The 57,671-nt window shown below is 40.7% G+C and carries 51 protein-coding genes (2 of these 51 running past the window's edge); 30 read left to right on the forward strand and 21 right to left on the reverse strand.

The genetic code is table 11. The features are described 5' to 3' along the window. Both OFN73_RS00595 and OFN73_RS00600 read left to right on the forward strand, forming a co-directional pair. A protein-coding gene (locus OFN73_RS00595) for a carbon-nitrogen hydrolase (protein ID WP_270861775.1) crosses the window boundary here: on the forward strand, positions 1-685 show its 3' portion. 254 nt of this gene lie to the left of the window's left edge; the window shows 685 of its 939 coding nt (coding positions 255-939); its start codon lies beyond the left edge, outside the window; the stop codon is at positions 683-685. Between the two features lie 9 nt (positions 686-694). After that, positions 695-1,228: a tetratricopeptide repeat protein gene (locus OFN73_RS00600; protein ID WP_270861776.1), complete on the forward strand. Its 534-nt coding sequence runs from the start codon at positions 695-697 to the stop codon at positions 1,226-1,228. Between the two features lie 64 nt (positions 1,229-1,292). On the opposite strand, the gene msrB is transcribed toward OFN73_RS00600, so the two are convergent. The 9 genes from msrB to OFN73_RS00645 form a co-directional block, all read right to left on the reverse strand. After that, a complete protein-coding gene (msrB, locus tag OFN73_RS00605; protein WP_270861777.1) occupies positions 1,293-2,324 on the reverse strand; it encodes a peptide-methionine (R)-S-oxide reductase MsrB in 1,032 nt (343 codons plus the stop codon). Positions 2,325-2,408: 84 nt separating this feature from the next. Further along, positions 2,409-4,703, reverse strand: coding sequence for a carbamoyltransferase HypF (gene hypF, locus OFN73_RS00610; protein WP_270861778.1), 2,295 nt, complete (start codon positions 4,701-4,703; stop codon positions 2,409-2,411). Next, positions 4,693-6,255: a hypothetical protein gene (locus OFN73_RS00615; protein ID WP_270861779.1), complete on the reverse strand. Its 1,563-nt coding sequence runs from the start codon at positions 6,253-6,255 to the stop codon at positions 4,693-4,695. The genes hypF and OFN73_RS00615 overlap by 11 nt, the downstream gene beginning before the upstream one ends. After that, complete coding sequence (locus OFN73_RS00620) at positions 6,252-6,800, reverse strand: HyaD/HybD family hydrogenase maturation endopeptidase (RefSeq protein WP_270858957.1); 549 nt, start codon at positions 6,798-6,800, stop codon at positions 6,252-6,254. The genes OFN73_RS00615 and OFN73_RS00620 overlap by 4 nt, the downstream gene beginning before the upstream one ends. Next, positions 6,797-7,465: a Ni/Fe-hydrogenase, b-type cytochrome subunit gene (gene cybH, locus OFN73_RS00625; protein WP_270861780.1), complete on the reverse strand. Its 669-nt coding sequence runs from the start codon at positions 7,463-7,465 to the stop codon at positions 6,797-6,799. Before cybH ends, OFN73_RS00620 begins: the two co-directional genes overlap by 4 nt. A 3-nt stretch (positions 7,466-7,468) precedes the next feature. Then, complete coding sequence (locus tag OFN73_RS00630; protein ID WP_270861781.1) at positions 7,469-9,193, reverse strand: nickel-dependent hydrogenase large subunit; 1,725 nt, start codon at positions 9,191-9,193, stop codon at positions 7,469-7,471. A gap of 2 nt (positions 9,194-9,195) precedes the next feature. After that, positions 9,196-10,341 (reverse strand): hydrogenase small subunit, encoded by a 1,146-nt coding sequence (locus tag OFN73_RS00635; RefSeq protein ID WP_270858960.1) that lies wholly within the window; start codon positions 10,339-10,341, stop codon positions 9,196-9,198. Positions 10,342-10,465: 124 nt separating this feature from the next. Beyond that, positions 10,466-15,619, reverse strand: a complete 5,154-nt coding sequence (locus OFN73_RS00640; RefSeq protein WP_270861782.1) for an alpha-2-macroglobulin family protein — start codon at positions 15,617-15,619, stop codon at positions 10,466-10,468. A gap of 72 nt (positions 15,620-15,691) precedes the next feature. Continuing rightward, positions 15,692-18,220 carry a transglycosylase domain-containing protein gene (locus OFN73_RS00645; RefSeq protein WP_270861783.1) on the reverse strand — a complete coding sequence of 843 codons (2,529 nt, stop codon included), beginning with the start codon at positions 18,218-18,220 and terminating at the stop codon, positions 15,692-15,694. A gap of 124 nt (positions 18,221-18,344) precedes the next feature. On the opposite strand from OFN73_RS00645, the gene OFN73_RS00650 reads away from it, so the two are divergent. The 8 genes from OFN73_RS00650 to OFN73_RS00685 all read left to right on the forward strand — a co-directional run bounded on the left by OFN73_RS00650 (position 18,345) and on the right by OFN73_RS00685 (position 26,282). Beyond that, a complete protein-coding gene (locus OFN73_RS00650) occupies positions 18,345-19,436 on the forward strand; it encodes a D-alanine--D-alanine ligase (RefSeq protein ID WP_270861784.1) in 1,092 nt (363 codons plus the stop codon). Positions 19,437-19,502: 66 nt separating this feature from the next. Then, positions 19,503-20,096: a LemA family protein gene (locus OFN73_RS00655; protein ID WP_270861785.1), complete on the forward strand. Its 594-nt coding sequence runs from the start codon at positions 19,503-19,505 to the stop codon at positions 20,094-20,096. A gap of 12 nt (positions 20,097-20,108) precedes the next feature. Next, entirely contained in the window at positions 20,109-21,446 is a 1,338-nt protein-coding gene (locus tag OFN73_RS00660; RefSeq protein WP_270861786.1) for a M48 family metalloprotease, read from the forward strand. Between the two features lie 194 nt (positions 21,447-21,640). Next, a complete protein-coding gene (locus OFN73_RS00665; RefSeq protein WP_442868093.1) occupies positions 21,641-23,665 on the forward strand; it encodes an ATP-dependent helicase in 2,025 nt (674 codons plus the stop codon). 14 nt (positions 23,666-23,679) lie between these two features. Next, a complete protein-coding gene (locus OFN73_RS00670; protein ID WP_270861787.1) occupies positions 23,680-24,009 on the forward strand; it encodes a DUF455 family protein in 330 nt (109 codons plus the stop codon). Between the two features lie 34 nt (positions 24,010-24,043). Continuing rightward, a complete protein-coding gene (locus OFN73_RS00675) occupies positions 24,044-24,853 on the forward strand; it encodes a hypothetical protein (RefSeq protein ID WP_270861788.1) in 810 nt (269 codons plus the stop codon). Further along, complete coding sequence (locus tag OFN73_RS00680) at positions 24,840-25,007, forward strand: hypothetical protein (protein ID WP_270861789.1); 168 nt, start codon at positions 24,840-24,842, stop codon at positions 25,005-25,007. Before OFN73_RS00675 ends, OFN73_RS00680 begins: the two co-directional genes overlap by 14 nt. A gap of 39 nt (positions 25,008-25,046) precedes the next feature. Continuing rightward, positions 25,047-26,282 carry a zeta toxin family protein gene (locus OFN73_RS00685; RefSeq protein WP_270861790.1) on the forward strand — a complete coding sequence of 412 codons (1,236 nt, stop codon included), beginning with the start codon at positions 25,047-25,049 and terminating at the stop codon, positions 26,280-26,282. Positions 26,283-26,703: 421 nt separating this feature from the next. Here OFN73_RS00685 and OFN73_RS00690 read toward each other — a convergent pair whose 3' ends face one another. Together OFN73_RS00690 and OFN73_RS00695 are read right to left on the reverse strand one after the other, a co-directional pair. Next, the gene (locus OFN73_RS00690) at positions 26,704-27,534 is read right to left on the reverse strand and encodes a hypothetical protein (RefSeq protein ID WP_270861791.1); all 831 of its coding nucleotides are present in this window, start codon (positions 27,532-27,534) and stop codon (positions 26,704-26,706) included. Positions 27,535-27,628: 94 nt separating this feature from the next. Then, on the reverse strand, positions 27,629-28,276 hold the full coding sequence (locus OFN73_RS00695; protein WP_270861792.1) for a ferritin family protein: 648 nt from the start codon (positions 28,274-28,276) through the stop codon (positions 27,629-27,631). Between the two features lie 188 nt (positions 28,277-28,464). On the opposite strand from OFN73_RS00695, the gene OFN73_RS00700 reads away from it, so the two are divergent. The 5 genes from OFN73_RS00700 (at position 28,465) to OFN73_RS00720 (ending at position 33,805) form a co-directional block, all read left to right on the forward strand. Further along, positions 28,465-29,241: a MetQ/NlpA family ABC transporter substrate-binding protein gene (locus OFN73_RS00700; protein WP_270861793.1), complete on the forward strand. Its 777-nt coding sequence runs from the start codon at positions 28,465-28,467 to the stop codon at positions 29,239-29,241. A 113-nt stretch (positions 29,242-29,354) separates the two neighbouring features. Continuing rightward, complete coding sequence (locus OFN73_RS00705; RefSeq protein WP_270861794.1) at positions 29,355-30,167, forward strand: peptidylprolyl isomerase; 813 nt, start codon at positions 29,355-29,357, stop codon at positions 30,165-30,167. A gap of 78 nt (positions 30,168-30,245) precedes the next feature. Then, positions 30,246-30,848: a DedA family protein gene (locus tag OFN73_RS00710; protein WP_270861795.1), complete on the forward strand. Its 603-nt coding sequence runs from the start codon at positions 30,246-30,248 to the stop codon at positions 30,846-30,848. Positions 30,849-30,981: 133 nt separating this feature from the next. Further along, on the forward strand, positions 30,982-32,391 hold the full coding sequence (locus OFN73_RS00715) for an aspartate ammonia-lyase (RefSeq protein ID WP_270858973.1): 1,410 nt from the start codon (positions 30,982-30,984) through the stop codon (positions 32,389-32,391). Between the two features lie 70 nt (positions 32,392-32,461). Next, the gene (locus OFN73_RS00720) at positions 32,462-33,805 is read left to right on the forward strand and encodes an anaerobic C4-dicarboxylate transporter (protein ID WP_270861796.1); all 1,344 of its coding nucleotides are present in this window, start codon (positions 32,462-32,464) and stop codon (positions 33,803-33,805) included. 50 nt (positions 33,806-33,855) lie between these two features. Here OFN73_RS00720 and OFN73_RS00725 read toward each other — a convergent pair whose 3' ends face one another. Beyond that, a complete protein-coding gene (locus OFN73_RS00725) occupies positions 33,856-34,812 on the reverse strand; it encodes a hypothetical protein (RefSeq protein WP_270861797.1) in 957 nt (318 codons plus the stop codon). Next, positions 34,809-36,140 (reverse strand): SH3 domain-containing C40 family peptidase, encoded by a 1,332-nt coding sequence (locus OFN73_RS00730; RefSeq protein WP_270861798.1) that lies wholly within the window; start codon positions 36,138-36,140, stop codon positions 34,809-34,811. Before OFN73_RS00730 ends, OFN73_RS00725 begins: the two co-directional genes overlap by 4 nt. A gap of 55 nt (positions 36,141-36,195) precedes the next feature. On the opposite strand from OFN73_RS00730, the gene OFN73_RS00735 reads away from it, so the two are divergent. Both OFN73_RS00735 and OFN73_RS00740 read left to right on the forward strand, forming a co-directional pair. Then, positions 36,196-37,539: an ATP-dependent DNA helicase gene (locus OFN73_RS00735; RefSeq protein WP_270861799.1), complete on the forward strand. Its 1,344-nt coding sequence runs from the start codon at positions 36,196-36,198 to the stop codon at positions 37,537-37,539. A gap of 204 nt (positions 37,540-37,743) precedes the next feature. Further along, on the forward strand, positions 37,744-38,856 hold the full coding sequence (locus OFN73_RS00740) for a hypothetical protein (RefSeq protein WP_270861800.1): 1,113 nt from the start codon (positions 37,744-37,746) through the stop codon (positions 38,854-38,856). Between the two features lie 703 nt (positions 38,857-39,559). Here the strand turns inward: OFN73_RS00740 and OFN73_RS00745 are convergent. Then, positions 39,560-40,438 carry an aminotransferase class IV gene (locus OFN73_RS00745; RefSeq protein ID WP_270861801.1) on the reverse strand — a complete coding sequence of 293 codons (879 nt, stop codon included), beginning with the start codon at positions 40,436-40,438 and terminating at the stop codon, positions 39,560-39,562. A gap of 87 nt (positions 40,439-40,525) precedes the next feature. On the opposite strand from OFN73_RS00745, the gene OFN73_RS00750 reads away from it, so the two are divergent. The 4 genes from OFN73_RS00750 (at position 40,526) to OFN73_RS00765 (ending at position 43,028) form a co-directional block, all read left to right on the forward strand. After that, complete coding sequence (locus OFN73_RS00750) at positions 40,526-41,029, forward strand: hypothetical protein (protein WP_270858980.1); 504 nt, start codon at positions 40,526-40,528, stop codon at positions 41,027-41,029. Positions 41,030-41,112: 83 nt separating this feature from the next. Continuing rightward, positions 41,113-41,433 carry an ArsR/SmtB family transcription factor gene (locus OFN73_RS00755; RefSeq protein ID WP_270861802.1) on the forward strand — a complete coding sequence of 107 codons (321 nt, stop codon included), beginning with the start codon at positions 41,113-41,115 and terminating at the stop codon, positions 41,431-41,433. Between the two features lie 97 nt (positions 41,434-41,530). After that, complete coding sequence (locus tag OFN73_RS00760; RefSeq protein WP_270861803.1) at positions 41,531-42,136, forward strand: hypothetical protein; 606 nt, start codon at positions 41,531-41,533, stop codon at positions 42,134-42,136. 10 nt (positions 42,137-42,146) lie between these two features. After that, on the forward strand, positions 42,147-43,028 hold the full coding sequence (locus OFN73_RS00765) for a radical SAM protein (protein ID WP_270861804.1): 882 nt from the start codon (positions 42,147-42,149) through the stop codon (positions 43,026-43,028). A gap of 40 nt (positions 43,029-43,068) precedes the next feature. Here the strand turns inward: OFN73_RS00765 and OFN73_RS00770 are convergent, their stop codons facing one another. From OFN73_RS00770 to mltG, 3 genes are read right to left on the reverse strand one after another with little or no spacing between them, the layout of a single operon-like run. Then, the gene (locus OFN73_RS00770; protein WP_270861805.1) at positions 43,069-43,950 is read right to left on the reverse strand and encodes a lactate/malate family dehydrogenase; all 882 of its coding nucleotides are present in this window, start codon (positions 43,948-43,950) and stop codon (positions 43,069-43,071) included. Further along, entirely contained in the window at positions 43,950-46,133 is a 2,184-nt protein-coding gene (locus OFN73_RS00775; protein ID WP_270861806.1) for an NADP-dependent isocitrate dehydrogenase, read from the reverse strand. The genes OFN73_RS00770 and OFN73_RS00775 overlap by 1 nt, the downstream gene beginning before the upstream one ends. Positions 46,134-46,148: 15 nt before the next feature. Further along, on the reverse strand, positions 46,149-47,105 hold the full coding sequence (mltG, locus tag OFN73_RS00780; RefSeq protein WP_270861807.1) for an endolytic transglycosylase MltG: 957 nt from the start codon (positions 47,103-47,105) through the stop codon (positions 46,149-46,151). Positions 47,106-47,212: 107 nt separating this feature from the next. On the opposite strand from mltG, the gene OFN73_RS00785 reads away from it, so the two are divergent. The 3 genes from OFN73_RS00785 to OFN73_RS00795 are packed head-to-tail and all read left to right on the forward strand — an operon-like array spanning position 47,213 to position 51,289. Next, entirely contained in the window at positions 47,213-49,810 is a 2,598-nt protein-coding gene (locus OFN73_RS00785; protein ID WP_270861808.1) for a YhdP family protein, read from the forward strand. Beyond that, complete coding sequence (locus OFN73_RS00790; RefSeq protein WP_270861809.1) at positions 49,807-50,871, forward strand: tyrosine-type recombinase/integrase; 1,065 nt, start codon at positions 49,807-49,809, stop codon at positions 50,869-50,871. Before OFN73_RS00785 ends, OFN73_RS00790 begins: the two co-directional genes overlap by 4 nt. 49 nt (positions 50,872-50,920) lie before the next feature. Further along, positions 50,921-51,289 carry a hypothetical protein gene (locus tag OFN73_RS00795; protein WP_270861810.1) on the forward strand — a complete coding sequence of 123 codons (369 nt, stop codon included), beginning with the start codon at positions 50,921-50,923 and terminating at the stop codon, positions 51,287-51,289. An 8-nt stretch (positions 51,290-51,297) separates the two neighbouring features. Here OFN73_RS00795 and OFN73_RS00800 read toward each other — a convergent pair whose 3' ends face one another. Continuing rightward, a complete protein-coding gene (locus tag OFN73_RS00800) occupies positions 51,298-52,119 on the reverse strand; it encodes a hypothetical protein (RefSeq protein WP_270861811.1) in 822 nt (273 codons plus the stop codon). 443 nt (positions 52,120-52,562) lie between these two features. Further along, positions 52,563-52,835, reverse strand: a complete 273-nt coding sequence (rpsO, locus tag OFN73_RS00805) for a 30S ribosomal protein S15 (protein ID WP_270858995.1) — start codon at positions 52,833-52,835, stop codon at positions 52,563-52,565. 108 nt (positions 52,836-52,943) lie between these two features. Here rpsO and OFN73_RS00810 point away from each other — a divergent pair, with 108 nt between their 5' ends. From OFN73_RS00810 to OFN73_RS00825, 4 genes are read left to right on the forward strand one after another with little or no spacing between them, the layout of a single operon-like run. Beyond that, positions 52,944-53,360 carry an Rrf2 family transcriptional regulator gene (locus OFN73_RS00810; RefSeq protein ID WP_270858996.1) on the forward strand — a complete coding sequence of 139 codons (417 nt, stop codon included), beginning with the start codon at positions 52,944-52,946 and terminating at the stop codon, positions 53,358-53,360. Beyond that, positions 53,360-54,406 carry a DHH family phosphoesterase gene (locus tag OFN73_RS00815; protein ID WP_270861812.1) on the forward strand — a complete coding sequence of 349 codons (1,047 nt, stop codon included), beginning with the start codon at positions 53,360-53,362 and terminating at the stop codon, positions 54,404-54,406. Before OFN73_RS00810 ends, OFN73_RS00815 begins: the two co-directional genes overlap by 1 nt. Then, positions 54,396-54,629 carry a hypothetical protein gene (locus OFN73_RS00820; protein ID WP_270861813.1) on the forward strand — a complete coding sequence of 78 codons (234 nt, stop codon included), beginning with the start codon at positions 54,396-54,398 and terminating at the stop codon, positions 54,627-54,629. Before OFN73_RS00815 ends, OFN73_RS00820 begins: the two co-directional genes overlap by 11 nt. 31 nt (positions 54,630-54,660) lie before the next feature. After that, on the forward strand, positions 54,661-55,734 hold the full coding sequence (locus OFN73_RS00825) for a TRAP transporter substrate-binding protein (RefSeq protein ID WP_270861814.1): 1,074 nt from the start codon (positions 54,661-54,663) through the stop codon (positions 55,732-55,734). A 32-nt stretch (positions 55,735-55,766) separates the two neighbouring features. Here the strand turns inward: OFN73_RS00825 and OFN73_RS00830 are convergent, their stop codons facing one another. Next, complete coding sequence (locus OFN73_RS00830) at positions 55,767-55,943, reverse strand: YgaP family membrane protein (RefSeq protein ID WP_270859000.1); 177 nt, start codon at positions 55,941-55,943, stop codon at positions 55,767-55,769. Positions 55,944-56,125: 182 nt separating this feature from the next. On the opposite strand from OFN73_RS00830, the gene OFN73_RS00835 reads away from it, so the two are divergent. Further along, positions 56,126-56,590: a hypothetical protein gene (locus OFN73_RS00835; RefSeq protein ID WP_270861815.1), complete on the forward strand. Its 465-nt coding sequence runs from the start codon at positions 56,126-56,128 to the stop codon at positions 56,588-56,590. 29 nt (positions 56,591-56,619) lie between these two features. Here OFN73_RS00835 and OFN73_RS00840 read toward each other — a convergent pair whose 3' ends face one another. Next, complete coding sequence (locus tag OFN73_RS00840; protein WP_270861816.1) at positions 56,620-57,528, reverse strand: helix-turn-helix transcriptional regulator; 909 nt, start codon at positions 57,526-57,528, stop codon at positions 56,620-56,622. A 107-nt stretch (positions 57,529-57,635) separates the two neighbouring features. Between OFN73_RS00840 and OFN73_RS00845 the strand changes: the two genes are divergently transcribed. After that, positions 57,636-57,671: the start of a hypothetical protein gene (locus OFN73_RS00845; protein WP_270861817.1), read on the forward strand. 2,253 nt of this gene lie beyond the right edge of the window; only the first 36 of its 2,289 coding nucleotides appear in the window; the start codon lies at positions 57,636-57,638; the stop codon falls past the right edge of the window.

Consider the following 57,671-nt stretch of genomic DNA (forward strand, 5'->3'; position numbering starts at 1 on the left):
TTCGCTTTTTGAGCGCAGGAGTGCTGGACTGTATCACAACACGGCTGTGGTTTTCGAGCGTGACGGCAAAGTGCTTGGCAAATACCGCAAAATGCATATCCCAGACGATCCGAATTTTTATGAAAAATTCTATTTCACGCCCGGCGATATGGGCTTTGCGCCGATTGATACGAGCGTGGGAAGGCTCGGGGTGCTGGTGTGCTGGGATCAGTGGTATCCTGAGGCTGCGCGTGCAATGGCACTTCGTGGGGCGCAGGTGCTAATCTATCCGACTGCGATTGGCTGGTTTATGGGCGATGAAAAATCTGAGCGAGAACGCCAGTTAGAAGCGTGGGTCGCTGTGCAAAGAGGCCATAGCGTGGCAAACTCATTGCCTGTAATTGCCGTAAATCGCGTGGGATTTGAGAGTGCGAAGCTTAGCGAAATTTCGCCAAATGTAGTTTTGGGAAATACTGCGCCCGAGATGACATGCGATGAGAGCGCAGAGGGGATTAAATTTTGGGGCAATAGCTTTGTTTTTGGAGCGCAGGGCGAGCAGCTATTTCGCGCAGGTAGCGAAAGCGAGCTTTGCGAAGTCGTGGAGATTGATATGCAAAGGTGCGAAAATGTGCGCAGATGGTGGCCGTTTTTACGCGATCGCCGAATCGAGAGCTACGGCTCACTTCTAAAAAGATTTGATGATTGAAGGGCGAATTTGAAAAAAATTCTACTATTTTTAATAATTTGCATTATTGGCATTTTTATCCAAATAAGCTTTGATGAAAAATTCTTTTATCCAAAGGTTGCTTGCAGATTAGGCAGTGAAAATTCGTGTTCGAAAATCAATACAGAGGGAAATAAATTTTTGACAAATTACCGCCTTGATGAAGCCGAAATTTTGCTTCGCACTGCTTGTGAAGCAAAATTTTATAAAGCATGCTCGAATTTAGGCGCACTTTATAACAAAAAATCTCTTTGGTATTTGCAACACTCTTGCGCAAATGGATTTTATGGAGCTTGCGATAATCTGGGAAAATTTTATGTCGGAAGCTTCAAATACGATATGGCTATACCGCTTTTTACGGACGCTTGCGATCATGGCATCGTATCTAGCTGTCAAATTTTAGCCTTTATGTATTATATCGGCAAAGGGGTGCAACAAAACCCTGCAAATGCAATGAAATTTTACGAAAAAGCTTGCAAATTAGGCTCGAAAAACGACTGCGAAACTTTAAAAAAATTCAAATAAAATATAAAATTTAGCCTCGCCTTGGCTAATCAAATACACATATCGTATTTCACGCCAAATCGCACTATTTCACATACGGGATAAACTCGCCGTATCCGCGCTCGCTCATTTTTTCTAGCGGGATAAATTCGAGCGAGGCGCCGTTTATGCAGTAGCGCAAACCGCCCTTTTCTTTGATGCCGTCCTCAAAAACATGCCCCAAATGCGCCCCGCCAAGCCGTGAGCTAACCTCCGTGCGCACCATGCCGTGGCTAGTATCGCGCGCATAATCCAGCGCGTCGGTAGTAATCGGCTTAGAAAAGCTTGGCCACCCGCACCCTGCGTCGAATTTATCCGTCGAGCTAAAAAGCGGTTTTTTCGTAACGACATCGACATAAATGCCCTTTTTATCAAATTTATCAAATTCGCTCGTGTATGGGCGCTCCGTCGCCTTTTCTTGCGTCACGCTAAACTGTAACGGCGTTAGATTTTCCTTCATCTCTTCTGGGCTAGGGAGCGCGAACCTGCTCTCGTCATAAAGCGGTTTGCTTGCCAAATTTAGGTCGATATGACAATATCCATTTGGGTTTTTGCCAAGGTAGTTTTGGTGATACTCTTCCGCGCGCGCGTAATTGTGTAGTGGTGCGACCTCGACGGCGATTTTTTCCTTATATTTTTTTTGTTTTAAGGCGATGAAATTTTGCAAAAATTCCTTGTCGCCCTCGTTGGTATAATAGATCCCCGTGCGATACTGCCTGCCGATATCGTTACCTTGTTTATCGACGCTTATGGGGTCAATCACTCTAAAAAAATGCTCCAAAATCTCGGCAAATGCCACAACATTTTCATCAAATTTGATTTTTAGCGTTTCGGCGTGGCCTGTGTTTTTGAGCGAATAATAATCGGTCTTTTGCGAATTTCCATTTGCATAGCCAACTTCTGTGCTAAGCACTCCGCTAACTCGCTTAAAATACCCTTCCATACCCCAAAAACAGCCACCCGCTAAATAAATTTCTTTTAAATTTTGATTTTTGCTCTGCACGCTTTCGCCCTTTAAATTTATTTCATCTGCGCCCAAAAACAGCGCAAAACATAGTAAAAATTTTAAAATTTTCATCATTTTTGCCTTGTTTGATTAAAAATTCCCTGCGATTTTAGCGTAAAATTTTAAAATTTTAAGTTAGTTGATAAAATTTATTGATTATTTCAGGCGAGCGATATAGGCCATGAGTTGGCCAAGAGCCACGCCACTATCGTTTGCGGGAGCGCTTTTGTGTAGGTGAAATCTCACGCCAGCCTCGCTAAATTTTCGCACTACCAAATGCAAAAGCGTTGCGTTTTGAAAAACCCCACCACTTAGCACGACCTCTAAATTTCGCTCTTTTGCGATTTTTAGCATTGTCTGTGCGATCTCGTTTATGAAATTTGAAGCAGCCACGGCTGGTTCATCTTTTAGCGCGCTTAAAAATGCGTTTTTAACGCTAATTTTGCCGTTTATTATCTCAAATTTATAGCGTTTTTCGCTCTCACTCGTGATTTTGCTCTCATCAAAGAGATTTTCCAAACTCATACCGCTTTGGCCGTCGAAACTAACGCTTCTTTGGTCGCAAATCACGCTTGCAAATGCGTCAAAAATGCGCCCAAGCGAGGTTGTCTTTGGCGAGCGCGGGGCGATTTTGGCTAGATTTGAAATTTCATTTTGGCTAAATTTGGCTAAAAACTCACTCGCCTCGCTTTCAATGCCGAATTTAAAAATCAGCGAAATTGCGAGTTTGTAGATATTTTTAATCGAACTCTCACCGCCAATTAGCGCAAATTCGTCGAAATGCAAAACCTTTTTGTAGCCAAATTCGTCAAATTCCAGCACTTCGCCACCCCAAATCGTGCCGTCTGCGCCATAACCAGTGCCGTCAAAACTAAATCCAAGGTATTTTTTACCGCTTCCAAGCAAATCATTATCCGCCAAATTCGCGACCAAATGTGCGTAATGGTGCTGAAATTTCACCACTTCAAAGCCCAAATTTTCAAAATGTTTTGTGTGCAAAAAATTCGGGTGCAAATCGCCTATAACAGCGTCAAATTTCAAATCATAAGTTTTAATAAAAATATCCAAAAGCGCGAAAAATCGAGCATTTGTGGCGATATTTTTCAAATCTCCGATGTATGGGGAAATAAAAATTTGCCCGTCTTTATATATTGCAAACTGGTTTTTTAGCTCCGCGCCAAGGGCGAGAAACGAGCCTTTATGAGTAAATTTGCTTTTGAAAATTTGCGGATTTAGCCCACGCGAAGTGCGTAAATATTGCGTAAAATTTTGCATAATATTTTGCGAATTTTGCTCCGTGATTTCTGCGATACTCTGCGCCTGATTTCGCATCACAAACCCCACGCTATCATCGCTTGGCGTAATAATCTCTCTGTCGTTATCCAAATAAAAATCAATCACACCGCCCAATTTTTGGCGCAAACTCGCCTCATCGTAAATTATCGGCTCGCCACTGATATTCGCGCTCGTAGCGATTAAGGGGCGATTAAAATACTCAAAAAGTAGCAAATGAATGCCCGTATTTGCTAGAAAAATGCCAACCTTGCCTAAATTTGGCGCCACCGCCCCAGCAAGGGCTAAATTTTGCGGATTTTTTGATTTTTTAACCAAAACAATCGGTTTAATTTGCGAATTTAAAAGCTCTTTTTCACTCTCGCTAAATTTGGCAAATTTTTTAGCCATTTCATAATCTTTACACATTACGGCAAATGGCTTATCTGGGCGATTTTTGCGAATTCGTAAGGTCGCTACGGCGTCTTCGTTCGTCGCGTCGCACATTATATGAAATCCGCCAAGCCCCTTGACAGCGACTATCTCGCCACGAGATAAAATTTCACAAAGCCTAATAACAGCCTTTTCGCCACTATCTAAAATTTCGCCATTTTTGTTTTTCAAAAAGAGCTTGGGCCCGCACTCCGCGCAAGCAATCGGCTCGGCGTGATAACGGCGATTTAGCGGGTCAGTGTATTCGCCACCGCAAAATTCGCACATTTTAAACTGCGCCATTGTCGTATTTGCGCGGTCATAAGGGAGTTTTTTGATGATACTAAGTCGCGGTCCGCAGTTCGTGCAGTTGATAAATGGGTAGCGGTAGCGTTTGTTTTGCGGATCGTAAAATTCGCGCCTGCAATCATCGCAAATGGCAAAATCAGGCAAAATGGGGTTAAATTTTTGCGTTTCTTGCGAGTGCGTGATTTTAAAATCATTATAAATTTTAGGCGCGATTTCAAAAATTTCAAATTTATCAATCCGCGCAAGTGGCGGAAGCTCGCTATAAATGCGCTCTTTAAGTCGCGCTATTTGCTCGCTCGTGGCGTTTGCGTGGATTTTCACGCCCTCGCCGTCGTTATAAACCTCGCCTTTTATGCCTAGATCGGTGCAAATGCGGTAGATAAACGGGCGAAAGCCCACGCCCTGCACAGCTCCTGCAATCTCGATTTTAACGCTCACAGCCTTGCAAACCCAAATACGCCGAGAAATCAAGGCGAGATTTGCCAAGCACGAGTGTGGCGATGTTTGCGAACCTGCGTTCGGCAAAAAGCGAACCGCTAAGCACGCCAGAATCGTATAATGCCTCGTTTGCGTCAGCCAAATCGCCGATAAATCTAGCTAGCGTGTCGATTACGCCGTAGCTTAGAACCTTGTCATCGACCCCTGCTAGCTTGTAGCTCATCGCCGAACGAAGCGTTTTAGCGAAGTTGAAATCGCCGTTTTCTTTAAGCTCGAAGTCTAGCTTCATGCCCTTTTCGCCCAAAAACTCCCCAGCACACTCCAACAAATACTGCGCGTCTTTGCCAAAAATCACGCGAGAAAGCAGTTCAAAATAGCCATAAAAACTAGGTTTTATTTCGCTAAAATCGGCATTTGCTCGCGCATAATCTAGGCTAGCGTTTGCGCCAAAATTTGCCAAAAGTTTTGCGCCCGTCTCGTCGCTTTTGATTTCATCAAAAAGAGCGTCTAAATTCGCAGGCATAGCGAAATTTAGGAGTTTGCGCTTGGATTTGGCTTCGTAAATTGCAATCTCATCGGCGCTATTTTTCGATACAAACACCCTCATCACGCGCGAATCAAAAATCTCTTTTTCCTTGCAAATAAGCCCAAAATGCGTGGTGCTATCGCCAGAGGCAAGGAGTGTTTTTTCAGCTTCGCTCATAAATTCAGAGTTTTTTGTGATAAGAAATCTATCCTCAATCACGCATAAATTTAAAAATTTATTTTTGTTTCCCTGTGCGCTGACATAGTAAATTTCATCATCTTCGAGCCGTTTAAAAAGCGCGAAAGTAAAGAGATCGCTACACATTTTGACATCGAAAAATTTAGGCGATTTTGAGAAGGAGCTGCGAAAAACGCTGTTTGTTTTGAGGCGTAAAATTGGCTTTTCGTATGTCGCAAGGGCGATTTTTTGCTTGTCATCGGTGATAAAAATTTTATTAAACGATTTTAGGCCAGTAGCGACCATAAAGTCTGAATTTTCGAAATTTAAATCAGCACTTAGGCTAAATTTCTCACCATTTAGCGAAATTTGCAAAATTTGATTATGACGCAAAATGCGGTAAGCATGCTCGATTAACTTGCCAAAATTTTGCTTATTTACAGCGACGAAACTCTCGCCGTCAAAGACGCTAACACCGCTTAAAACCCCAAATTCATTTTCTATAAATTCGCCACTTTGCAAAAATTCGTGAATTTGGCTTGGGGTAAAATTTGAAAATTTAGGCAAAAATTTAATCTCGTCGCTTTTCTCACAAACTTCCTTTAAATCCCCTTCGCCAGATACCACCTCCACGCTCGATTTTGCCAAAAACGCAGAATTTGGAATAAGCGCCATAAATTTATCGCTAAATTCGAGTAGCTCTTTTTCATCTGCTTCGACATAGAGTGTGGTTAAATTTTTGCCTAAATTTAGGGCGTATTTCAGCCCAGCCTTGCGCGCATAAAAATCCAAAAAATAGGCGATTAAGCCGTTGTTATTCAAATAATCAAATTTAAAAGAAATTATCAATTTTTGCCCTTAGAATCAAAATTTTCAGCAATATCGCGCACGCTTAAATTCCCAATTTTTTCGCACACAAAACCGCGAGAAGCGATAAAATCTATCGCCGTGCGCTCCATAATCTCGCTAGATTTTAGCACCTCATCGCTCACGCTAAAACTCATCGGCTCTATGCGCATTGGCACCACGGCTAGGATTTGCGTGCGTGGTCTATCGCCACAAAGATCTAGCATTTGCAGGGTTTCTAGCATCTCCACCTCGTGAGCCGAACCGCTCCATTTTACACTTTTTGGCATAGCCTCGTAGTCGAAGAAATACACATCGCCGATACTGCCCTCGTCTGCGTCGATACAATCAATCAGCAAAATTTCATCAAATTCGACCAAAATGTGCATTAAAAGCGCAGCCAGCGTGCCTCCGTCGATGAATTCGATACTATCGTCAGGTGAGTTTGGGGTGAATTTGTAGTTTTGTTGCAGTGCGTGCATAAAATGTACTCCGACACCTTCGTCGGAGTACATAATGTTACCTATACCGATAACACCTAATTTCATTTTTGAACCTTGAACTTATAGCCGCTAATAATAGCGTCCATAGCTCCGTCTTGTCCTTTTACAGCGTTGAAAACAGCCATATAAACATGCACAGGGATAAACAAAATAAGGAAATTCATCGATAAATGGTGAATAGTGCGAACCTCGCTTAGACCACCCATCATAGCCTCGATTGGGCGCATTAGATCATAAATCATACCGCCAAGTCCGCCATGATACATATGCACATGAAGCACAAGGCCAGTGATACAAATCAAGGCTAAAATGATGTAAAATGCCAAATACGCAATGAATTGCAAAGGATTATAAACGCCGTGCAAATGTGGGTGTTCGCCTAAAAATAGGTAAAATTTGATCTGCTCGATCCAAACCCTAGGATTAATAAAATCCTTAATACTAACTAGCTCTTTTCTGCTGTGTTTATCGAACAAAAACAGATATGATTTGTAAAGCATAGCCGCCATTAGCACGAAACCTGCCACTAAATGCACGAAGCGAATTTTAGCTTGCAAGAATAAATTTGGCTCAGAGCTAATCTCTGGGGCTATGAAAACATAAGCCAAATAAAATCCAGTAATTACAAGTATGACGATAGCGATAGCGCGTATCCAGTGAGTAAGGCGCAATCCTATCGAAAATTCATACTCGGCTTCTCTTTTTTTCATGGTTTAATCCTTGATATTTGGATTTACTTTATATGAGCTAAGCTCGTTGCCTTTGGTATCCATAACATGAACAGCGCACGCAATGCACGGATCATAAGAGTGGATTTTGCGGATGATTTCAAGCGGTTGCGTTAAATCTGCAATTTTAAGACCGATTAAGCATGACTCATAAGATGCCATATTGCCCTGAGCGTCTTTTGGACTAGCGTTCCATGTGCTAGGAACGACTGCTTGCCAGTTTTGGATTACTCCATTTTCGATTCTGCACCAGTGGCTTAGGCTACCGCGCGGAACATGTCCGATATATCTGCCTTTATATGATTTCTTTTTATCGATTGTGTATTTAGCGCAAGTCTCAGTGTCGCCTGATTTAATATTAGCGATTAGGTTATTAAATGCTAATAGTCCATTATCAGCTACGACTTTTGCCTCGATCATACGACATGCTGTTCTACCAAGAGTAGAGAATACTGCTTCTAGTGGAAGACCTGTATCGGCTAAGAATTTATCTACTACTTTTACTACAAATTCATTACCTTTTGCGTAATTTACAACGATATTTGATAGTGGTCCAACTTGAAGCGATTTGCCATCATATCTAGGAGCTTTTATCCAAGTATATTTACCCTCGGTATTTAGGACTTTTGTATCTTCCATTTCACCTTTGGCGTTTAGAGTTTGCTCTACCTTAAATCCTGTGTAGTTTGGTTCTTGTTCGCCGTCATAAGGGTGAAGTGGTTTGTCATTTTTATACCATGAGTGAGTGGCTTCTTCTGTAATCTTGCTCTCATCTAGCTCATGAACCTTGCTGATATCGCCGTCTAAAATCACACCGCTTTGGAATAAGAAATCATTGCGTGAATATTGGAAAGTTTGGTGTGTCCATAGATTTGCGACACCGACATCGTTTAATACGCTTTCTTCACTAGCATACGCACCACCAGCCATAAGCAAGTCTGGATAATATGCGCGGTTGATGAAATCAGCGACTTCCTGGAATTTGACCATATACTCACCAAGTCTTGCCGGGCTTAGGATATCCATTACGCATGTTACGCCACCGACTGTTAGGGTTTGTGGGTGTGGTTGTTTGCCACCGAAAATCGCCATCATTTGCGCAGCTGTTCTTTGGATACGCAAACACTCCAAATAGTGGCTAAGCGCAATCAAATTTTGCTCAGGAGTTAGCTTGTATGTGCTGTGTCCGAAATATGCGTTTGCAAATGGTCCAAGTGCGCCTTTTTCAACGAAGGCTTTTACTCTTTGTTGAACCGCTTTTAGCTGATCCTCACCGCAAGCATAAGGCAAATCTGTATATCTGAAAGCCTCTTGGCTAGCAGCGTGTGGATCTGCGCTTAGTGCGCTTACGATATCAACCCAGTCAAGTCCGTGTAGTTGATAAAAATGCACTGGGTGATCGTGCATAAATAGCGCAGTGTTCATTAGCGTTCTGGTTAAAATCGCATTTAGTGGCGGAGTTATGCCAAGAGCATTTTCAACAGCTGAAATTCCAGCATTATAGTGAGAAAATGTGCAAACACCGCAAATTCTTTGCATAAAAAAGCCGATATCCCTAGGATCGCGACCCTTAACGATAGTCTCTAATCCACGCCATAAAGTAGAGCCAGAATACGCATCCGTTACAACTCCGTTATCATCGACAACTACTTCTATGCGTAAGTGTCCTTCAATACGAGTTATCGGATCTATTACTAATCTTTGTGACATTTCTACTCTCCCTTATTCTTTTTAAATGATGCAATGGCTGCATGAACTGTGATAGCTACACCTGTAACAGCCAAAATTCCTATACCGATTTTATCGGCTGTCGCATCAGCACCTGCTCCGCTAAATACAGTATTGTATAATCTATCTGCCAATGGCTCCTCAAATGGTCCCATGTGATCCCAAAAATCAGGCTCAGAGCAGCCGATACAGCCATGACCTGCTTGGATTGGCCAGCTAGTGTGAGCATTAAATCTCTCGCGTGAGCAGTTATTAAATGTATATGGGCCTTTGCAACCTACTTTATATAAACAATATCCGTCTTTCGCGCCTTGATCGCCGAATTGCTCTACGAACTCACCTGCGTCGAAGTGACCGCGTCTTTCGCACAAATCGTGAATTCTAAGTCCGTAAGCCCATTTTGGACGATTATAAACATCAAGTGCTGGAAGTGTGCCAAATAGTATGTAGTGAAGGACATTTCCTACGATATTTTTCTCGCTTGGCGGACAGCCAGGGACATTGATTACTTGTTTTTTAGTTAATTTACTTAATGCAACAGCGTTTGTTGGGTTTGGTCTTGCTGCTTGGATACCACCAAAGCTCGAACATGTTCCAATAGCAAAAATTGCAGCTGCGCCAGCAGCGGCATGTCTGCAATGCTCGGCACCTGTCTTACCAGCAGGTCCTACTGTAAGGAAATATTCGCTACTTCCGCTTGGAATTCCACCTTCTACCATTAAAATATATTGCCCCTTATATTTTTCGATAGCTCCATCTAAATTTTCCTCTGCTTGCCAGCCAGCAGCAGCCATAATCGTCTCGTGATATTCTAAACTAATATAGTCGAAAATCAACGAATCGATAGTTGGAGTATCAATTCTAAGTAAGCTTTCGCTACAACCTGTGCATTCTGCCATGTGAAGCCAAATCACAGGTAAGCGATCGGCGAGTTCTGCCGCCCGTGCAACTTGTGGTGCAAATACGCTAGGTAACCCAATCGCCGCAGTCATTGCGCCCGCCCATTTCATAAAATCACGGCGTGAAAAACCGCGCTCAGCAAGGCGTTTAGTGATACTATCGCCCTCTTTTATCTTGGGTAGTTTAGCGACTTGTTCTAGCCTATCGGCTACTTTTGCTAAATCAATCATTATGTTCTCCTTTACGCTTATAGCGTTAATCCGTAATTATATAGTTTTTTTGTTTAAAATTTGTTAAGGAAGAACTTACTTGTAGTTAAATTTTCTACAAGTAAGTTAAATTTTAAGGTTAAATTTATTTTATTTTGAAATTTAGCACCGGTAAATCATAATCCATTACGCTTTCGTTTTGCATATCAGTGATACTCACAGCCGGCAAGGCACACATACCAGAATACACTACATTAAGCGGTGTGTAAAATACGCCGGTATAGTCATTGCCAGTTTTCGTATCTTTATAATACACTCCACCAACCGGGAAGCTTAGCACTCTATCAAACATTATCTCTTTGTGCTCGAAGCTAGTTTTATCCTGCAAATTCTCAGGCCTTATAAATCCCGGATTTATGCGCTCATTGACGATCTCAAAGCAGGTGCTTGCCGCCTCATCAATCACGAAATTTCTGATATAGAAATTTGAGCGGAAATTTATCTTAGAATAAATTCTTTGCCCTACTTTTAGATTATCAAGCGAAACCGCATTACCAGCCTCATCGACAAATTCACGCATGATTTCTAGCTGTTTGATTCCGTGCAAATTTCCTGTGTGGTTGTTTATACTAAGCGGGCTATGTTTGAGCGCGACTGGCTCGTAACCAAAGCTAAGCAAATTAGCAAAAATTTTCTCGCCATTTTTTGGCGAAATTTTGATTTCTCTGTCGTTAGAATTTAGCGTAATTACTGAATTTGACGGAGTTTGGATACTTTGTGTAAGTCCGTTTGCGACTATATCTGCGCCCACGCCTTTATCATCTTCGCCAAAATACGCTTCAAGTGCTCTTAGCACAAATGCTCTTTCTTGCGTGCTAGAAACATTTTGTAAATTTTGGCTTAAATTTTGCGCCAAAGTATCTAAGATGCTATCTTTTATACCGACACTTCCTAGGGCATACAGAGCAAATCCAGCGTCCCTAACCTCACTAGCAAAAATTTTACTAGCATCTTTATTAGCATAATCAAATTTATAATTTGAACTATAAATTTTACTAAATTCCGCGCTCATTTTGTGTTTTTGCAAAATCGCAAGCATAGAAAATGTCGCTAGCGGGCTAGCTTCGTAGAGTTTTTTATCATAGACGAAATTTAGCTCATCATCGCTTAATGCGCCAACCCTATCTAGCACGAAATCCGCATACAATCGCAAGCTAGGCTCGCTAGAATACGACGATTTTAGCGCCCTTAAAATCAGCTCTTTTTGTTTTGGGGTTAGGATTTTGTATTTCGCGTCCATATCCAAAAGCACATCGCTAGCATACAGCGACGCAAATGCGTTCGTCTCGCCATGCGCGCTCCAATACCCAAATTCGCCATTATTTTTAAGCCTTGATAAAATTTTCGTAGCATGGTCTAAAACAGCCCCCTTCATCGCCTCGTCGTGGTCGCGTTTAAAGAAGAAATCATAGGCTAAAATTTTTGAACTTAGTTGCTCTGTGCAACCATACGGATATCGTTCCAACTCCCTTGCCACCGTATAAGTGCTAGGTCTAGTGCCTATGTATGTAAAGACATCTTTATACGAAGCTGGCAGGCTAAAATTCATCGGCGCGTCACTATAAGCACTGGCGCTAAATTTCGAGCGCGGAAACTGCGAAATGACATCAAATTTCAACTCATACTCAAATTTAGCCCCATTTTCTTCGCTCGCTTCCAGGCTCACCACGCCCTCGCCAAGCTCTAACGCATTTGCTCTAAATTTCAAATTCTTTGCTTCCAGCGCTCCTAGCGTGATATTTGCATCGCTTAGCGAAATTTGAACTGCGTCGTTAAAACTCGCCTTTAAATTTAGCGATTTTGGCAAATTTGTCGTATTTATGAGCGTTAGCGGGATATTTATATCATCGCCTTTGACCATGTATGTCAAATCTGCTGGTTTAATGACGATATCATCTTTGACGCTGATTTGAGAGTTTGCCCAGCCGATTTTTTCTTCATCATCAAGGGCTAGCGCACTTAGGCGAATCATAGAATTAAAGTGTTTTGGTAAATCTACCTCAAATCTAGCCTCGCCTGCGCCGTTTGCGATACTCTCATACATCTTGACAAATTTTTTATCTTTTTTATTTTGCACTGGGCTTAAATTTCGCTTCGCGCTTTTTAGCATTTCATCGCCACCAAAGCTTAGCTCTTTGCCGTTTGCGCTATACACACTCAAATCATCGAAAATATCGAAATATCGGTGCCTGAAATATATCGGCTTATCAAAATATGAAAACGCATTTAACTCTTTTTGATTTATCGCGTCTAGTATCCCTAAATCCACAGCGTAAAGCGTGATTTTAGAATTTGGCGCTGATTTTGCCACGATTATGGCTTTTTCGCCGTTTTTATACTCAGACTTGCTTTGCAGGCTAAGAGGGAGTTTTTTCTCGCTCACATCGAGGCTTACAGCTACATTTGCATATGTGCGAAGTGGCATAGCAGCGCCCGAGGCAGAGCGTGAAATGCTAGCGCTAATGTGTCCGCCGGTGAAATTCTCTGGCACTCTTAGCTCGAAACTTGCGCTGTTTCCGCGAATTTGCGTAATTTTATAATCATACACGCTCTCTCCTATCAAAGCCACATTTAGCACGCCGTTTTCGATAGGCGAAGTAATTACGCCTTTTATCATTTCGCCAGGTTTGAGCTTTGATTTTTCTAAATTTATACGGGCTGTATTGACATCTTTGGCATTTAGCCTACCATAGTATCCATATCCGCTCACATCGACTCTCACGCTCGCACTCGCCCCGCTTGCGTAATCGTTTGCCACTACGATATACGAACCGCCATTTTCGAATTTATACCCAATCTGTGAGCCTCCTGCGCTAATGCTATCCACAAGCGAAAAGCTCTCTTGCTCGACATATCTCTCGCCGTCGTAAATATAGGTGAAATCTTGGCGATAAATTTCTAAATCCACCTTGCCTTTTTGCTCTTTTTTGCTTTTGCTATCTAGTAATGCAAGGTCGAATTTTACCTCCTCGCCACTGTTTATGAAGTCCTTGTTAGCGCGAATTCCTAGAATTTTGTCGTATGGATAGTAGCTTAGCATTTTATACGCGCTGACATTTTTGCCCCCGTCTTGGACGCTAAAATTCATCATCAAATTTGCCGCATTTGACACACCCTGTGCCTTTGGAGCGATTACGAGGTCTTTTTTGCCATTATTATCTAGCCTAAATTCCTCGCTTTTTACCTCTAAGGTGCCCTCTTTTTTAAGTCTTGCATTTGTGAAGCTGTATCCTTCAAAACCGCTGATTTTAAGCTCTTTTTCGTAAGATTTCACCTCAATTTTGCTGGCTAAATTTGCAGCTGGTGCGCCCACAAGGTAGTTTGAAATCAAATTTGCGATTATTAGCTCATCTTTGTAAATTTCATCTTTGCTCGTTAAAATTTCGTTTTTCACGCGGTTTGGTATGAAATTTTCGACGCTAAATTTCTTGGTTTCGATGATTTTATCCTCGTAAATCAGCTCAAAGGTATAACTTCCGCTTTTTTCGCCCAAATTCTCTTTGAAATTTAGCGCGCCATAAGAGTCGGTTTTTAGGGCGCGAGTGATGATATTCACGCCATAAGGATCTGTGATTTTGTATTTTATCGGAGTGTTTTTAATCGGCGTAAAATCGCTCTTTTTGAGCACCACAGAGCCGATTAGTGCCTCATTTGGGCTTACTAGCTCGCTAGCGAAATACACCATTGCCCGAGCGTTGCTTTTAGTTGCTTCCGTGCTAGAAACAGCCTCGTCAAATATCACAAACCCGCGCTCTTTGCCGTCTGTAATCTCGATAGATTTAGGATTTTTATCCAAAAATTTAGCGTCATTTACAAGCAAAATTCCATCACTATTCGTGCGTTTTTCTAAAATCATCTCGTTTTTGTCATTGTAAATTTTAACAATAGCGTGCGATAGGGCTTTTGCGTCGCTTAGGCGCGAAGTATAGATTAGCGCGCCGCTATCAGCCATGCTAACCTGAGCCGAAATGTCGCTGATATAGGCTGTGCGCGTGATAGTTCGCATTATAGCGCCCTCTTTGTAATGCACATCTATCACATACACGCCGTCCTCAAAGCCCTTAAAATCCATAGCGATTTTATGCTCGCTAATCTCGTTTTTCGCCCCGCCAATGTCAAATTTTTTATTCACAACCTCGCTAGCTAGCGAGTGCGGATAATTGCTTTCAAAATTTAGAAAATATCTGAAATTTTCATCGCTGATCTTTGAAACGCTAATGCTAATTTCGTTTAAATTCGAGCTTTTTATCGCGATATTTGCGTTTTTAGGGACGAATTTTTTCATATCACTAAACTGCACAAAAGGCTTCCTATCGCCAGTTTTGAAATTTAGCTTTATTTCATTTCTAACTATCCTAGAATCATCGCCAAAGCCCTTTAAAAGGCGCAATTCATAGCTTTTATTTGGCGCAAATTCAGCGCTTTTGATATCTACATGATAGTAGTATTTATCACTGATTTGCGGGTATTTTTGCTCATCTTCGTAGTATCTGTATCTAGCCTCGCCAAGGCTAAATTTACCCACGCCATTAACGCGGATAAATTTGGCTAAATTCGCGTCATCGACATAGTGAGGGAAATACAACCTAGCTCCAAACGAGCCGTCATTAAAGCTAATTTCGCGGATTTTGACATCGTCTAGGTTTGAGGCATTTATGCTGTCGTTAAATGGCTCCTCATCTGCTTTTAGGATTTTTGGGGCGCTTAGCGTTGCGCCGTTTTTTGATTTTACAGAGTTTGCTTCGATGACGATATTTGGGTGCTTAGCGTCATAAGAAATCAAAAAACTTCTATCATTTTGCGCGCTAATGGTAAAGCTAATATCGTTTTTGGCTAAATTTTGCAGCGAATACACCCTAATCCCTGACTTTGCCCCCTCCTCGCTCACGCTATCGTTAAAGCTAATCTTTGCAAGTCCTGGGCGCAGTATTTTAAGCTCGCTCGCGCTAAACCCAGCCGTCGTAAAGCTAAATTTCTCCCCGCCAATCTCGCAGTTATAGCGAGTGCTGGCATTTAGCTTAGTCTTTGGATAAAACTCTATTTCAGCGCTATTTTTATACTCATATACGCCAGTAATCCCCGGCTCACATTTTGCGATTTGCTCCTCGCTTATGCCAAAAGGCGCGATTTTTGCACCACTAAAAACCAAGCTCTCATCATTAATATGCGTTTCCACGCCAAAGAGCCACCCAGCGCAAAGTGCGCTACAAAGCCCAAATTTGATTAAAATTTTTTCCATAATTTTCCCCTAAGAATTTCGCGTAATTATATTGTGAAATTTTTATATTTTGGTAATTTTTTATTTTTTATTTTATCTATTTTTTACCCTAAATTTCGCCACGCTAAAATTCGCGTTTTCGTCCAAACACGAAAGTTCATATTCGCCCGAGCTCAAATTTAGCATAAAATTCTCGCCATTTTTTTTCGCCTCGTATGGGCTATTATTTACGCTGATAAAAATTTCATCGCCAAAAACAGCCGTGCAAGAGGCGCTAAGTTTTATCTCTGCACTATCGCCCACTTCGTAAATTTTGCCATCTATATCGCTAAGAGCTGGCGCAATGCTAGCAAATTTATCCTTGCACCTGCCGTTTTTGGTCGTATTTGCGTCAATAATGCCGTTTTGCAAAAGATAAAAAAGCTCGCTAGGGCGGTAAAATTCGCACTCATCGTGCAAAGTTACACCCTCTATCACCAAATCTCGCACCATTTTTTTGCACTCTTTTTCTACGAAAAAATCAGCGCAAATTTCTTTTTCGCTCACGCCACTAGGACGGGCAAATTCGGCATTTATCGCGCCTGTGTTTGAAAGATAAGAAAACATATCAAAAACCACGCGCGCAGCACTAAGCCCGCCACTTATATCGCTCGTTTTTTCGCCGTTAAAATTGCCAAACCAAACCCCAAGACTAAATTTTGGCGTTACGCCAATCGTATAAAGGTCGCGCCCGTCGGCACTCGTGCCGGTTTTAAACATCAGGGTCGGCATATTTTTGGTATTTTGCCACACAGAGCCAAGATAGCTTCGTGGGGCGTTTTTTAGCATTTGAGTGATGATATACGCACTTTGCGGGCTTAGTATTTGCGCGCTCTGACCAACTTTCGCCCCTGCTAGTTCTAGCGGTTTTAGCTCGCCAGAGTTTGCAAAAACGCTGTAAAGATGAGTGAGATTTAGCAAATTTATGCTAATTCCGCCAAGCCCGAGCCCAAGCCCATAATGCTCTTTGGAATACGGCGCGAGATTTGCGCGAAGCAAAAGCTCATAAAGCCCGTCATCGCCAAGGGATAGTAAAAGCTTCAAAGCCGGGATATTTAGGCTATATCCGAGTGCGTCATTTGCGCTAATAACCCCCATAAAGCCTAGATTGTAGTTGCGTGGGGAGTAGTTTTTGAAGCTAATCGGAGCGTCGATTAGCTCACGGCGTGGCGTGATAAGCCCCTCTTCAAGGGCTCTTGCGTAGATAAATGGTTTTAGCGTGGAGCCTACATTTTTCGCCCAGACTATGCCGTCATTTTGTCCCAAAAATCCGCCAAAATCGTGCGAACCTGCGTATGCCACAACCGCCATTTTTTCGTTGTCGATTAGGATTGCAGAGCCGTTTTTGACGCCAAATTTGGCTAGGTCATTTATCCTTGATTTAAGGAAATTTTCAAGGGTGAGTTGATAGGTTTTGTTTAAATTTGAGTGGATTAAATTTGCGCCGTTTTGCGCTATGCGCTCTGCTTTGTTTTGCCAGATTGCGCCGTTTTGCGCTATGCGCTTTGTATCGCCTGTGCGCACGGCGTGATTGTCTGTGTTTGCGGGCTTTATCGCGCCATTTTGTGCCAAGTGCGCGCTTTGGCTTGCCACCACAGAAGTTGCCTCCACAGAACCTGCCCCTACAGAACTTGCGCGCGCGCGTTTTGTTTCGGTAGCTGTTTCGCTCACACCCTCTGCCACGCCAGCTGTTTTGCTTGCTGTTTCGCCCACACGCGCACCCACAGCCTCACTCGCGCCAGCGCGCCCTGCCACGCCCAAATTTTTCGCATTTTTAAAGGCGCGCATTGCATAATGCGGAGCGAAATTTGGCGCAGGGTGCCTTGTGGGGGTAAATTTCTCGCTACTAGCGCGTTCAAATTCGCTAAGCGATAAAATTCCTGCCTTATAAAGACTAGAAATCAGCCTGTTTTTTAGCGAGTTTAAATCCAAATTCGCGCGGTCTAGGCGGTTTTTGTTCGGGTTTTTTGGCACAACCGCAAGAAGCGCGATTTGAGCGTTGCTAAGCTCACCTAGGCTTTTGCCAAAATAAAAATAGCTAGCACTAGCCACACCCTCGATATTGCCACCATAGGGGGCTAGATTGAAATACATTGTCAAAATTTCATCTTTGGTGTAGTGAAATTCGAGCTGAAAGGCGTTGAAAATTTCGATAAATTTGTTTTTGTAACTGCGCTCTTTGGGGTTCATCATACGCGCAACCTGCATTGTAATGGTGCTTGCGCCTACTCTGGCTATATTTGCATTTTTATGCGTAAAATTTTGCGAAATATTATGCGTAAATGCCCGTGCTATCGAAAATGGATTTACACCAAAATGGTAGTAAAAATACCTGTCCTCGAAATGCACCACGCTCTGTTTTAGACGCTGTGGGATTTCATCGCTGCTGGCATAAAACCTCCAAATCTCATCACTGCTAATTTGCATATTTAAAATTTCCCCCTCACTCGAATACAAAACTAACGACTTTTCTTTATTTAATCCAGCCAAATTTAGGGGAAATAAAAAATCCAAAATCAAAAACAACGAAAGCAAAAATGCGCCCAAAAATGCGCTAAATTTCACAAAGCCTATAAATTTCATAAAAATATTATATCTATAAAATTTATAAATTTACTCAAATTTTTCACACAAAAAGAGAATATAAAGCATAAATTTTATAAAATCGAGAGTTAAATTACACTTTAAAGAGCCCAAAGGAGTTATTATGAAATATGGTATCATTTTTGGCGGACAAAGCTACGAGCACGATGTCAGTATCCTCACAGCAATCGCTGTAAAAAACGCACTAAAAGGCAAAAATTTAGCCTTTATCTACTGCGACGCTAACCGCAGATTTTTCGAAATCGAAGAGGGAAATATGGTAGCAAGCTACTTTGCTAGAAATTTTGCTAGATCTCATTCTGCCAACACAGACGCTGCTGAGGGCGGTTTTTCATCTCAAACTTCTTATGGCAGCAAGGTCAAAGAGCTAACCCTCTCTTATGGCGGATTTTACACAAGCGGTATGTTTTCAAAAAACAGATTAGAAATCGATGTGTGTATCAACACAATCCATGGTGGCGATGGTTGCGACGGCAAGCTAGCTTCACTTTTAGAATTTTACGAAATTCCACAAATCGGCCCTAGATTAGAGGCAAGTGCTGTAAGCCATAATAAAATTTTAACCAAAAATTTAGCCAAAAACGCAGGGGTTAAGGCGATTAATTACGCAGTTTTAAAGCGCACGAGCCTGCCGTCTTTTAACTACCCTGTCATCATAAAACCAGCCCACCTAGGTAGCAGTATCGGCGCTAGTATCGTAAATAGCGACTTAGAGCTCGATAAAATCATCGACAAGGTCTTTAAGCTAGATAGCGAGGTCATCGTCGAGCCTTTCGTCAAAGATGTCAAAGAATACAGCCTAGCAGGTTGTAAAATAGGTGGCGAGATTGTATTTTCAAAATTTGGCCAACCTGTGAAAAAAGACTTCCTAGACTTTGGTCGCAAATACATCGACACTACCCAACCAAACACCGTGACAGAGCAAACTGTGGGCATTTCAATCGCAGATAAGATGAAAGATGCGTTTGCTAAAATTTACAACAGCGGATTTGAGGGCTCGATCATCAGATGCGACTTTTTCGTGTTTAATAACGAAATCTATCTAAACGAAATCAACCCCGTCCCAGCGGCTCTTGCAAGCTATTTGTTTAACGATTTTAGCGCGATTATCGACGGGCTTTCTACATCTTTGCCACAATACAAAAAAATCCCAGTAACCTACGATTTGGTTACGCAAATCGCAGCAAACAAATAATCAAATTTTCACGCTAAATTCCAAATTTAGCGTGAAATTTAGCCAAATTTAACAAAAGGATAAAAAATGAGTATTTTGCTAGTAATTTTAGCTATTTTAATTCTTGTCGGAATTTTTCTCATTGGTATTTACAACAAACTTGTCGCACTTTTAAACGAAGCCAAAAACGCCTTTGCACAAATCGATGTCCAGCTAAAACGCAGATATGATCTAATCCCAAATTTAATCGAAGTTGTCAAAAAATACATGGCGCATGAAAAACAGACCCTAGAAAATGTCGTAAATGCCAGAAACCGCGCAACTAGCGCACTAGAAAGTATCAAACAAAACGGCTTAAATGATAGCGATATGCGAAATTTAGCAAGCGCAGAAAACGAGCTAAAAAACGCGCTAAATGGGCTAAATATCCAGGTCGAAGCCTATCCTGAGCTAAAAGCTAGCGAAAATATGCTACATCTAAGCGAGGAAATCACCTCTACCGAGAATAAAATCGGCTTTGCTAGGCAGTCTTACAATGACGCAGTTACGGACTTTAACACCTATAAACAAAGCTTTCCAAACAATATTTTAGTCGGATTTTTCCCTAAATTTCACAAAGATTTAGCCCTGCTTGAATTCAGAGAGGAAAATATCCAAAAAGCCCCAAAAATCGAGTTTTAAGCGAGAAATTTTGTGGAGGCGTTGTCTGCGCTAAATTTAGCGATTTTTTACCTACCTGAAAAATTTTGCCATTTTTTAAGCGCAAATGAGATTTTTTATACGCCAAAGGCCGGGTATTATCTGTGTGTTTTGGCGTGTAGCGCGGTTTTGTTTGCCATAACGCGCATTTTCCTTGGCAAAACAGCCTCGCTATCTCACAGCATAAACGAACACCAAAAACTAGCCAAAAGCAAGGTTGCGTGGCTAAATTTCGTCTTTGCAAGCGTTTTGGTGCAGGTTTTTTGGCTCTCATACGCGCTATTTTTTGATTTTTTAAATTACAAAAATTTTGCCCTTGGCGAGGGCGCGGATTACGCCCTGCCGCTACTTTTGTCCGCGCTTTTAGTCTGCGTGATTGTATTTAGCTATATCAAAAAACGCTATTTTGAGACGGCAGACATTTCTAGCCTTGCAAAGGGGCTTGACGCCACAGAAATTCACCCCCACACAGCCAAAAATTCCGAAAAAATTCTGCTTAACATAATCGAAGAAATGGCGATTGCCTCGCGTGTGGGCATGCCACGGGTTTTTATCATGAAAAACGAAAATGGCGTAAATGCCATGGCAAGCGGGGAGAATTTCGGCAAAGATAGCGAAAAAATCGCGATTTTTGTCACGGCTGGGGCGATGAGGACATTTAACCGCGACGAAATGCAAGGGGTAATCGCGCATGAGTTTTCGCACGCATTTCACGATGATATCGAGCTAAATATCAGGCTAATTAGCGTCATTGGCGCACTTGGGACGCTTAGCTTCATCGGATATGAGATTTTAAGGGCATTTAGCAGGGGTAGAAGTGGCAGAAACTCCAAAGGAAGCGGGATTGCCATAGTCATACTTGTGGGCGTTACATTTTGGCTACTCGGGCTTTTGGGTAAGGTTTTTGCCGAACTTATCCAAAGCGCGATTTCTAGGCAAAAAGAGTTTTTAGCAGACGCTAGTGCAGCCAAATACACACGCAATCCTTTGGGGATTAAAAAGGCGCTTGATAAGCTTTTTATGATACAAAAATTCAACAAAGCCTATCACGACGGAATCGGCAAAAAAGATTTTAAAGCCCCAAAAAATGAAGAAAAGCCGAATTTAAACAGATATTTTTCCTCAAAAACGCGCCAAAGTGGCAGTATAAACACAGATGAAATGCGAAATTTTCGCGCAAATCCACTAAGAAATTTCGCAAATTTTCATATCAAAAACACAAACGCCAGAGCCTGCGCGCACATGTTTTTCTTGCCCGCATTTTCTGGGCTTTTCGCCACGCACCCTAGCCTGCAATCACGGATAAAAAAGCTAAAAGAAATGGGCGCGTGAATTTGGGCTAAATTTCGCGCTAAATTTCGTGCGTTAAATTTAGGCTAAATTTTAAAATTCGCAAATTTTGGTTAAATTTTAAATTTTGCAAATTTTGGTTAAATTTCACGCCCAAATTTACGCCAAATTTTAGGCGCAGGGCTAATTTTTTTATAATAAATTTAGGCTATAATCTACGATTTTAAAGGAAAATTTTGAACGCAATATCAAATTTAAACCAAGAACAATACTCCGCCGCGACTGCGCCCTTTGGCCACAATCTCGTAATCGCAAGCGCAGGCACAGGCAAGACTAGTACCATTGTAGCGCGCATTGCGCATTTACTGCACCTTGGCGTAAATCCAAGCAAAATTTTGCTTCTAACCTTCACAAACAAGGCAGCTAGCGAAATGATTGCGAGGCTAAATCGCTATTTTGACAAAAAAATCACCGCCAAAATCACCGCAGGCACCTTCCACGCGGTATCTTACGCACTTTTGCGCGAGCTTGGCAAGGGTGTGATTTTAAAACAGCCAAGCGAGTTAAAAACGCTTTTAAAAAGTATCGTAGAAAATCGCAAATTTTACCATATCAGCGATACTAGACCGTATGGCGGTGCGTATTTATACGACATATACTCGCTCTTTCAAAACAAACAAACAGGCGAGAGTTTTGGCTCGTGGTTTGCTAGAAATTTCGAAGATCAGGCTGAATTTAGCGAAATTTACGAGGATATTTTGCGTGAATTTGAAGAAGAAAAAGCCCGCTTTAATTACGCCGATTTTAACGACATACTGCTTAAAATGCGCCACGAACTGCGCAAGGGCGCACCACTATACTATGATGAAATTTTAGTCGATGAGTATCAAGACACAAACTCGCTTCAAGGCTCACTAATCGACGCATTTAGGACAAAAAGCCTTTTTTGCGTGGGCGATTTCGACCAGAGTATTTATGCCTTTAACGGCGCGAATATTGATATAATCGGCTCTTTTGGCACCCGTTTTAGCGACGCGAAAATTTACACGCTAAACATAAATTACCGCTCATCTAGCCAAATTTTAGCCCTTGCAAACAAGGTCATTTCAAACAATCCGCGCCTGTATGACAAAAAGCTAGTCGTGGGGCGCACGGGCAAATTTAGCGCGCCAAAACTGCATGTGTATGATGAGATTATGTCGCAATACGGCCATATCGCACAGCAAATCAAGCAAAGCGGGCGCGCGCCTGAGAGTTTTGCGGTGATTTTTCGCAACAACTCCTCGGCCGATGGGATCGAAGTCGCGCTCAAAGAGCTAGGAATCAGCGCAAAGCGCAAAGGCAGCACGAGCTTTTTCGAAAGTCGCGAAATAAAGGCATTTATGGATATTTTCGGCGCGCTGATAAACCCAAAGGATATGATGGCATTTCTTGGGATTTTAGAATATGCCAAAGGTATCGGAAACGCCACTAGCAAGGAGATTTTCGACGCGCTAATCACGCTTGGTGGCGGAAATATCAAAGATGGCTTTTTGCGCCCTGATATGAGTGCGAAAATTTACGAGCAAAAAAAGCGAAATTATCAGCTAGGACTTTTTGATGATATGGATTTGCAGGCGAGTTTGGAGCGGTTTAGCACGCTTGGATTTAGCGAAAATTTCGCCAAAAATCCGGTGCTAAAATACAATAAACTAAACGAAAGCGCAGCTGTGATTTTGCACGAACTATACACGCTATTTAGCAAATTTAGCCCAAATTTCGGCGCTGGCGAGCTAGTGAATTTGATAAAATCCTCAAAGCTTTTTGCCATAATTGCAGGTAATATCGCCACTCACAGAGCCACGCTCAAAAACGGCAAAGTCGATCTCGATCGCAAAACGAACGAAAATGAGAAAATTTACAACAAAGTAGCGATTTTAGGCGGGATTGCGAGCAAATACAAGGACGCGGGGAGTTTTTATAACTTCATCACACTTGGCGCGAAGGAAATGAGCGAGGGAGAGGGCGTAAATCTGCTAAGCGTGCATGCTAGCAAGGGTTTGGAGTTTGATAGCGTGTTTTTGGTGGATTTGGCGCAAAACCGCTTTCCAAATTTGAAGCTAATGGGCATGGGTGGCAGTCTAGATGAGGAGCGACGACTATTTTATGTAGCGGTTACTAGGGCGCGAAATGAGCTCTATCTAAGCTACGCGAAATTTGATAAAATTCGCAAAATAAACTATCAGCCAAGCTGTTTTTTAGTCGAAGCTGGTATGGCGTAAATTTGGGGGTTAAAATGAGTTTTCACGCAGAAATTTGGGAAATTTTAAACGCTGGCAGTCCAAACGAAAAAATAGAAAAATTTGCAAAATTTTACGCAAAATTTTGCAAAAATGAAGTAGAATTTGAGCAAAATTTTGAGCCAAAACCGCTCGAAAACCCTAGCTATGCGAAATTCGCCCAAATTTCACAGGTCAAAGATATAAAAATCCAAAACAAAAATTTAAAAAAGCAAAATGTCGATAAAAACGCCCTATTTCTGCACTCTGTGGCGCATATCGAATACAGCGCGATTGATTTAGCGCTAGATGATGAATTTGCAAATTTAAATTTACTTGCTTCGTAGGTTTAAATTTGCAAATTTCAAATAAAGGATAAAAATGAAAAGACTATTTTTGATGATACTGTGCATGGTGGGATTGTGTTTAAATTTCGCCGTTGCAGATGATATTAAGCTAAATTTGACAAAAATTGACGAGTTTTTTCAAAACACTCCGTGCGACAAACTAAACTCTCTTGATAAAAACGAAATCGACAAATTCCTAGACCTTATTTTTAATGATAACGAAACAATTTATCACGCTATTTCAAAGTGCGATTTAAGCGCACTACCACAGGAAAATTTTAACGAAATGCTGGCTTTGATTTCACTTGGCAATGCAAAAAAAGATGATTTTGATTACACAAAAACCAAAAATGACGAATTCGCTTTAAAAATCGCCCATATATTAAACGAGCAAAATTTGGATTTTGCACAACTCGATAAAGTTGTAGAAAACTTAAAAAATGAAAATCCACAAAATGTATATTTTGTGGATTTTTTAATATACACAAACAATGTTGATTTGCTTAAATTTTATCTCGATAACCAAGCGCCGATAAATCCTAATTCTAGGGTATTTAGTAAAATTAGCAGTGATATTTTAATCTTTATTTCACATAATTGTCCTAGCACAAAGCAGGCTATAAAAAATAAAAGACCAAGTGATGAAATTTTAGCTTTTATTGCGACAGAAAAATATCAAAATTTCAGAAATGAACGCCTTAAAATGGCTAGTGAAATTTTAAAACATATTGATAAGAATAAATTTATAGCTGATTATGCAAAAGCTTTTGATGATATATTTGCGATAACAAACGATGAGACAATTCGAAATTTTATTCAAGGGGAAACAAATGGAACAAAATAGATATGATGATGGCAGAAATGCCTTAGGCAAATTTGGGAAAATTTTTAAAAAAACTACTCCCGCGATAAACGAAATCGCCCGTTTAAAGGCAGGTTACTCGCCAAAAGAGATAGAAAAAATCAAAGAGCTTCAAGCTCAAAATTTTACCAAATAGCGATAAAATCGCATTTATCAAAACTTAAAGGATTAAAAAATGGCTTCGTTAATGCAAAGAGATGTTTTACTCGAATACGCTTGTGTTGGGCATTTATTCCCCGCAGATAGGGACGAGGAAATGAGAAGTGATAGCAAAAAAATGGGCGAAATTTATCATCAAATTTTAATGAGCGAACATGAAAGCATTGATTTTGAAAAAACGGCTGAAAAAATCGAGCAAATCCGCGAAGAATACGATATGAAGCTAATGGGGCGGGAAGTTTCATTTAATACTCACGGCTTGTTTTTGGAATTTTTTGCAGAAAAATTGCGAGAAATTTACGGGCAAAATTTGCAAAACTTCTTTGACGAATTAGAAGAGAAATTCGCTAAATTCGATATTTTAATCAGACCTACGCAAGATAAAAACTTTGATTATCACAAATTTTACGCAGATGAGAAAGTCGCTCGCGCAATGTTTCTTTCAAAATACGATATGAGCGATGATGAGATAAAAAATGTGCTTAGAAATATCGCAACTCAAATGCCAAATCTTGCAAGGCTCATAAAATCCATAGACGGCGGCACAACCACGAATTTTGCGACTTTGCAAGCCTATAAAGATAAAGAAATTAGCCAAAATTTGCTCTGCGACATAACCAAAATCAACGAAAACGCCGAATTTTTCGCCCAAAGAGCAAGCCAAAATGTATGGGCTGAGGTGATTTTGGATAAAAATCCACTCGCAAAAGCTGGCAACGAAGCCCCAAAAGCCTATGTTTTAGGCGGTCAGCCAGGAGCTGGTAAGGCAAATATGCTCCGCCTAGCCCTTAACGAGCTAGGCGAAAATGGCGTTGTCATAAACAGCGATGAGTTTCGCAAATACCACCCCTACTACGCCCAAATTTGCGCCCTTGATAGCCAAAAAATGGCAGAGCGAACAGCCGAGTTTTGCACAAAACTTACAGAAATAATCATAAATAAAGCAATCGTAGAACGCTATAATATCGCTATTGAGGGGACTTTTCGCACAGCTGATACACCAATTTACACGCTTAAAAAATTCAAAACCGCAGGTTACAAAACGGAAGTTTTAATCCAAACTTGCGACGGCGAGCTTAGCTGGAAATCTTGCAACGAACGCTATGAAATTTGGAAAAAACTCTGCCCGCAAGAGGCTCGCTATGTCGTGCAATCTCACCACGATTTGGTCGTATCCAAACTAAATGAAAATCTTAAAATAGTGCAAGATAGCGGATTTGCGGATAATATCAGAGTTTTTACAAGAGAGTAAAATTTGGCAAATTTTGTTTTTTTGCAGATACTGCGTCTGAAATTTTATGCAAAATTCGCTGAGTGCAATCTCTGATACTGTGCCGAAATTTCGCCCAAAATTCATTGCGATGAACAAAGCGACGAAGCAATCTAGTAAAATTCCAAAGAATTCTGAAATTTAAAATGCAAATTTTGGCTTAATAATCAAAAATTTGAAATCCTAATTAAATTTTATATTTTAAAATTTTTGGTATTCCCTAGATTACCACGGAGATTTCATCGCCTCGCAATGACGCTTGAAAGCAAAATTTTCCTTTCAAAATAAAAAACAAAATTTCGGCACAGTATTTTGGGGTTGCATAAGCGGAATTTTAGAATTTTGCAAAATTTAAAAAACAAAATTTGGCAAAATCAAAATTTCGCCAAATTTTACCTAAATTTCACTCCCCTGCACGCATACGGCGATAAAATATAGCCCCGCCGTATCCCCTGCAATAATGCCCCGTATCCCAATCGTCCCACTCCCCATACTCGCAGGCTTTTTTGTAGAATTTCATCGAAGCGTCGTTAAACTCGTAAAAATCATCATCGCTATCAGTGCTAGCCTTGGCGCGCACCTCGTAAAAATAGCCCAAAAGTGCGCAATAAGAGCTGTTTTTCTCCTCGCATTTTTGCTTTACTTGCGCCAAATTTTCCTCGCTAGCGAAATTTTCAGCCCCAATCATATCATCAAATTTTGCGGCGTCAAGCTTGTTTTGGGCAGATTTTTTCAGCTCTTTTGGAAACGTTTCTAGCTTCCTTGCAGCTCTTGCGATGTCGTGAGCTTTGCGCAAGTCCCTAACATCGCTAAAATCGAGGTTTTGTTTATCGCAATCTTGCAGTGCACCGAATTTGCACAGCCTATCATACACGCTTTGCACCCTTGGTGCGGGGTCCGACCACATCGGATAATCCTCTAATAAAAACAGGCAACTTTTGATGTTTTTCTCATCGCAACTTTTCTCCAAAATTTCGGCATAACGCTTGCGATCACCGCCAAAAAATTCCTCAGAGCGGATGATTTCACACTTGCTATCATCGCCATTTAGACATAGTTTGGCGATGATTTCATAAGCTTTGCGGTGCTTTTCTTGCTCGGCGCTTTTGTAGTAGTTGATAAGAAAATCGCAACTACTAGCCCTACCCTCATCGCAGAGCCTAATGTCCTCATCAAGGAAGTTTGCCTGCGCTAATACTGCGCCAAAAATCGCACAAAAAAGCAGCTTTTTCATAAATTTTCCTTTTGTAAAATTTAGGGCGAATTATAGTGAAATTTTGAGTAAAATTTGGTAATTCTGACGCTTTTTGGCGCCAGAATTTTAAGGATTAAACTAATCTTTGTTTTTTGAAATACTCTTTTGGGGCTTTGCACAAAGGACATGCGCCTGGGGCCTTTTTGCCACGATGGACATGACCGCACACTTCGCAAACCCAAACTTCTTCATCAAAACTCTCGAAAAATCCCTCTTCAAGCAAGATTTTTTGAAGCTCGTTGTATTCGCGCTCATGCTCGACTTCGACCTTGCCGATAGCGTTAAATAGCCTTGCGACCTCTTTTTTGCCCTCTTCTGTCGCGATTTGCGCAAACGCAGGATACATACTTTCATGCTCGTATCTCTCGCCAGCTGCTGCGTCGATTAGGTTTTTATCCATTTTATCTAGCAGGATTCCTGCTGCTGCGTGGTGAGCTTTGAGCTCGGCTCTTGCGTGCCATTTTTCATTTTCAGCCGCTTCGTAAAAGTGGCGCGCGATAGCGTGAAAGCCGGCTTCTTTGGCTAAATCGCCGTAAAGATCGTATTTGTTTCTAGCTTGTGATTCGCCAGCAAACGCCTTCATCAAATTTACCTGTGTCAAATCCTCAGTGATACATTTCATCGGCTCACCACAGCATGTCAAAACTGCGCCCTCGCCTACTTTTTGCACTTCGACTTCACAGCCGCATTTGTCGCATTTGTATGTTTCGTATTGTCTCATACTCTCTCCTTTATCAAAAATTCAAAATTTATGATAACCAAAAGCTCATTAAACTCTACTTAATAAAAATTATTATTTAGAAGTGAAATTTCAAATACAAATTTACATATAAATTTAATAATTGTTGTGTTTTGCGCCCAAATTTTATGATAAAATCGCCCTTTTTAAATTCTCATCAAAGGAAAGAAATGAAAAAATTATTTCTAACTACACTTCTTAGTGCAAGCGTTGTAAGTTTTGCCTTGGCAGAAAAATTAGTTGTCGCAGCTACTCCTGTGCCACATGCTGAAATTTTAGAGCATATCGCACCAGAGCTAAAAGCCGCTGGATACGAGCTCGAAGTCAAAGTTTTCAACGACTATGTTACTCCAAATTTAGCCACAGATGACGGTAGTGTGGATGCGAACTATTTCCAACACGAACCATATTTAGTGGAATTTAACGCCAAAAATGGCACAAAACTCAAAACAACAGTTGGCGTGCATTTAGAACCGATGGGAATTTATAGCAAAAAAATCACAGATCTAAAAGACCTAAAAGACGGCGCCAAAGTAGCTGTGCCAAACGACCCTACAAACGAATCTCGCGCACTTGATGTGCTTGTGGATGCGGGATTAATCGAAGTTAGCAAAGATGTAGAGCTCCGCACAGCCCTAGATGTAACCAAAAATCCTAAAAATATCCAAATTTTAGAGCTTGAAGGTCCAAATTTGCCTCGCACACTTGATGATGTCGATATCGCTGTAATCAACTCAAATTTCGCTTTCAACGCGGATCTAAACCCAGTTAAAGACTCGCTTTTCATCGAAAAAGCAGTTGGCAACCCATACACAAACATCGTCGTCGTCAAAGAAGGCAATGAAAACCTACCAAAAATCAAAGCCCTTGATAGCGCACTTCAAAGCGAAAGTGTGAAAAAATTTATCGAAGAAAAATACAAAGGCGCGATTGTTCCGTCGTTTTAATCCAAATTTAGCCTACGAATTCGTAGGCTAAATTTCGCATTTTTTATCATATTACGCATATATTTACAATCTTTTTTTATAATGCGCGCAAAAATTTTCAAAAAAGGAAAAAAATGAAAAAATTTTTATCAATCAGTTTCGTCGCCGCTATGGCACTTTCGCTAAATGCTGGCGTGCTAGCTAGTGTCAAAGGCACAGATATCACAGTCACAGACGAGGATATCGCACCAGTCTTCGCTCAAAACCCACACGCTACCCCAAGCGATGAGGACAAAAAACAACTAATCGATCAAATGATTAAATTTAAACTTATGATTGCCGAGGCTAAAAAAAGCGGTATCGTAAATGGCGAAGAATACAAAAAACAAGTCGAACTTGCAAAAGATGAAATCGCCTTTGCTTTGTGGCAACAAGAGCAAACAAAAGATGTCAAAGTAACCGACGAAGAGGCCAAAAAAATCTATGACGACAACAAAGACAGCTTCATGCAACCAGAAAGCGTCGTAGCTAGCCACATTTTGCTAAAAGATGAAAAAGAGGCAAAAGACGCTATCGCTAAACTAGAAAAAGTCAGCAAAGACAACTTAAAAGCCGAATTTAACAAACTTGCCAAAGAAATTTCAACAGATCCAAGCGCCAAAGAAAACGGCGGCGATTTGGGCTCATTTGGCAAAGGTATGATGGTAAGCGAGTTCGAAGAGGCTGCGTGGGCGCTAAATAAAGGCGAGATTAGCAAAACTCCTGTGAAAACTCAATTTGGCTATCATGTCATCTACAAAGAAGACCTAAAAGAGGCTGCTCCTGTGGAATTTGACAAAGTAAAAGAGATGATAAAAGCTCAAATTGCGCCAAGCAAACTAAACAAAAAAATCGACGATATCGCAAACGAGCTATTTAGCAAACAGACAGTAGAATACGCAAAATAAAAATTTTAATTTAATGCGCGGAATTTAATAAAATTTAAGTTTCGCGCAAATTCTAAATTTTAAATTTAAGGGAAATTCGTGCTTACATCAATCGTAAATTTTATCGTAGAATTCGTCGCAGCGTGGGGATATTTCGGCATTTTTGCGATGATGTTTTTAGAAAGCAGTTTTTTTCCGTTTCCAAGCGAAGTCGTGATGATTCCAGCAGGATACCTCGCTAGCAAGGGCGAAATGAGCTTTGCCATAGCATTTGCATGCGGGTTAGCTGGGAGCGTGGCTGGGGCTGTGTTTAACTACTATTTGTGCTATTTTTTCGGGCGCAAATTTATCGATAAATTTGGCAAATTCATCGGCGTAACAAATGAAAAATTTGCCAAATTTGAAGCATTTTTCAACAAACACGGCGAAATTTCTACATTTAATTGCAGACTAATCCCAGGTATCCGCCAATACATCAGCCTGCCAGCAGGTCTTGCAAAGATGAATTTAGCGCGATTTTGCACATTTACAGCACTTGGTGCCGGGATTTGGGTGCTGATTTTAATGCTACTTGGATATTTTATCGGCGAAAATCAAGAATTAATTAAGGAAAAATTGCATATAATCACTCTTTTTTTATTGGGATTTGTCCTGCTTCTTTCTGTACTTTATATACTTCATATCAAACGAAAAAATCGCTAAATTTAAAAAAATCTTAAAATAAAAATAACAATTATAAAATTTTGAATTTAAAGTAACATTTTAACGAAAATTTAAGATTGTTTTTAGGTATTTAGTATTACAATCACACAAATTCTTTCAGAAAGGACTAGTGATGGAAACTAGAAAAGAACACGATTTTATAGGTGAGCTTGAAATTCCTAACGACAAATACTATGGCGTTCAGACTTTCAGAGCTTTGGACAACTTCAAAATGACAGGTCGCAAACTTGGCGATTATCCATTTTTTGTAAAAGCATTTGCACAAATCAAAAAAGCAGCAGCACTTTCAAACAAAGAATTGGGCGTTTTAAAACCAGAGATCGCTGACGCGCTTGTAGCAGCTTGCGACAAGGTTATCGCAGGCGAATTCGCAGATCAATTCGTAGTAGATATGATCCAAGGCGGCGCAGGAACTAGCACAAATATGAATGTCAATGAGGTTTTGACAAATGTCGCTCTTGAAATTCAAGGTCATGCCAAAGGCGAATATCAATTCATTCATCCAAACGATCACACAAACCTAGGCCAAAGCACAAACGATACATACCCTAGCTCAATCAAAGTCGCAGCTTATGCTAAACTTACAGATTTGCTAGCTGCTATGGAAGAGCTAAAAGGCGAATTAGAGAAAAAAGCTGAGGCTTTCAAAGATATCATCAAAATGGGTAGAACAGAGCTTGAAGACGCTGTCCCAACTACACTTGGCAACACCTTCCACGCTTTTGCAAGCTACATTAAAAGCGATATAGCAAAAATCAAAGCAGCAAGAGAGTCAATGAGCTTTTTAAATATGGGCGCAACTGCGATCGGCACAGGTATCAACTGCCACCCAGATTATAAATTTGTAGTAGAAAAACACCTAAGCCAAATCACTGGCGTTGAGTTCAAACCAGCTGAGGATTTCATCGCAGCTACACAAGATACAGGCGATTTCGTGCATGTATCTGGCGCACTAAAAACAGCTGCTGTAAGAATCAGCAAAATCATCAACGACTTACGCCTAATGAATTCAGGCCCAAGATGCGGTCTAGGCGAAATCAACCTACCACAAATGCAACCAGGTAGCTCAATCATGCCAGGTAAGGTAAATCCTGTAATTTGCGAAGTTGTAGGTGAGGCATGCTACGAAGTCATCGGCAATGATGTATCTATCATGCTATGCTCTGAAAGAGGCGATTTCGAGCTAAACGCTTTTGAACCAGGCATTGCTTATAATCTATTTAACTCAATCGTAATCTTGGAAAACGCAGTTAAAACACTAAGCGACAAAGCTATCAAAAAACTAACTGCAAATCCAGAAGCTTGCTTAAAATCAGTGCTAAACTCAGTCGGTATCGTAACTGCGTTTAACCCAATTTTAGGTTATGAAAAATCAGCAAGTATCGCAAAAGAGGCTCTCCAAACTGGTAAAGCAGTCGGCGATATCTGCTTAGAGCGCGGTTATTTAACAAAAGAAGAAATCGATAAAATTTTAGATCCTAAAAACATGCTAAATCCTGGCATGAAAAAAACAGGTAAATAAATTTTATCGTGGTAGGTCAAATTTTGACCTACCCCAAATTTAGAGTTTTGAATTTTCAAAGGAGTCTTGCATGGATATTATGCTATTTGTCCAACTGGCCGTATTGCTAGCTGGTATCTACCTAGGCGTTCGCTTAGGCGGCATGGGCGTCGGATACGCCGGCGGTTTAGGTATCGTCGTTATGGCGATTATCGGTATGAAGGTGGAATTCAAAGATATTCCAGTAGATGTTATTTTGATCATCGCATCAGTTATTTCAGCGATTGCTGCTATGCAAGTTGCAGGTGGTTTGGATTATTTGGTTCAGATTGCGTCTAGAATTTTGCGCAAACACCCAAAACAAATCAATATCCTAGCTCCGGCTGTTACTTATATGCTAACAATCCTAGCTGGTACTGGTCACACTGCGTTTTCTATGATTCCAGTTATCGTAGAAGTTGCTAAGGGTCAAAACATCAAACCAAGCGCACCACTAGCGCTTTCAGTTGTATCAAGCCAAGTCGCTATTACAGCTTCACCTATTTCAGCTGCGTTCGTAGCTATGACAGGTGTTGTTGAGCCACTAGGTGTAAGCTATCCAAAACTACTTTTCATTTGTATTTCAACAACATTTGTTGCTATGATTATTACAGCGGTTCTTGTAAATACATTTTTCAAACTAGACCTTTCATCAGATCCAATCTATCAAGAAAGACTAGCAAAAGGTTTAGTTTCAGAGGTTAAAGTTACAGAATACGCTGAGCCAAAACCATTTGCAAAACGCTCAGTTGCGATTTTTGCTATCGGTGTTTTGATTGTCGTTGCTTACGCTCTTGCTATCTCAAAAAGCGTTGGTTTGGTCGAAAAACCAATCCTTTCTCGCGACGCTGCTATTATTAGCTTTATGCTTACAATCGGCTTTTTTATCACAGTTTTGTGCAAAGTCGATACAGGCAAACTATTACAAGCAAACACTTTCCAAAGCGGTATGAGCGCTTGTATCTGCGTCGTAGGTATCGCATGGCTTGGAACTACATTTGTTAATGGCCACATCGATCTTTTCAAAGATGTAGCGAAAAATATCGTTAGCAACTATCCATTTGTTCTAGCTATCGTTTTATATTTCCTAAGTTGCTTGCTATATTCACAAGCTGCAACTACAAAAGTTATGATGCCAGCAGTTGCATTAGCACTTGGTATGACTAGCCCAGAGACAGCTGGACAAGTTTGGGTTTTGGTTGCTTCTTTTGCTGCTGTATCAGGTCTTTTCGTATTACCTACATATCCTACTACTTTGGGTGCTATCGCTATGGACGATACAGGCACAACAAGAGTTGGAAAATATGTATTCAATCACAGCTTCTTCATCCCAGGAACTATCATGGTCGCGCTATCAGTAGCGTTAGGCTTCTTAGTAGCTCCTGCCTTAATCTAATACTAATTTCTTGCAGAATTTATTCTGCAAGAAATTTTAAATTTTAAAATTCAGTTCTTTTGAAAAATTTCTTCGAAATTGTAAATTTGCGATAGTATGTATGAGAGCATATCTGGCGTAACATCGAGTTTATAATCGTATTTGGAAATCAAATTTAACTCCAATGCCAAATCGCTAATTTTAAGATTATCTAAAAGCAAATCAGGCGCGAACAAATCTCCGTTAAATCTCACCACGCCACGCTCATCGTCGCCCGTGTGAATAAGCGCAAAAAGGCTTTTTAATTCATCGTATGTTTGCACACTTTCTAGCGCTCCACTTGGCAAAAGCTCGTTGTGCGAAGCATAAATCGCGAAAATTATCCTATCGCAAAGCTTATTTAACGCCTCGCTTAGCAAAAGGTGATTTAAGCTCTCGTTTTGGATACACATATCCTCGAAAAGCGACATACGAAAAATTTTAAAATTTCGGTAAAGTTTGCTAGAAATATCTTGTTCGCGATACGCCGTGCGCTCCCTCATCGTCACTGGGATACCGGATTTTAGGGCGTTGTAATTTAGCAGTGCGTAAAATTTGCAAAATTCCAAAAAATCCAAATCTTCAAAATAAAAACTCTGCCACTGCGCTTCGTAATCTAGGTAAAATCTCAAAATTTTTTTATCTGTGATGATGAGATATCTAGCCTCCTCATGCTCGCCAAGCCTAGCAAACGCCCTTGGAATAACCAAATTTTTATCAGGGTTTGCCTCATTTAAAATTTCGATTATCCCTATGACCTTGCCATCATCTATGATATGCGCGCCATAATCCATAAATTTCATACCCTCATCAGGCAGATATCCCAAACACGCCCCAAAAAGCCCTAGCAAATACTCATCGTTTTTGCGTATCGCGCCAGCCTTTTTGTAAAATTCACAAAACCGCTCCCACGCGATATTTAGATGAAGTCTATCAATATGGGTTTGGGCTTCGATTAAAAGATTGTCGTTGTAAAGTTTCGATCTCATTTTTCTAGTCCAAAAAGTTCTCGTATGCTAACCCCGTCATCTTCGCTAAGCACGCTAAATGCGCTAATACGCGAGATTAGCAGCCTATCTTCTGCGATATCGGCCCTATCCTCGCCTATGCTTAGCGAGGTAATCGCCGTTTTGCCAATCACCGCGCGCTCTTTATTCATACGCCTTAGCCCCCAGACATTGTGAAGCACGGCTGGTGCGCCCTCTATCTCGCCTACATAGAGCATTACATGCCCTGGCATATAAATCACGCTCGCATAAGGTTTGGCGTGTGTTTTTATCAAATTTAGCTTCTCACTCGCACTTAAATTTGCTAGCGAAAATGTCCTTCCGCGCTTTGATTGCGCCTTTGAATTCCTTGGGAGCCAAAGCCCAAAATTCGCCAAAAAATCCTTTGTCAGTAGCGAGCAATCGCGTAACAGTTTGTATCCGCCCCAGCCGTATTTTTGCCCTATCAGGCTTGCGCTGATTAGTTTTGCGTTTTCGCTATTAAGCTCAGCTGGCCAAATTCTGGCAAATTTATCCTCCACAAAATACGCTCTCACGCCCTCTTTGCTAATCATCTTGCCACCATATAGCCCGCCACCAGCGAAATCATACGGCAAAATCGTCCCCGTGCGCGCTCTAAAAATTTCACGCCTATTCTCGTCAAAAATCGGCGCATTATCCTGCAAAATCGCTATAAATTTCGAATTTTTATACGCGCTAGCGCCGTTTATTCCTATTTCTTGGATATCGCTAGCCCTCACCCAGCCCCACACGCCGTCATTTTGCACGAACGCCCAGACGCCGTCTTTGCTAAAATGCGAGATAAAAAGCGGGTATCCCACGCCAAGAGCCGAATTTGCCGCATAATCAAAAGGCTCGCCCTCGCCTGGCTCGCTAGGATCGCCGAAAATCGGCATATCGCTTGGGATATTTCGCAAAAGCGTGTTTTTTATGGTGATTGCTGGGGTATTTACGCTACCAAGGGCTTTTTTGTTCGCATTTTCGTGCATGGCATCATACACGGCTTGTGGGTAGATGTTTCCCCCTAAATCAAAATGCCTACCCTTAGCGTAGTTTAGCCCCCAAAATGCGTCCTTTGGGCTAGCGGTGATTTTTTCAGCGTCCCAAACGCGAAAATACCTTTCCTTAAAATTCTCCCCGTTTGCCACGCTTTGGGCGCTCACAGGTGGCAAGATTTCCGCACTTTGCTCGAATTCTAACGCCAAAACCTCTGGATTTTCAGGGATAAATTTGGATTTTTGTGGCGCGTGCGAGGCACAACCAGCCAAAATCCACATAAATGTTATAAATATTAAAATTTGCCTTCTCAAAACTGCTACCTTTAAAAATTTTTGGCTATAATTTTGCCAAAAAACAGGATAAAATTTGATTAATTTCGTATCGCAAAAGCTCAAATCACAAAATGTATTTATCACAGGCGGTGGCGGTGTAGGCAAAAGCTATGTCGTCAAAGGCGTCATCGAAGAGTTTCGCACTCACGGCAAAATCGTCATCGTGCTAGGCTCAACCGGCATTAGTGCCGTAGAAATCGGCGGTGTAACCTTGCATAGTTTTTTTAAATTTGGCATTAGCAAAAATTTCGAAGAACTCAAAAAATTAGACCGCTCGCAAAAAGCCAAAATAACCGAACTTAACCAAATTCTCTCAATTACTGATTTAATCGTGCTTGATGAGATTTCAATGGTCGGCGCTGATGTCTTTGAGATGATCGAATACCGCCTCGTAAAGTCCAAATTTAGCGGTCATTTGCTAGTAACGGGCGATTTTTATCAACTCCCGCCAGTCGTCAAAAAAGACGAGCTAAGTGCTAGCAAACAAGGCTCGCTTTTGCGTATGAGCGAGTATGCCTTTGGCACGCACGCATGGGAAGGGATGAAGTTTTTCTACATAGAAATGCTAGGTTCTAAGCGCACGGACGATGAGAGTTTGTATGAAATTTTATCGCAAATCAGGCTTGGCAAAATCAGCGAAAATTTAGCCAAATTTTTGGCGAATTTAATCACTCCGCGCGAGAGTTTAAATGATGATGCGACCATAATCTCTGGGCGAAATGCCGAAGTCGATGCGATAAACGAAGCTAGGCTAGCCGCGCTAGATTCGAGGCTGTATCTGTGCGAGGGGCTGTGCGAAATCCACGAAAACTCTTACGATGATAATAAAATTTCAAAATGGCTAAATTCGCTAAATTTGAGCCAATCCTTGCGCCTAAAAGTCGGCGCAAAAGTGCTTTTTACGATGAATAAATCAGGCGAGTTTTACAACGGCGAAAGTGGCGTGGTAGAAAATATCGAGCTAAACGGCTTTGGCGAAATCGAATCTATCGTAGTGCGCAAAAAATCAGGCGCCTTCGTGCGAGTTGAGCGCGCAGGGTATGATTACAGCGAGATTAGAGCCGATGAGGACGAGGCGAGCGATTTTTTAATCGCGCGGTATTATCAATTCCCGCTAAAACTCGCCTACGCAATCACAATCCACAAATCCCAGGGCATGAGTATCGAAAACCTAGCCTGCGATATAGATAGGATTTTTGCCAACGGCCAACTCTATGTCGCGCTCTCACGCGCCACGAGCCTAAATGGCTTAAAAATCCTCTACACGCGCAAAGAAGGGCTTTACGCCTACCTTTCGCGCATAGTCAAAATCGACAAAGCCGTGGTGAAATTTTACGAAGAAAATGAATTTTTTAAAATTTATAATCAAATTTTGTGAAATTTTGCATTAGATTTATTGTTTTTAATCTTTATGGCGGGCAAGGATGCCCACCCTACGCGACTTGTGACTTGTTTATAAATTTAAATTCAAACTATCAAATTTGAGTTTAAATTTTTGAATTTAAAAACGGAATTTCGTATCGTGTATAAACGATACGACCTAAAATGAATTTGCAAAAGAATTTTATAAAAAGGATTAAAGTTGGAAAAGTTAAAAGAAAATTCGGAAAATAATAAAAATTTAAATGAAAATACAAATTTACATAATAGTAAAAAATCTAGTAAATTTAAAAAAATACTAGCTATTGTTTTAATTGCTTTGATTGTCGGTCATATTGGTATGTATATATCGCAAAGAAATACTTGGCTGTATAAAGACCAACCATATCCAAAAGCCAAAGAGTGGTTAATCCCTGCAAATTTTATGTTAGTTTATGGAAATTATCTTACAAAGCTTCCGTTTATTGATGAAAAAAGTTTTATAATGAACCCTATTTTAAAGGCACAAGATTATTTTGTAGAAAAATGGAAAGCAAATTTGCCAGATGATGACGCCGAGAGATATTTGGATTGGTATATGTTTAAATTGAGATTTTATATTATAAATACTTCTAACGATATTGTTTTGCATGGTAACGGCAAATATTCTTTTGGCGAAGTTAGAGAATTTAATGAAAAGGCTTGGCAAAGTATAGAAAATTTGGTTAAATATGAAGCCAAAGACAAAGAATTTCAAGAGATTAGGTATTCAGCTTTTAATAATTTATCATTAACTTTTACTACAAATTTTTCTGCATACTGGGCTAAAAATCCAAAAAATTATTTTGACAAAAAAACGATATTTTATAATTTGCCAAACCAAGAAAAAACAGATACAAAAAATTCAACAGATAATTCAAACGATTACAAAACAGATTTAACATTTTTAGATACGGTAGAAATGTTTAAAGACGCCGAGAAACACGAAAGACTTATTAAGTTATATGATTACATAAAATATATGGATAATTTTTACTTTAAAAATTATCAGAGATTTTACATAAAAACTAATGCCACTGAGTCTGCTGAATACTCCATAAATAGGAGACTGCACGAATTAACACGGCAAATTTTATATTGGCAAATATCGACAAATAGGCATTTAGAAATAGAAAATTTTTGTGATAAGACTAAAAACAGATATTTATATGATTACATTGTAAGTAGAGATTGGTTTTTTGAGAATAAATCACGCCTAGATAAGTTAGGCGTAAGTTTTCCAGTCGTAACCAGCATAGATAATAAGATTAAAAGTGTATGTCAAAATTTAAATTGATAAAATTTTTTAAAATTTATAATCAAATTTTGTGAAATTTTGCATTAGATTTATTGTTTTAATCTTTATGGTGGGCAAGGATACCCACCATAAAATAGCTTCTTTTACTATTTCGTTGATATCATATACAAATAAACTAAAATATTCACTATTACAATTCCAAATAGATAAAAAACAGGTTTATAAATATGAACTTGCGATATTCCGTAACTAGCGACATAGCCACAATAATAGCAATATGAAATTATAAAACTTAACCACATAAAAAGCATGGTAATTTTTAATAACTTTATGAGTATTTTTTTGTATGCAACTCGTTTAAAAAATGCAGAAATTAAAATTCCAAACAATGAAATTATCATCAAAAACCATGTGAAAAAAACAAATAAAATAACCTGAAACGGCATATATAAAAATAATTCGTATGGGATTATATAGCCTAAAATCATCTCTACAATATCTAACATAGTTTTTCCTTGAAATCCAAATTTTAAGCACCGTAGAGCGGAGATACTTACTTGTCGATATGCCAAACAAGAATTTCTGCCACGCCAAATCAAACAAAATCAAAAAACAAAATTCCAGGCGCAGTGTTTATGGGTTGCGAAGCGAAATTTTAGAATTTTGAATTTTAAAAATTTGATTAAATTTGCCAAATTTTGCCCAAATTTAAAGAAAATTCGAGCAAAATTTCAAAGCAAAATTATAAAAGCCCAGCTTGTTCTTTTAGGTGTTTGGCGTAGCGCTCGCGAATTAGCGGGGTAAATTTGCCGATTTTGCCGCCATTTATCGGCTTGCCGTCGGCTTTGATGACAGGGATTGCCATCAAAGAAGCTGCGCTGATGAAAACCTCGTCTGCGCCATAGACTTCCTCCATACTAAACGCCCTTTGCTCGACTTTTAGCCCAAGCTCGCCCGCAAAGCCCAAAATCACCTTGCGTCTAATGCCCGGCAAAATGTCGTGCGATAGCGGCCTAGTAATCAAAACGCCGTCTTTTATGATAAACGCGCTCGAACTCGAACACTCAGTCACCAAGCCGTCTTCTACCAAAAAGCACTCGAAAGCCCCAGCCTTGTGCGCTAGGTGCTTTGAGATACACTGCGCTAGAAGCGAGATTGATTTGATATCGCGTCTATGCCAGCGAATCTCAGGCAGGCTTACGATTTCGATACCTTTGGTGCCAAGTGGATTATCGAAAATCACTTTTGAAAAGGCATAGGCAAACACAGTCGGCTTCGTATCAGTGTAGTCGAAGTCCCTAAATGCCGCACCACGCGTGATTTGCGTATAAACCACACCCTCTTTTACGCCGTTTTTGGCGATGACTTCGTTTAAAAACGCCTCGTATTCTTCGTGAGTATATGGGATTTTAAGCTCGATTTGTGCGACAGAATTTTCAAATCTCTCCCAGAAATCGGCTTTATCGCAAATTTTGCCATTTACCACGGGTGCAGCCTCATAAATGCCGTCCCCTAGCATGAAACCGCGGTCAAATGGGCTTATCGCAGCGTCTTTGGCGCGCACGATTTCGCCATTGATATAGACAAAATCATCGTTATTCATATTAGCTATCTCAAACATTACGCTCTCCTTAAATTTAAAAGGTGATTTTATCTTATAAAAATTAAAATTCAGATATAATGGCGCCAAATTTGACAAGGAAAAAAGATGAATAAAAACTGCAAAGACAAAATTTTAAATATTATGTTTCATATCTCGGATAAACCTGTGCTTTTTCGCGATTTATTGGAGGCAAACGCTGAGTTTAACGACGGTATGCTAGTAGATCCCGCTAAGCTAAATTTCAGATTTAATTATGGTCGCTCGTATGCGATTTTTGGGACATTTGCCTTTGTTTTCGTGATGTTTGCCATAGGCATTACACACCTGCTTTTTACCAAAATCGACTTTCACTTTTCCATACTTTTTACCATTTTGCTAACCTCTGCTGTCTTTATCGGGTTTGACTGTTTTAAAGCATGGGGGCGCAAGGAAATCACTAAAAATTTAATCCAAAAAGCTTGGGCAAATCACTTTTTGTATTTTCCATACGAAAAATACTCCAAACCTGTCGAAAAAATCTACAACGAAGCCCTTAAAAACGATATCGCCAAACGAGATTTAGAACAATATGTCCTAAATAAAATAGTCGAAATCAACCCAGAAGAATAAAATTTTAAAATTTGAGATATTTTGATATATTGACAATTATCGAAATGTATGATAAAATCTCGCGATTTTAAAAAAGGTAAAAAATGAAAATTGATGTAATTGAAATTTGCAAAGCACTAAACAACGAAACTAGACTAAATATCCTTAACTGGCTCAAAAACCCTGACGCAAACTTCCCACCACAAGGTGGTTCGCTTGGCGAAGTAGTCGATCTAAAAGGTGGTGTGTGTGTCAGCAGTATCCAAGAAAAGGCAGGCTTATCGCCCTCTACCGTGTCAAACTACCTCGATATGCTCCAAAGAGCTGGGCTTTTGCTCTGCGAAAGACACGGCAAATGGACATATTATCGCAGAAACGAAGAGACAATAAAAGAGCTAGCTAGCTATATAATCAAAGAGTTGTAACCCAAATTTTATAAATTTTCAAATTTTACTTTTTTTTAAATTTACATTTCGAAAATCATAAAAATATCGAATTTTAAAAATAAGGAGAAAAAAATATTTGCCAAATATCAAAACTATCACAATGTATGCTAGGATAGATAATATCGCAACCAAAAGCGACGAGGAATTAATCGCGCTAAAAGAGGCTGGTGTGAGTGATTTATACATAGGCATAGAAAGCGGTCTTAACGCCGTAATGCGAAATTTAGGCAAAGGTTACGACGCAGATGATAGCAAAACTCAGTGCCTAAGACTAAATAAAATCGGCATTTCACATTGTGATTTGCTTATGCTAGGCACTGCTGGGCATGGCATGGCAAGCGAGTCTGCACGGGCAATGGCTAGGTTAGAAAACGAAATCAAACCAAGCAAAATTTTACTAAACACAATGACTGCGTTTAAAGATACAAGGTTAAATGAGCAAATTTTAAGAGGCGAATTTATCCCAGCTAGCGAAAAGGAAATTTTAGAAGAAGAGCGCGAGTTTATCGCAAATTTGGAGCTTGAAGGCACATATTTTTGGGCACTGCACCCGCTTGATAGCGTGAGAATTGACGGCATGTTTAACACTCACAAAGAAAAAATGCTAAGCAAACTAGACTTTGCACTCAAAACTATCGGCGAGAAAAATTTCGACAGAGTGTCGATTAACGGAAGTTTATAAAGGAGAGAAAATGAATTTTGCAAGTGGAATAAACCGCCCACCATACGAGAGCGCAGACGGGTATTTGCAGACTACGATTGGTTGCTCGCACAACCACTGTCTGTTTTGCACATATTTTAAGGATCAAAAATTTCAAACTTCGCCCCTAAGCGAAATCGAAGCCGATATTAAGGAAATTCCGAGCGTTTTTGGCGCACCAAAACGGATATTTTTGCAAGGCGCAGACGGCTTTGCGGCTAGTTACGATACGCTAATGAAAGTCGCCGAGCTACTTCACAAATATGTCCCAAGCGTGGAAAGTATCGGCGGATACGCTAGAATCGATAATTTCTACGACAAAAGCGCCGAGCAAATCCGAAATTTAGCCGCCGCAGGGTTTGCCGACCCATACATCGGCGTCGAATCCGGCGATGATATCGTGCTCAAAAAAATAAACAAAGGCTACACGAGCGCACAAGCAAGGGCTGTTTTAGAAAAGCTTGACACCGCAGGATTTAAATATGTCGTAAATTTCCTAAACGGCGCTGGCGGGCACGACTACGGACTAGCTAACGCCAGACTCACCGCCAAACTCTACTCTGGCTTGCACCCTAGCATGATAAATACCTCAATGCTCACCGTAGTACCTGGCACGCCACTTTACCGCGCTATGCAAAAGGGGCTTTACACGCAATCAAGCGAAATGGAGAAGTTAGAAGAAATTTACGAATTTATCCGTTGTTTGGACAATGATACGATTTTTATGAACGAGCACGGCTCAAATCTCTTTCATGTCAAATGCGAAATTCCGCGCGAAAAGGAAAATTTGCTAGCTTACATTAAAGAATTTATGCAAAACAGCGATGAAAAAAAGCTTAGAGAGTATCGCAAAATGATAGTTAGGGCGTTTTGAAATTTAGGCAAATTTGCGTTTTTGCAAATTTGCCGCGAATTTAAAATTCAAACTCTCTTATGCTTTGCCCCATTTTGTTGTATTTTTTCTTAAATTCCAACGGATACTCGAATTCTATGGGTGTCGCGCCGTTTTTACCGATACTCACAAACCTGCCAAATGGCACGCCGTTTTCATCGACTACCGAGCAAATTAGGGTTTTGTTATCATCTGCGATTATGCTTTTTATGATTTTTACGATCCCACCAGCTGGGGCGAAATACGCCGAAGTGCCAAGCAGGCTAACGACGCTTTTGCCACTATTTAGGGTATTTTGCGAGGCAGTGTTTAAATCAGTAGCTGAAATTTTAGCATTTATCTCGTCCTTTAAAATCACCATTTCATCGTTGTGAGTGCCTACCACTGGGGCATTTAGAGCAGAAATTTTATCCCCGCTAAATTTCGCAATCTCAAATTTCAGTCTCGCGCTATCTAGCTCGCCAGCCATGCCGATAACGCGACTAGGCGCAAACCCACTTGCTTTTTGCGCGCACAAAACCATTAAATCAAGCGGATTTGTTACGATGATGATTATCGCATTAGGGGCGAATTTGGCTGTATTCCTCGCGCACTCGCTTACGATTTTGGCGTTTGATTTAAGCAAATCCTCCCTGCTTTGCCCCGCTTTTCGCGTCAGCCCAGCCGTGATTACGACGATATCTGCCCCCTTTAAAAGCTCCGGCTCGCTTCCAGCGCACACTTTCATATCGCACTCGCAAAGGCTCGCTAAATGCGCCAAATCCAGCGCCTTACCGCACGCGATATTTTCTGCGATATCCACAAGCGCGATTTCGCTGACAAATTTGGCTAAATTTTCATTTACAATCACATTGTTTGCGACATTTGCGCCGATATTTCCAGCTCCGATTATTGCTATTTTCATTAAATTTCCTCTATGATTTTGTTTAAAATTTTGCTTGGGCGCATGATTTTTTGCATTTTGTCAAAATCAAGCATAAAATATCCGCCAAAATCCACGCCTTTGCCCTGCCCTGCGTTTAATTCATCTAAAATTTCCGCTTCGTTTTCGCTAAATTTTGCATAAATTTGCTCGAATTTTGGCTCGAATTTTGCCAATTCTTCCGCCCAAAATTTAGCCAAAAAATAGTGGCTGGCGCGAATATCATTTTGCCCTACTTCGCGGCTTGGAGATTTTGCTTCATTTAAATATCTAAAAATAGCCGCATTTAGCGCATTTGCTAGGGTTTTTGCCTTTTTGTTTTGCTCTTTTTGCGCTACAAATTCCAGCGCCTCGCACAGCGCCATAAACTCGCCCAAACTATCCCAGCTAAGGTGATTTTGCTCCCTCATCATAGCCACCAAATCCGGCGCAGTCCCACCAGCACCCGTCTCAAACATCGCTCCGCCCTCCAAAAGCGGCACGATTGAGAGCATTTTTGCACTACTTCCAAGCTCCAAAATCGGGTATAAATCGGTCAAATAATCGCGCAAAATATTGCCCGTAGCGCTTATGACATTTTGCCCGCTTCTAATAATCTCGTTTGTTTTAATTATAGCTTTATACGGATCTAAAATTTCAAAATTTGCGCCCTTAAATTCGGCGTTTTGAGCGATTTGGCTTAGCAAAATTTCTTTTATATTTCTATCGTGCGCCCTAGCCTCATCTAGCCAAAAAATCAGCCTCTCGCCACTGATTTTAGCGCGCGAAAACGCTAAATTTACCCAGTTTTTAATCGCTTTTTCTTTGGTTTGCGTCATGCGAAAAATATCGCCTTTTTGCAAATCATACGCAAAAACCACTTCGCCATTTTCGCTTACAACCTCGATACGCCCGTCATTTTCCATGATAAAGGTCTTATCGTGCGAGCCGTATTCTTCGGCTTTTTGCGCCATTAATCCCACATTTGCCACGGCTCCGATTTTACCAGGATCCAAAAACCCATGCGCCCTCAAATCCTCAATCATCGCCTCGTAAATTTTAGCGTAGCTTCTATCAGGGATCGCCGCCATTGCTTCGCGCATTTGCCCGCCTTTGGTGCGTAGCTTCCCGCCGTTTCGTATCATCGCAGGCATCGAAGCGTCGATTATCACTAAATTTGGCATATCGAAATTTGTCGTATTTTCGTCGATATGATAAATTTCGGGCAAATTCGCAAACGCTTCGTCAAATTTAGCCTTTATTTGGGCGAAATTTGGCGAATTTTTTATTTTTTCAAAGACCCCTTTTAGCCCGTCGTTTGCATTTATGCCAAGACTTTTAAACTCGTCTTTAAATTCAGCGAAAACTCCCTTAAATAGCACGCTCACAAATCGTCCGAAAATCACAGGGTCGCTTACCTTCATCATCGTAGCCTTCAAATGCGCGCTATACACAAGCCCGCTTTGCTTGGCTTTTTGCGCGCTAGTGGCGATAAAATTATCAAGCTCACTCACACTCATAAACGCGCTATCTACGACCTCGCCAGCTTCGATTTTTAGGGTTTTTAGGCAGGTTTTCTCGCCACTAGCGCAAGTGAAATTTATGCTCAAATTTGCACCATTAGCGAAAATTTTCGATTTTTCAGAAGCGTAAAAATCGCCCCCGCTCATGCTTGCCACGCAGGTTTGCTCGCTCCCGCTCCACTGGGCACTCCACACAGGATTTGCCCTAGCGTAGTCTTTGACGCTTTTTGCGGCGCGTCTGTCTGAGTTGCCCTCACGAAGGACTGGATTTACCGCACTTCCTAGCACCTTTGCATAGCGGGCTTTGATAGCTTTTTCCTCGTCGCTTTGCGCATTATCAGGGTAGTTTGGCAAAGCATAACCCCTCGCTTGAAGCTCGCTAATGCAGGCTTTAAGCTGTGGAAGCGAGGCTGAAATATTTGGTAGTTTTATGATGTTTGCGTCGCTATTTTTGGTCAAATTTGCCAAAAACGCCAAATCATCGCTAGTTTTTTGCTCCTCGCTTAGATACTCGCTAAAATTTGCCAAAACCCTGCTAGCAAGCGAAATATCAGCCGTTTTCACCTCGATATTTTCCGAGCGTAAAAACGCCACAATTATCGGTAGTAGCGAGTGTGTGGCTATGGCTGGGGATTCGTCCGTGTAAGTGTAGTAAATCGCCATAATCTCTCCTTTTTGTTATTTTGCATTTCGTGCGGCTCTGACATTGCGCTCGTGCTCGGCCTGTGTTTTGGCAAAATCATGCAAGCCTGTTTTTTTATTTCGCATGAAATATAAAAATTCAGTGCTTACTGGCGCAAAGACCGCTTTTATCGCGTTTGGCGAGACCACACACACAGGCTCGTGTGGCAGGCCGTCATTTAAATATGTGTTGTAGTGGCTAGTATCGGTGCGGATACGCGCTGGCGTAACCCTAGTGTGCGAATACAGCCCGTAATTTAGCGTGCCGTCCATTTGAAGTCGCATGCCGATTTTTAGGCGGTTTTCAATTACTGAGGCTACGATTGGCATTTCATCAGCGTTCGCGGCCTCTTTTTGGATAATCGAAGCCTTGATTAGCGCCTCTTTATAGGCTGTATCGTTGCAATCGGCGCAGTGTTTTTCTCTGAATTCGGCGTGAAATTTATTCGCACTCGCGCTTAAAATTTTAATGATATTTTTTTCGTTTTCGTTTTTATTGATTTTATAGGTTTCAGGCACCAAAAATCCCTCGTAAAACGGCGCAGTTGCGTTGTATTCGCTCTCTAAAATTTCAAAACTTAACGCGCGAGATTTGGCTAAATTTTGCAAAAATACTATCGTGGTCTCTCCCGGAATCAGCTTGATTTCGTTCATCACAGGCTTTGCGTGAGCTAGCTCGTATAAAAATCTATATTTTGGTAAATTTTCCGCGCTAAGCTCCAATTCACCGGTTTTTGCGCCACCATAAAGCGAGAGAAGCCTAGCGTGAGTCTTGCCAAATCTCGCCCCAGTCCCCAGCGATGATAAAATTTTTACCGCGCTTCCTTGGCCTACTGCGACGATTTTTGGGTTTTGCGCGCTCTGGTGAAAATCCCAGAAAATAACTGCTACGAAAATTAGTAAAATTTCAACTACAAAAGATAAAAAACGGATAAGCCTGCCCAAAGATTGCATAATTTTCCTTAATCAAATTTTGCGAAATTATACGAAAATAAGCCCAAATTTTGCCTAAATTTTATATTATACGCACAAATTTATTTAGCCAAAAGTTTGGAGAGCGTGTGATACGAAAGATAATCTACGGATTTTTTACCATTTTGCTTTTACTTTTTATGAGTGGAATTATCTTTATAAAAACAGGGGTAAAAATCGATAAATTTGAGAATAAATTCGTCAAAATCGAGGGATTTTTTTTAAAGCTTGAAAACAATCTAATCTTGCGCGTAAAAGATCTGCAAATCAACAAAAAAGAGCTCTCAGACGCAAATCCTACGCCAAAAACCCCAGCCGAACTTAGGGAAAAAAACGAAAAACTCATCGAATATAGCAAGAAATTTACCCTTGCGATGAAATTTTTCGAGGAGATTAATATCCAAAATTTACGCATTGGCGAGGATAAAATCGAGGTTTTATACCACGATGATATATTTTTCATCGACACTCGCTATTTTCGCATAAACGCAGGCCTTAGCCAGCTTAGCAACGGACTAAAAGTAAGCGTAAATGAAATCTCACTCAAAGATTTCAACGCCACGCTTAAAGGCGAGGCTAGCGCGAATTTCAAATCCAGCATTTATGATTTTAACGGCACATTTGCTTCGCATGAAATCTCAGGCGAAATTTCTGCGCTAAATGTGGGCTCAAATTTAAATTTAGAGGTTTCAAACGCCCACGCCACGAGTCTAAAACGCTTTATGGACGAGCTTGGCGCGCTCACAGGCCTTAATCCTCACGCCAAAGAGTGGATTTACGGGCTGGTCGTAGCGCAGAAATACTACATCGACACCCTAAAAATCGCCATTGATTTAGACGATCCCCACGCCGATGAGAAGCGCATTTTCGCAAGAGCTAGCGCGCAGGATTTAAATGTGAGCTTCGCTAGCACCGTTTCGCCAGTTTTGGCTGATTGCGCTGATATCACACTAGAAAATGGCACGCTAGATATCGCTATCGGCAATCCGACCTTTAATGGCATTAGCTTAGATGGCTCTGGGGTGAAAATCAAGCAAATTTTTAGCGGAGAGCCGATTGTCGCGCTGGATTTGCGCACCAAAGAAAATATCGGCAAGGATTTGATTGATATTTTGGCGTTTTATGGCATAAATGAGCCAGTGTATGTCAGCAAGGCCGAGCAAATCGACGCACGAGTGCTAATCGACATCGACCCAGTGCATGAAAGCGCAGCCGTAGATGCAAATGTGAGCCTAAAAAACGGCGAAATTATGATTTCAAAGGCGAAATTTAAAAGCTCGCACGCTAGCGTGCATATCACGGAGAAAAAACTTGATATCAAAAACTCAAATCTAGGCAATGAAATTTTCAACGCCACAGCAGACGGGACTATTGATTTTACCACGCGAAAAGCTAAATTTAGCGGAGAGATAAAAAGCTTTAATATCACGGCTGGGGATAATGAAATTTTAAAATTCTCAAATGTCAAAGACAATCTCACGCTCGATTTTAGCGGGACTGCGCCGATTTTGCACTCGCAGTTTTTAGGTGCAGATATGAGATTTGGCGATAAAATCGACATAAATGTAGCCGAGATAAAAGATCTAATAAATTTTTCCAAAACCCTCAAAACTATCGGAATCACGGGCGGTGATGCGCACATTAGCACGGCTGATTTTTCAAATTTCACAATCACTAGCAAAAATTTGAAATTTGACTTTGGTTTGATAGAAAAAAATGGCAGGTATTACAATAGCGATAGTCTAAATTTAAAGGTCGCAGGAAGCTCGCTAAATGGCGCTACGGGCAATGGCAAACTAAGTTTTAGCAGTGGCAAGGCTGGCACAAATATCACGCTAAAAGACCTCGATATCATGATAGATACTAGCGTCCAAACCAGCGAATTTAACTCAGGCTCGAATTCTGCGCGCTCGAAATTTAACTTTTCTGGCACAAATTCATCTGTGATTTTAACCGATATGAACAAAACTATCGACTTGGTGTCGTATTCAGGCTCGCTTTCTGGCAAGGATATGAGCCTAAATGCGAAATTCAAGCAAGGCGATTTTAAGCTAATTTTCAGAAAAAGCCTATTTCAAATTTTCGCGCAAAATATCAGTGGCAGGGAGCTGAATCAAATCATCGGCTCGCAAAGCTTCGATAGTGGAAATTTCACGCTCAAAGCCAGCGGAATCGATCCAAGAAACTATCGAGGGGAGATTTTGGTCGAAAATACATTTTTGAAAGATTATATCGTCTATCAAAAACTCCTTAGCTTCCTAAACTCCGTCCCTTCGCTTCTGGCTTTCAAAACGCCAGATTTTAATGACCGCGGATTTAGCGTGAAAAACGGCAAAATTTACTTCCGCCGCAGCGAGGATAAAATCTATCTAAACGCAATGCAGTTTGAGGGCACGAGCGCAGATATCGCAGGAAACGGCGAAGTAAATCTAAAATCAGGCGCGCTAAATATTGATTTAGAGCTAAAATATCTCAAAGACGCAAGCTCGATAATCTCGAAAATCCCGCTTTTAAATCAAATAATTTTAGGCGAGGATAAGACAATCTCGACTATCATCGAAATTCGAGGCACTATGAGCAAGCCGACCTACTCGACAGCCGTTACCACAGATGTTTTAAAAACCCCATATAATCTCATCAAAAACACGCTAATGTTGCCGTTTGTGATATTTAAGGACGAGAAATGAAACAACCCCTAGACGCCAAAGAAAATTTCGCCTCTTCGCTACTTTTTTGGATGGCTAAATTCGTCAGGTATAAGCTAAGCTCGCTTTCAAACAAAGAGCTTAAAAACGAGGAGCTGTTTAGCAAAACCATAATGGCACTAGCCAAAAATGTCCCAAATATCGAAGTTCTTTCAAGCCTAGCCAAAGACGCTAGAAACGCAGGACTAACTGGCATTAATACATATTTCAACCCGCTTTTTAAGCTCTATAACGCGCTTTTATCCTACGAGCTAGAAAGCATGAAAAATATCGACGAAGAGCTTTTAAGCGAGGTTTTGGCCTCTATCACGGGAGGGCTAAGCGATGCAAGCAAAAAAAACTACCGAATCGCCGTGATAAACTTTTTTGGCTTCATCGACCGCCAAAACGAAACTAATGGCGCCTCGCACAACTACGGAATAGAGCTTAAAAGCTGGGGTGGCGTGAGCGGAAATCGTGGCGTGAAACTGCCTGAGTTTCTAAGCGAAGATGAAATTTCAAAATTTATCGGCGCGATAAATAGCGCAGATTTTAAGAAATTTACCCATAGAAATAGATTGATTTTAAAGGTGATTATCTACACAGGGATCCGCGTCGGAGAGGCGATAAACCTGCGCCGCAAGGATATCAGCGAGGACGGAGATTTGTATGTCTTGCGGATACGAGGCAAGGGAAATAAATACCGCGTCGTAATGATAAAAAAGCGCCTTATCCAGGGCGATTTGGATGCTTTGGAAACAAATTTTGCAAACAAAGATGATTATGTCTTTACCAACAAAAAAGGCTCGGCGCTCACTCAGGCCTATATCAGTAGAATCGTAGAAAAACTGCTTTTAAGCGTAGGAATTCGCAAGAAAAAAAACGGCGCGCACATGCTACGCCACACCTTTGCGACCATGCTTTACAAGCGCGAAAAAGATTTGGTGCTAGTCCAAGAAGCCCTAGGGCATGCGAGCCTGAATACCTCGCGCATTTACACGCATTTCGATAATGAAAAACTCCGCCTAGCCGCAATGGTAGCGGAGGATTTCTCTGGTGAGTGAAATTTAGCATGAAATTTGTGGAATTTGAGCGTGAAATTTTGAAAATTTTTTGATTTGTCATTGCGAGCAAAGCGACAAAGCAATCTACGAGCTTAAAATGCCTTACGCTAAAATTGCTGTCATTGCGAGGCGAGTATCGCCGAAGCAATCCACGAACGCAAAATTCATTGCCCTAAAACCGCTGTCATTGCGAGGCGACGCAGTCGCCGTGGCAATCTACGAGCCAAAAATTTCGGCGCAGTATTTTTGCAAAATATTAAAATTTAGCCCAAATTCAAAAAATCGCTCAACGCTAAATTTAAATGGAATTTTAAATTTTAAAATTCAAGCCCAAATTTTACTTGAAATTTTGCGCAAAATTTATCATAAAATTTATCGTAAAATTACACGCAAATTTCAAACAAAAAGCCAAATTTGACCCAAATTTCAGTCCAAAAGCCTGTCAAATTTGATTTTATAAATTTTATTTAGGATTGTTTGGATATCGCCAAGCGCGCTTTTGTAGCTCTCGATTTTCAAAAAATCGTCATAAACGCTAAATTTCGCATACAAATCGTAAAAATTCTCGCCACTTCTATTTGTGATATTTTTCAGCGTCTCTTTGTGCTTTTCTAGCAGTGTCGAAATCTGCCCCGCAACCTCAAATTTAGAGCGTTTAATCATCTCGCTATCCAAATTTTCGTCTTTTGCTTTTTCGGCTGTTTTGGCGGTGTTTATGTTCCACTGCTGGTTTCGCACATCTACGCTCGCAACCCTTCTAGTGTGGTCAGCGTCAAGGTCGATTTTAGTCGGCGCATGGTATTCATCGACGCTGAAATCTTGACCATTTAGCATGATATCGACGAGGCAAAACATAGTCTCTTTGTCGTTTGCGATGTGCAAAACCTCGATGAGATTGTCGCTAGCGTCGTAAGCCGAGGCATAGACGAAGTGAAACTCCACATCTTTTCGCCCGATTCTGGTTTTGGTATGGCACACGCCCTGATACAGCCTTGGAGCCTTGTCGCCGTAAAACCTAATGCGTCCCGCACTGAATTTCAAAAATATATCGCCCACATCGCCAAAAAGCACATGGCCAGCTCTAAAAGTATCGACTTTGAGATTCGATAGCGAAATATTGTAGCGTTTGATACGATCGAAATTTTCGTTTGCCACGCACATATCGCAGATTTCTTTGTTTCTGCCCGCCCAAAATGTCAAAATATCCTCGTTTATAAACAGCTCGCTTGCAACCACGCTATCAATCATTTTTCGCCCTTTGTAAAAAAAATAAAGTTTATATTGTATCCCCCCCCCCTCTTAAAATGGGCTAAAATTTGGGGAATTTGCGAGGAAATTTGAAAATTTTTATTGTTTTTTACTACGAGTAAATATAACAAGTAAAGTCGTCAAAACTGAAAAATTTTTATCACCGAATTTATAAAATTTTATAATGCAAAATTTATCTTTGCGATGTTTAATTTTTTTTATAATAAAAAATTTCAACTTGCATGTCCCATACAAAGCACAGCACACGAAAATTTTTCGCATAAGATTACTAAATTTTAGGTATAGGCTTTTAAAATTTGAATATCGCTGTGTTTTGTGCGTTATAAATTGATGATTATCACTTAAAAATTTTAAATTTTTAGTTATAAAAAAAGCGCATCTAGCGAGGCTAGACGCGCTTTAAGACAAAATAAAAACTGAAATTATTTATCTCTTAAACCAAGTTCTGCAACTAGTTTTGAGTATGTAGCGTAATCTTTATTTTTTAGATATTTCATCATTCTTTTTCTTTGACCTACGATTTTAAGTAGTCCAAGGCGAGACGAGAAATCTTTTGGATTTGCTTTGATGTGATCTGTAAGATATGCAATTTTTGCAGAAAGTAGCGCGATTTGCACCTCTGCTGAACCTGTATCTTTCTCTTTTCTAGCGAATTTCGCAACTATTTGTGCTTTTTGAGCCGTGTCTAAAGCCATAATGACCTCCTGATCGGTGAAATAAAATAAGCGGTAATTATACTAAATTTACCTAAATTTTTGCTTTTTTTGGGTAAAATAGTCGGATTTATCAAAAAAGGAGAGAAAATGCTCTTTACAAAAGCGTCAGAATACGCCCTACTTGCGATGATTTGCATAGCTCAAAATCAAAATAGCGAATCTGTGGATGTCGATACGATATCTGAAAAACTTCAAATTTCACGCAGTTTTTTAGCCAAAATTTTGCAAAGCCTAGCCAGAAGCAAGCTTTTAAACTCATTTAAAGGCGCCAAAGGCGGATTTAGCCTAGCCAAAAAACCTAGCGAAATCACCCTACTTGAAATCATCACAAGTGCCGAAAAACGCAAAGCTTCGATTTTTGATTGCACACAAGAAGGCACCAAAGGCTGCCCAAACGGACGGGCTTTATGTCGCGTAAATCTCATGTTTAACGAGCTTCAAGACAAAGTCGATGAGTATATGCAAAATGTCACCTTGCAAGACATTATCAAAAAAGAGCGTTAATGAAAATTTACCACCTAAGCCACACCGATTTAGACGGATACTCTGCCCAGCTCGTAGTCGCGCACTACCTTAATGGCGTGGAGTTTTTTAACGCAAATTATGGCAAAGAAATCGTCGAAAAATTTGACCAAATTTTGGGCAAAATCGATGAAAATTTGCAAACTAACCCAGACGCAAAATCACTTGTTTTGATAACTGATCTAAATTTGCTCCCCGCTCAGTGCGAGAAATTTCAAACACAATTAGCGCAAAAAAACGCCAAAATTTTCTTGCTCGATCATCACCAAAGTGGCGCAGAGTGCGCGCAAAAGCACCCTTGGTATCTGCTGGATAATTCTCGTTGCGCTACCAAAATCACCTATGATTTTTTCAGCGCGATTTTTGGCGAGGACGAAGAGCTAGCGAAATTTGTCAAGGTCGTAAATGCAGTCGATATCTGGCTAAAAGATGAGAGCGAGTTCGAGCTTGGCAAGGTTTGCCTTGGTATGGTCGCGGGCGCAAAAGAGATCAACAAAATCATGTTCGAAGAGCAAAGCAGAGAGTATATAAATTTTTTGCTAAATAAAATTTTTGAATTTCAAAATTTAAACGAGCCTCACATCGCCCTAGATGACGCGCTTCACGCTATCAAAAAAAGCTTTTTTAACGCCGAGCGAAATGACACGCTAAGCAACCTAATCTCGGATTATGTCGTCACGCTCCTTGGCGCGCAAAAAGACAAATTTATCATCAAATACGAGAACCACAAAGGCATTTTGACCTACAATATCGGCAATGTCAGCGTCATCGGAAATGACTTTTTGACGCGCAACCCTGATATGGACTTTTTCATCGATGTAACCTCGAAAAAAACGCTAAGTTTCCGTGCAAACGGCAAAGTCGATGTGAGCGCAATGGCGAAAAATCTACTTGGCGGTGGCGGACACGCAAACGCTAGTGGCGGGATTTTTATCGGCTTTAAGGACGCGAATTCATACGAAGCGATAAAGTCCCAAATCGAACAACTCATAAATTTAAAAACCCAAAAGGCAGAAAATGAAATCTGAAAACGAAAATTTAAGCAACGATGATTTAATCTACGAGCTAAATATCACACTCGAAGCCATGCTAATCTACGCTGGCGTCAGACGCGACAAACTCCAAGCCGCCGCGCAAGCCTATATCGAAAATATCGACGAAGTCCTGCAAAACTCAGACGCGCAGGGTGCAGACGAACCAATCGCTGTGGTTGAGTTTTTGCGCGCAAACAAACCTGAATTATTTAATTAAAATTTTAAAAATTTATTGAAGGGAGATTTTTATGAAAAAATTTTTAGTTTTAGCATTTGTAATGCTTTTTTCGACACACGCTTTCGCGGCAGATAAAAAATACCGCTTGCGCCTAGCTAGCACCTGGGAGAGCACTATGCCAGTTCTGGGCGACGCGGCTAATGAGTTTAAAAAATACGCCGAAGAGCTAAGTGGCGGACGATTGGAAATCCGTATCGACACTCCGTCAAAGCACAAAGCCAGCTTTGGCGTTTTTGATTTTGTAAAAAGCGGTCAGTATGATTTAGGCTATACTTCGCTATATTACTACAAAGGCAAGGACGCAAAGACCATGCTATGGACTGCCGTGCCATTTGGTATGACTACTGATGAGCAACACGCTTGGTATTATTATGGTGGCGGAAAAGAGCTAAATGACAAAATGTTTAGCGCATATGGCATGAAGACATTTCTAATGGGCTCAACTGGCATGCAAATGGGTGGTTGGTTCAAAAAAGAGATCAACTCGTTAGCTGATTTGCAAGGCATTAAATTTAGAATTCCTGGCTTTGGTGGCGAGGTAATGAGCAAGCTAGGCGCTACGATAAACACTGTCCCAACTGGCGAGCTATTTATGGCGCTAGAAATGGGCACAATCGACGCTGTGGAGTGGGTAAGTCCAGTGTATGATATGCCTCTTGGCTTCCACAAAGTGGCGAACTACTACTACACAGGCTGGCAAGAACCAGCTGGGGATTGCCAAATTTTGGTGAATTTAAAGGCTTTCGAGAAGCTTCCTGCTGATTTGCAAGCTATCATCGAAGCAGCAGCTCGTATGGCTGGCGAAAACTTCCAAAACAAGGGCTTTTATGAGAATTCTAAAATTTGGGCAGAGCTTAAAGCGCAGTTTCCAAATGTGCAAGTCCGCAATTTCCCAGCCGATGTAGTCGAAAAACTAAGAAGCGCGACAAATGAAATTTTAGATGAAGAAAGTGCGAAAGATCCGCTTTTCAAAGAAATTTTGGATAGCCAAAGAGCGTTTTTAAAAATCGGGCGCGAGTGGAACAAAATCAGCACAAACGCCTATATCAACAATACTTCAAGCGATTTAAATACTTCGAATTAATTTGTAGGGCAGGTTTGCCCTACTTTTAAATTTTAATTTTGTGGCAGTTTGCAACGATTCAAAAAATAGCACGCAGGACAAAATCCACTCACCCCCACGACAAACGGCACTAGCCCCACTGCGCCCCACCAGCTGTGATAAAACGCCCCAACTACCATGATTATCGCGCCGATTACTATACGAATCATACGACTTTTTATGCTTTGCATACTCTCTCCTTTTTCTAAATTTTACAAATTCGGCGCGATTATAGCATTTTAAGAGCGCGCGCATAGTGATAAAATCACCGAAAATTTGTCAAATTTGAAAATTTTCGTGGCTAAATTTGACACAAAAGTGTCTGAAATTTTGAGTAAAATCCAATTGAAATTTAAAAGAAAGGATAGAAAATATGCTAAATTTAGACAAATTCCCGCTAAAAATCGGTGCTTTAAAAAGAAAACAAGGCTCAAATGCGTTTGTTAATGATAGCCGTGGAATGGCTTGCATTATCAACGCACAAGAAAACAAGATTAGTTTTGGTCTTTTTAGACCAGCAGGTGCTCATTTTGGCACATTTAGTGTCAAGGACGAAGAAGAAGCTATAAAAATAATCAAAGATTTCAAAGTTGGCGATAAAAAAATCACTGATTATTCGCCATACTACGATGATAGTTTAAAAGAAAGAGTATCGGATTTAAAAAACGATATAGAATTTCTAAGAGACACAATAATCGATGTGCAAGACAACGAGCGAAATTTAGAGAAAAAAATATCAAATTTAGAAGCGAAAATAGCGGTTTTAGAAAATACAATAATCGATTTAGAGCACAGACTAGACAGCATAAACGATAGGCTAGAAGCTAATTATTTGTGATAATCGCGAGATAAGCAAAGTTTGCAAGACTAACTTATCTCGCCTAGATACCCCGCGATTTGCGCCTTTATCTCATCATTTAGCCAGGCCGGTTCGACGACCTTGATATGTGGCAAAAACCGATAAATCAGCGGTTTGACCTCCATAGGATTGCTAAACCCAAACTCAATCTCGATCGAGCCGTCCTCGCACTCCTTTGTAAAATCGCAGTTGATATATGGTTTGCGCCTAAAATACTTCGCGATCACTTCATCTATCCACAGCCTCGCCCTATACTTGTCTTCTAGCTCGAACCACACCGAGCGCGCCTGTTTTATGCGCTTTTGCACCTGTGCGGATGTTTTGAAAACCTCGGGCGTGATTTTTATATTTTCGATATCTTTGAAGTGAAATTTCTTAAACCTATCCCCTTCGCCGCAGTCGAACACAAACAAATACCAAAACCCCTCCAAAAACGCGATTTTTAGGGGTTTTGCTTTGAATTCATGCTTGCCGTAAGTGCATTTGATGATATTTTTGTTTTTTATCGCTTTTTGGACAAGACTAAATTTTTCTATTGATTTTTTATCCAGCTTTTCGTTGCCAAAAAACGCCAAAATTTGCTCGTCCATGCCCCCAAGCAAGCCAGAAATTAGCTCGCTATTTTTGAAATAAAAATCAGAGGATATGTTTTCGCACAGACTTGCTATCAGGCTTAGCACCAGCCTCTCCTCGTCGCTTAAATCCCGCATTTGCGCGCTAGGGTCGTATTTCCAGCTCCACCCCTCTTTTACCACGCCACAATCCCTTAAAATCTCCATATCTCTACCTATCGTCTTTGCATTGACACCGAAAATTTGGGCTAATTCTTGCGTTTTTGCAGGGCGAGATTTGATGAATTCAAAAATTTGATTTAATCTTTTATTTTTTTTATTTTCCACTTGTTTTAGCGGTAGCATGAAAAATCCTTGAAATTTAGTAAATTTTGCCCTATTTTATCAAAATTTTTGGCATAAAATTTTAATCTAATGCGATAAAATTTACGAAAAATTTTAAAGGGCAAATTATGAAATATATCATAGGAATTTTGGTTTTTATCGGA

Source organism: Campylobacter sp. JMF_14 EL1, assembly GCF_027737585.1.
Classification (GTDB): Bacteria; Campylobacterota; Campylobacteria; order Campylobacterales; family Campylobacteraceae; genus Campylobacter_B.

Coding starts and splice junctions, on each gene's coding strand:
- msrB (WP_270861777.1), bottom strand. CDS start 2,324: ATGAAAATTTTAAAATTTTTACTATGTTTTGCGCTGTTTTTGGGCGCA.
- OFN73_RS00620 (WP_270858957.1), bottom strand. CDS start 6,800: ATGAAATTAGGTGTTATCGGTATAGGTAACATTATGTACTCCGACGAA.
- cybH (WP_270861780.1), bottom strand. CDS start 7,465: ATGAAAAAAAGAGAAGCCGAGTATGAATTTTCGATAGGATTGCGCCTT.
- OFN73_RS00630 (WP_270861781.1), bottom strand. CDS start 9,193: ATGTCACAAAGATTAGTAATAGATCCGATAACTCGTATTGAAGGACAC.
- OFN73_RS00635 (WP_270858960.1), bottom strand. CDS start 10,341: ATGATTGATTTAGCAAAAGTAGCCGATAGGCTAGAACAAGTCGCTAAA.
- OFN73_RS00640 (WP_270861782.1), bottom strand. CDS start 15,619: ATGGAAAAAATTTTAATCAAATTTGGGCTTTGTAGCGCACTTTGCGCT.
- OFN73_RS00645 (WP_270861783.1), bottom strand. CDS start 18,220: ATGAAATTTATAGGCTTTGTGAAATTTAGCGCATTTTTGGGCGCATTT.
- OFN73_RS00650 (WP_270861784.1), top strand. CDS start 18,345: ATGAAATATGGTATCATTTTTGGCGGACAAAGCTACGAGCACGATGTC.
- OFN73_RS00655 (WP_270861785.1), top strand. CDS start 19,503: ATGAGTATTTTGCTAGTAATTTTAGCTATTTTAATTCTTGTCGGAATT.
- OFN73_RS00670 (WP_270861787.1), top strand. CDS start 23,680: ATGAGTTTTCACGCAGAAATTTGGGAAATTTTAAACGCTGGCAGTCCA.
- OFN73_RS00675 (WP_270861788.1), top strand. CDS start 24,044: ATGAAAAGACTATTTTTGATGATACTGTGCATGGTGGGATTGTGTTTA.
- OFN73_RS00680 (WP_270861789.1), top strand. CDS start 24,840: ATGGAACAAAATAGATATGATGATGGCAGAAATGCCTTAGGCAAATTT.
- OFN73_RS00685 (WP_270861790.1), top strand. CDS start 25,047: ATGGCTTCGTTAATGCAAAGAGATGTTTTACTCGAATACGCTTGTGTT.
- OFN73_RS00690 (WP_270861791.1), bottom strand. CDS start 27,534: ATGAAAAAGCTGCTTTTTTGTGCGATTTTTGGCGCAGTATTAGCGCAG.
- OFN73_RS00695 (WP_270861792.1), bottom strand. CDS start 28,276: ATGAGACAATACGAAACATACAAATGCGACAAATGCGGCTGTGAAGTC.
- OFN73_RS00700 (WP_270861793.1), top strand. CDS start 28,465: ATGAAAAAATTATTTCTAACTACACTTCTTAGTGCAAGCGTTGTAAGT.
- OFN73_RS00705 (WP_270861794.1), top strand. CDS start 29,355: ATGAAAAAATTTTTATCAATCAGTTTCGTCGCCGCTATGGCACTTTCG.
- OFN73_RS00715 (WP_270858973.1), top strand. CDS start 30,982: ATGGAAACTAGAAAAGAACACGATTTTATAGGTGAGCTTGAAATTCCT.
- OFN73_RS00720 (WP_270861796.1), top strand. CDS start 32,462: ATGGATATTATGCTATTTGTCCAACTGGCCGTATTGCTAGCTGGTATC.
- OFN73_RS00725 (WP_270861797.1), bottom strand. CDS start 34,812: ATGAGATCGAAACTTTACAACGACAATCTTTTAATCGAAGCCCAAACC.
- OFN73_RS00745 (WP_270861801.1), bottom strand. CDS start 40,438: ATGTTTGAGATAGCTAATATGAATAACGATGATTTTGTCTATATCAAT.
- OFN73_RS00750 (WP_270858980.1), top strand. CDS start 40,526: ATGAATAAAAACTGCAAAGACAAAATTTTAAATATTATGTTTCATATC.
- OFN73_RS00755 (WP_270861802.1), top strand. CDS start 41,113: ATGAAAATTGATGTAATTGAAATTTGCAAAGCACTAAACAACGAAACT.
- OFN73_RS00765 (WP_270861804.1), top strand. CDS start 42,147: ATGAATTTTGCAAGTGGAATAAACCGCCCACCATACGAGAGCGCAGAC.
- OFN73_RS00770 (WP_270861805.1), bottom strand. CDS start 43,950: ATGAAAATAGCAATAATCGGAGCTGGAAATATCGGCGCAAATGTCGCA.
- OFN73_RS00775 (WP_270861806.1), bottom strand. CDS start 46,133: ATGGCGATTTACTACACTTACACGGACGAATCCCCAGCCATAGCCACA.
- mltG (WP_270861807.1), bottom strand. CDS start 47,105: ATGCAATCTTTGGGCAGGCTTATCCGTTTTTTATCTTTTGTAGTTGAA.
- OFN73_RS00790 (WP_270861809.1), top strand. CDS start 49,807: ATGAAACAACCCCTAGACGCCAAAGAAAATTTCGCCTCTTCGCTACTT.
- OFN73_RS00800 (WP_270861811.1), bottom strand. CDS start 52,119: ATGATTGATAGCGTGGTTGCAAGCGAGCTGTTTATAAACGAGGATATT.
- rpsO (WP_270858995.1), bottom strand. CDS start 52,835: ATGGCTTTAGACACGGCTCAAAAAGCACAAATAGTTGCGAAATTCGCT.
- OFN73_RS00810 (WP_270858996.1), top strand. CDS start 52,944: ATGCTCTTTACAAAAGCGTCAGAATACGCCCTACTTGCGATGATTTGC.
- OFN73_RS00815 (WP_270861812.1), top strand. CDS start 53,360: ATGAAAATTTACCACCTAAGCCACACCGATTTAGACGGATACTCTGCC.
- OFN73_RS00820 (WP_270861813.1), top strand. CDS start 54,396: ATGAAATCTGAAAACGAAAATTTAAGCAACGATGATTTAATCTACGAG.
- OFN73_RS00825 (WP_270861814.1), top strand. CDS start 54,661: ATGAAAAAATTTTTAGTTTTAGCATTTGTAATGCTTTTTTCGACACAC.
- OFN73_RS00830 (WP_270859000.1), bottom strand. CDS start 55,943: ATGCAAAGCATAAAAAGTCGTATGATTCGTATAGTAATCGGCGCGATA.
- OFN73_RS00835 (WP_270861815.1), top strand. CDS start 56,126: ATGCTAAATTTAGACAAATTCCCGCTAAAAATCGGTGCTTTAAAAAGA.
- OFN73_RS00840 (WP_270861816.1), bottom strand. CDS start 57,528: ATGCTACCGCTAAAACAAGTGGAAAATAAAAAAAATAAAAGATTAAAT.